General features: G+C 71.7%; 35 protein-coding genes, 1 tRNA gene and 1 pseudogene. 26 read left to right on the top strand and 11 right to left on the bottom strand.

Annotated elements, in window-relative coordinates; genetic code table 11:
- Window positions 1–78 precede the first annotated feature (78 nt).
- The 8 genes and pseudogenes from D2L64_RS11325 to D2L64_RS11290 form a co-directional block, all read left to right on the top strand.
- A complete protein-coding gene (locus tag D2L64_RS11325; protein ID WP_119575142.1) occupies window positions 79–1,866 on the top strand; it encodes an HSP90 family protein in 1,788 nt (595 codons plus the stop codon).
- A gap of 6 nt (window positions 1,867–1,872) precedes the next feature.
- Window positions 1,873–4,824, top strand: a complete 2,952-nt coding sequence (locus D2L64_RS11320; RefSeq protein WP_119575140.1) for a hypothetical protein — start codon at window positions 1,873–1,875, stop codon at window positions 4,822–4,824.
- A gap of 86 nt (window positions 4,825–4,910) precedes the next feature.
- Entirely contained in the window at window positions 4,911–5,543 is a 633-nt protein-coding gene (locus D2L64_RS11315) for a TetR/AcrR family transcriptional regulator (protein ID WP_119575138.1), read from the top strand.
- Window positions 5,544–5,789: 246 nt separating this feature from the next.
- On the top strand, window positions 5,790–7,127 hold the full coding sequence (locus tag D2L64_RS11310; RefSeq protein WP_119575136.1) for an acetyl-CoA carboxylase biotin carboxylase subunit: 1,338 nt from the start codon (window positions 5,790–5,792) through the stop codon (window positions 7,125–7,127).
- 143 nt (window positions 7,128–7,270) lie between these two features.
- Window positions 7,271–8,194, top strand: a complete 924-nt coding sequence (locus D2L64_RS11305; RefSeq protein ID WP_119575190.1) for a hydroxymethylglutaryl-CoA lyase — start codon at window positions 7,271–7,273, stop codon at window positions 8,192–8,194.
- 102 nt (window positions 8,195–8,296) lie between these two features.
- Window positions 8,297–9,829, top strand: a complete 1,533-nt coding sequence (locus D2L64_RS11300) for an acyl-CoA carboxylase subunit beta (RefSeq protein WP_119575134.1) — start codon at window positions 8,297–8,299, stop codon at window positions 9,827–9,829.
- 189 nt (window positions 9,830–10,018) lie between these two features.
- A complete protein-coding gene (locus D2L64_RS11295) occupies window positions 10,019–11,173 on the top strand; it encodes an acyl-CoA dehydrogenase family protein (protein ID WP_119575132.1) in 1,155 nt (384 codons plus the stop codon).
- 125 nt (window positions 11,174–11,298) lie between these two features.
- Window positions 11,299–13,743 (top strand): annotated as a pseudogene (locus D2L64_RS11290) (ATP-binding protein); the annotation flags it as partial.
- Window positions 13,744–14,023: 280 nt separating this feature from the next.
- Here the strand turns inward: D2L64_RS11290 and D2L64_RS11285 are convergent.
- Window positions 14,024–14,527 carry a MarR family winged helix-turn-helix transcriptional regulator gene (locus D2L64_RS11285; RefSeq protein WP_119575130.1) on the bottom strand — a complete coding sequence of 168 codons (504 nt, stop codon included), beginning with the start codon at window positions 14,525–14,527 and terminating at the stop codon, window positions 14,024–14,026.
- A 102-nt stretch (window positions 14,528–14,629) separates the two neighbouring features.
- Here D2L64_RS11285 and D2L64_RS11280 point away from each other — a divergent pair, with 102 nt between their 5' ends.
- From D2L64_RS11280 to D2L64_RS11260, 5 genes are all read left to right on the top strand, one after another.
- Window positions 14,630–15,211 (top strand): YceI family protein, encoded by a 582-nt coding sequence (locus tag D2L64_RS11280; protein WP_119575128.1) that lies wholly within the window; start codon window positions 14,630–14,632, stop codon window positions 15,209–15,211.
- Between the two features lie 309 nt (window positions 15,212–15,520).
- On the top strand, window positions 15,521–16,999 hold the full coding sequence (locus D2L64_RS11275) for a glutamate--cysteine ligase family protein (protein ID WP_119575126.1): 1,479 nt from the start codon (window positions 15,521–15,523) through the stop codon (window positions 16,997–16,999).
- 264 nt (window positions 17,000–17,263) lie between these two features.
- Window positions 17,264–18,688, top strand: a complete 1,425-nt coding sequence (locus D2L64_RS28490; RefSeq protein WP_119575186.1) for a pentapeptide repeat-containing protein — start codon at window positions 17,264–17,266, stop codon at window positions 18,686–18,688.
- Between the two features lie 337 nt (window positions 18,689–19,025).
- A complete protein-coding gene (locus tag D2L64_RS11265) occupies window positions 19,026–19,709 on the top strand; it encodes a PASTA domain-containing protein (protein WP_119575124.1) in 684 nt (227 codons plus the stop codon).
- Between the two features lie 130 nt (window positions 19,710–19,839).
- Window positions 19,840–20,691, top strand: coding sequence for a PASTA domain-containing protein (locus D2L64_RS11260; RefSeq protein ID WP_119575122.1), 852 nt, complete (start codon window positions 19,840–19,842; stop codon window positions 20,689–20,691).
- A gap of 7 nt (window positions 20,692–20,698) precedes the next feature.
- Here D2L64_RS11260 and D2L64_RS11255 read toward each other — a convergent pair whose 3' ends face one another.
- Window positions 20,699–21,154, bottom strand: coding sequence for a hypothetical protein (locus D2L64_RS11255; RefSeq protein ID WP_119575120.1), 456 nt, complete (start codon window positions 21,152–21,154; stop codon window positions 20,699–20,701).
- 98 nt (window positions 21,155–21,252) lie between these two features.
- Window positions 21,253–21,540, bottom strand: coding sequence for a hypothetical protein (locus tag D2L64_RS11250; RefSeq protein WP_119575118.1), 288 nt, complete (start codon window positions 21,538–21,540; stop codon window positions 21,253–21,255).
- 478 nt (window positions 21,541–22,018) lie between these two features.
- Here D2L64_RS11250 and D2L64_RS11245 point away from each other — a divergent pair, with 478 nt between their 5' ends.
- From D2L64_RS11245 to D2L64_RS11235, 3 genes are all read left to right on the top strand, one after another.
- Window positions 22,019–22,900: a helix-turn-helix domain-containing protein gene (locus D2L64_RS11245; protein WP_119575116.1), complete on the top strand. Its 882-nt coding sequence runs from the start codon at window positions 22,019–22,021 to the stop codon at window positions 22,898–22,900.
- On the top strand, window positions 22,870–23,091 hold the full coding sequence (locus D2L64_RS11240; protein WP_119575114.1) for a DUF397 domain-containing protein: 222 nt from the start codon (window positions 22,870–22,872) through the stop codon (window positions 23,089–23,091). The genes D2L64_RS11245 and D2L64_RS11240 overlap by 31 nt, the downstream gene beginning before the upstream one ends.
- Window positions 23,092–23,256: 165 nt before the next feature.
- Window positions 23,257–23,661, top strand: coding sequence for a hypothetical protein (locus D2L64_RS11235; RefSeq protein WP_119575112.1), 405 nt, complete (start codon window positions 23,257–23,259; stop codon window positions 23,659–23,661).
- Here D2L64_RS11235 and D2L64_RS11230 read toward each other — a convergent pair.
- Window positions 23,629–24,225, bottom strand: a complete 597-nt coding sequence (locus D2L64_RS11230; protein ID WP_119575184.1) for a hypothetical protein — start codon at window positions 24,223–24,225, stop codon at window positions 23,629–23,631. The two genes, D2L64_RS11235 and D2L64_RS11230, sit on opposite strands and share 33 nt — an antisense overlap.
- Before the next feature lie 221 nt (window positions 24,226–24,446).
- On the opposite strand from D2L64_RS11230, the gene D2L64_RS11225 reads away from it, so the two are divergent.
- A complete protein-coding gene (locus D2L64_RS11225) occupies window positions 24,447–26,321 on the top strand; it encodes a S8 family peptidase (RefSeq protein ID WP_119575110.1) in 1,875 nt (624 codons plus the stop codon).
- A gap of 61 nt (window positions 26,322–26,382) precedes the next feature.
- Here D2L64_RS11225 and D2L64_RS11220 read toward each other — a convergent pair whose 3' ends face one another.
- The 3 genes from D2L64_RS11220 to D2L64_RS11210 form a co-directional block, all read right to left on the bottom strand.
- On the bottom strand, window positions 26,383–27,180 hold the full coding sequence (locus tag D2L64_RS11220; protein ID WP_119575108.1) for a WecB/TagA/CpsF family glycosyltransferase: 798 nt from the start codon (window positions 27,178–27,180) through the stop codon (window positions 26,383–26,385).
- Window positions 27,177–28,310 (bottom strand): NAD-dependent epimerase/dehydratase family protein, encoded by a 1,134-nt coding sequence (locus tag D2L64_RS11215; protein ID WP_199714503.1) that lies wholly within the window; start codon window positions 28,308–28,310, stop codon window positions 27,177–27,179. Before D2L64_RS11215 ends, D2L64_RS11220 begins: the two co-directional genes overlap by 4 nt.
- Window positions 28,311–28,377: 67 nt before the next feature.
- A tRNA-Leu gene (locus D2L64_RS11210) sits at window positions 28,378–28,463 on the bottom strand.
- A 228-nt stretch (window positions 28,464–28,691) separates the two neighbouring features.
- Between D2L64_RS11210 and D2L64_RS11205 the strand changes: the two genes are divergently transcribed.
- Genes D2L64_RS11205 through D2L64_RS11170 form a run of 8 tightly spaced genes read left to right on the top strand, consistent with a single transcriptional unit; the run spans window position 28,692 to window position 38,078 of the window.
- On the top strand, window positions 28,692–29,480 hold the full coding sequence (locus tag D2L64_RS11205) for an FhaA domain-containing protein (RefSeq protein WP_119575106.1): 789 nt from the start codon (window positions 28,692–28,694) through the stop codon (window positions 29,478–29,480).
- Between the two features lie 6 nt (window positions 29,481–29,486).
- A complete protein-coding gene (locus D2L64_RS11200) occupies window positions 29,487–29,975 on the top strand; it encodes an FHA domain-containing protein FhaB/FipA (RefSeq protein ID WP_099848303.1) in 489 nt (162 codons plus the stop codon).
- Window positions 29,972–31,408 carry a PP2C family protein-serine/threonine phosphatase gene (locus D2L64_RS11195; protein WP_119575104.1) on the top strand — a complete coding sequence of 479 codons (1,437 nt, stop codon included), beginning with the start codon at window positions 29,972–29,974 and terminating at the stop codon, window positions 31,406–31,408. Before D2L64_RS11200 ends, D2L64_RS11195 begins: the two co-directional genes overlap by 4 nt.
- 28 nt (window positions 31,409–31,436) lie before the next feature.
- A complete protein-coding gene (locus tag D2L64_RS11190) occupies window positions 31,437–32,927 on the top strand; it encodes an FtsW/RodA/SpoVE family cell cycle protein (protein ID WP_119575102.1) in 1,491 nt (496 codons plus the stop codon).
- On the top strand, window positions 32,924–34,429 hold the full coding sequence (locus D2L64_RS11185) for a peptidoglycan D,D-transpeptidase FtsI family protein (protein WP_119575100.1): 1,506 nt from the start codon (window positions 32,924–32,926) through the stop codon (window positions 34,427–34,429). The genes D2L64_RS11190 and D2L64_RS11185 overlap by 4 nt, the downstream gene beginning before the upstream one ends.
- A 1-nt stretch (window position 34,430) precedes the next feature.
- Window positions 34,431–35,822: a serine/threonine-protein kinase gene (locus D2L64_RS11180; protein ID WP_119575098.1), complete on the top strand. Its 1,392-nt coding sequence runs from the start codon at window positions 34,431–34,433 to the stop codon at window positions 35,820–35,822.
- Window positions 35,819–37,645, top strand: coding sequence for a Stk1 family PASTA domain-containing Ser/Thr kinase (gene pknB, locus D2L64_RS11175; protein WP_119575096.1), 1,827 nt, complete (start codon window positions 35,819–35,821; stop codon window positions 37,643–37,645). The genes D2L64_RS11180 and pknB overlap by 4 nt, the downstream gene beginning before the upstream one ends.
- On the top strand, window positions 37,638–38,078 hold the full coding sequence (locus tag D2L64_RS11170) for a SanA/YdcF family protein (RefSeq protein WP_233558908.1): 441 nt from the start codon (window positions 37,638–37,640) through the stop codon (window positions 38,076–38,078). The genes pknB and D2L64_RS11170 overlap by 8 nt, the downstream gene beginning before the upstream one ends.
- Window positions 38,079–38,160: 82 nt before the next feature.
- Here the strand turns inward: D2L64_RS11170 and D2L64_RS11165 are convergent, their stop codons facing one another.
- The 4 genes from D2L64_RS11165 to D2L64_RS11150 are packed head-to-tail and all read right to left on the bottom strand — an operon-like array spanning window position 38,161 to window position 42,238.
- A complete protein-coding gene (locus D2L64_RS11165) occupies window positions 38,161–38,811 on the bottom strand; it encodes an aminodeoxychorismate/anthranilate synthase component II (RefSeq protein ID WP_119575094.1) in 651 nt (216 codons plus the stop codon).
- 5 nt (window positions 38,812–38,816) lie between these two features.
- The gene (locus D2L64_RS11160) at window positions 38,817–39,119 is read right to left on the bottom strand and encodes a hypothetical protein (protein WP_119575092.1); all 303 of its coding nucleotides are present in this window, start codon (window positions 39,117–39,119) and stop codon (window positions 38,817–38,819) included.
- 4 nt (window positions 39,120–39,123) lie between these two features.
- Window positions 39,124–41,430: a class E sortase gene (locus D2L64_RS28485; RefSeq protein WP_407663085.1), complete on the bottom strand. Its 2,307-nt coding sequence runs from the start codon at window positions 41,428–41,430 to the stop codon at window positions 39,124–39,126.
- 7 nt (window positions 41,431–41,437) lie between these two features.
- Window positions 41,438–42,238, bottom strand: a complete 801-nt coding sequence (locus tag D2L64_RS11150; protein ID WP_119575091.1) for a DUF881 domain-containing protein — start codon at window positions 42,236–42,238, stop codon at window positions 41,438–41,440.
- Between the two features lie 223 nt (window positions 42,239–42,461).
- Between D2L64_RS11150 and D2L64_RS11145 the strand changes: the two genes are divergently transcribed.
- Complete coding sequence (locus D2L64_RS11145) at window positions 42,462–42,725, top strand: cell division protein CrgA (protein ID WP_119575089.1); 264 nt, start codon at window positions 42,462–42,464, stop codon at window positions 42,723–42,725.
- Window positions 42,726–42,819: the final 94 nt, after the last annotated feature.

Below are 42,819 nucleotides of genomic sequence, written 5' to 3'. Positions count from 1 at the left end.
GAGGGAATGGGGGGTGTGGATGTCGGCCGGCACCGGTACGGTGAGCGCCGGCATTCGGCAGCGGGGAGCGGACAAGGCGTGGACCGTACCTTCCAGGTCGACCTGCGTGGCGTGGTCGACCTGCTCAGTCATCACCTCTACGGCAGCCCGCGGGTCTATCTCCGCGAGTTGTTGCAGAACGCGGTGGACGCGATCACCGCGCGGCGGGCCACCGAGCCGGAGGCACCGGCGTTGGTCCGCATCGAGCCACCCGAGCTGACCGGCGACGGCACGCTACGGGTGCACGACACCGGCATCGGGCTGACCGAGGCGCAGGTGCACGAGCTGCTGGCCACCATCGGCCGCAGCTCCAAGCGGGACGATCTGGGCTTCTCCCGGCACGAGTTCCTCGGCCAGTTCGGCATCGGGTTGCTCTCCTGCTTCCTCGTCGCCGACGAGATCCGGGTGGTGACCCGCAACGGCGACCATCCCACCGTGCTCTGGACCGGTTACGCCGACGGCCGGTACACGGTCCACCTGGCCTCAGCGCCGGACGCCCGGTCCGAGCCGGGCACCAGCGTGACGCTGGTGCCGCGCCGCGCCGCCGACCAGTGGTACGCCACGCCGACCGTCACCGAACTGGCCCGCCTCTACGGGAGCCTGCTGCCGGTCACCGTCCGGGTCGGCAGCGTGGTGACCACCACCGGGGAACCGCCGTGGCCGAGCCGCCCCGGGGAGCCCGTGGACCGGCCGGGCCTGCTCCGGTACGCCCGCGAGAACCTCGGCATCGACCCGTTCGACGTGCTGCCGTTGTCGGTGCCGGAGGCGGGCCTGACCGGGGTGGCGTTCATCCTGCCCACGGCGGTGAACCCGGCCGCCCGCGCCGGTCACCGCATCTACCTCAAGCGGATGCTGCTCACCGAGCACGCCGACGGACTCCTGCCGGACTGGGCCTTCTTCGCGCACTGCGTGGTCGACGCCAGCGAGTTGCGGCCCACCGCCAGCCGCGAGGCGCTCTACGAGGACTCGTTGCTCACCAGCACCCGGGAGGCGCTGGGCGCGCAGATCCGTGGCTGGCTGGTCCGGCTGGCCAAGCACCAGCCGCGCCGGCTCGCCGAGTTCCTCCAGGTGCACCACCTCGGCGTCAAGGCGCTGGCCCTGCACGACGACGAGATGCTCAACCTGGTCGACCAGTGGTGGCCGATGGACACCAACGTCGGCACGCTCACCCTCGCCGAGTTCCGGCAGCGTTACGGTCTGGTCCGGTACGCCGCCAGCCTGGACGAGTTCCGCCAGCTCGCGGCGGTCGCCGCGGCACAGGACCTGGCCGTGGTCAACGGCGGCTACACGTACGACACCGAGCTGATCGAGCGACTGCCCACCGTGGACCGCACGGTGCTCATCGAGCGGCTCGAACCGAGCGACCTGACCACCCGGTTCCACGCCCTCGATCCGCAGGTCGAGTTGGCGCTGCGGCCATTCGTCGTGGCCGCCGGCCGGGCCCTGGAACGACTCGGGTGCGAGGTCGTGATCCGCGCCTACGATCCTGCCTCCCTGCCGGCGTTGTACCTGGTCAGCCGGTCCGCGGCGTTCACCGACCAGCTTGCCGCCAGCCGGGACAAGGCCGACGAGCTGTGGGGTGGGGTGCTCGACGCGTTGGCCGCCTCCGCCCCGGCGGACCGTCCGCAACTCGTGCTCAACCACCGCAACCCGCTGGTGCGTCGGATCACCGCGCTGGGCGACCCGGAGCTGGTCGGGCTCGGCGTCGAGGCGCTGTACGGTCAGGCGCTGCTGCTCGGGCACCACCCCCTCCGGGCAGCGGATGCCGCCCTGCTCAACAGTTCCTTCCTCGGCCTGCTGGGTCGGGCCGTCCCTGGACAGGAGTGACACGTCGTGGCCGACGAGGACCTGTGGCGGATGCTGCACGAGACCCGCGAGATGCCGTACGGCACAGGGCAGATCGCCGTGCTGGAGCAACTGCTGCGCCGGGCGGACGCCGGTGCGGACCGGCATCTCGCCTTCGCGGTCCGCATCCAGGGCATCACCACGTACACCTACGGCGGCGAGCCGGCCAAGTCGTTCGTCGTCTTCGCCTGGTGCCTGGCCGAGTTCGACAAGGATCCGCAGCCCTACCACCAGCGGTACGCCCAGCACCTGCTCTGGCACTTCAAGCACATGGTCAACGGGATGCTGAGCTTCCCCGAGGTGCCGTTGGACCGCACCCAGGCGGTGCTCGACGACATGGAACGCCGGTACCGGGAGGGCGGGCACAGCCTCCAGGCCGTGTACAAGTACCGCTACCGGGTGGCCGACCACCTGGGCGACCGTGAGCAGGCCGAGCAGTGGTACCGGCGCTGGCTGACCACGCCCCGCGACGAGTTGTCCGACTGCGCCGGCTGCGACCCGACGACGCAGGTCGGTCACCTGGTCGGGACGGGCCGCCACGAGGAGGCCGTGGCTCTCGCCGAGCCGGTCCTCGCCGGGCGGCTGAACTGCAACGAGCAGCCGCAGGCGATCCTCACCGCACTGCTACCGGCGTACCTGCATACCGGCCGACGGGACGAGGCGCGCAACGCGCACCGGGAGGCGTACCGCCGACACCGGAGCAGCCTTGCCGACCTGTGGGATGTCGGCGAACACATCGAGTTCTGCACACGGACCGGCAACGAGGCGCGGGCGTTGGAGATCGTCGAGCGGCACCTGGACTGGCTGGACCGCGCCCCCTCACCCGGCGCCGCGATGCACTTCGCCGCGACGGCCGCCGCCGCCCTGCGCCAGGTGGGCGACCCGACGTTGACCGTGCACCGTCGCGCCTTCGGCGACCGGTCGGCCGCCGAGGTGGCGGTCGGTGTGCTCGCCGCCGAGTTGGCCGAGACCGCCACCGGGATCGCCGCCCGCTTCGACGCCCGCAACGGCACCACCTACCAGTCCGAGCGGGTGGCGCAGCTGCTCGCCGTGACGCCGGTCGGCGACCATCTTCCGCTCTCGGCGAGCCTGCGCCGCCGTCCCGTGCCGCCGGCCGCGCCCCCCGCACCGGTCAGCGCGGAAACGGTCCCGGCCGACCCCACGCCGGGCACGGATGCCACGGTGCCCGCTCCGGGCACGGATGCGAGGGTGTCAGCCGCGGGGACGGGTGCCCAGGTGCCCGCGCCGCGACGGCCGGTCGAGTTCGCCGTGCCGGCCGAGGCGAGCGCGGACGAACTGTTGGACCTCGCCGAGCAGCATTGGTCGGCGCACGATCCGGCCGGGATGCGCGTCGTCCTGGCGGCCTTCGAGGAACGGTTCGGTGCGGCGGAGCTGCCGCCGCGTACCCGAGCCCACCGGCTGGAGTTGCGCGCCGCCGAACTGGTCGACGCCGACGACGTCGCCGCGGCGGTGGCGGTCCACCGGGCGGCCCTGGCGGCGTACGACGAGCTGCCCGACCCGACCCGCGCCCAGGTCGTCGCCAGCCGGCTCGGGATGCTGCTGCTCGACCAGGGTGACGAGCCCGGTGAGGAAGGGTTCGCACTGGTCCTCGCCGCCGCCGGGTTCCTCCACGAGCACGGTGACGCCCGACAGCGGTCCGCCGCCCACGACCGGCTGTCGGTCGCGCTCGCCCAGCGGGAACGCTGGACGGAGGCGCTGGCCGCATCCGATCGGGCCGCCGACGGCGCGACGGAGGGATTCCTGGCCGCCCGGATCGCGCTGCACCGGGCGCACATCCTGGAGAGCCTGGACGACCAGCAGGAGTTCCGGTCCGGTGCGGAGCGGGCCCGCCAACTCGCCCGCGAGACGGGGGCCAGTGATCTGATCACCGCCGCCGCCCTGGCGTACGCCCGTTCCGTCGACGACCCGACAGCGGCGGTCGCCGCCTGCGACGAGGCGCTGTCCCATGCCGCCGACGCGACGCTCGTGCCGGTCCGGGTCACCCGCGCCCGCGCGCTGCTGGCCGCCCAACGCGCCGACGAAGCGGTGGAGGACCTCGCCGAGGCGGTGGCGCTCTGCGTCGAGCGGGGCGACGCCGGTGACGCCTACCTGCGCTGGGAGTTGGCCAACGCGTACCGAACGGCCGGACGGCTCGGCGAGGCGGCCGAGGTGGCCGAGGAAGCGGTGACCGGCCTGGACCGGCTCGGCCAGCAGGCGGACGCCGACGGCTGCCGGCACCTGCTGGCCGGCATCTACCAGGGGCTCGGCGAGATCGACGCCGCGCTGGCCCTGCTGGACCGGCTCGCCGACAACCTCGACGGGCCGGACAACCTCCCGCATCGGGCACAGGTGCTGGAGGATGCCGGCGACATCCTCTACCGGGCCGACCGGGACGCGGCGGCGGCACAGAAGTTCGCGGCCGCCGCCTCGGCGTACCAGCTCGCCGGCCTGCCCCTCGACGAGCTGCGGGCCTGTCGACGGGAGACGTTGGCGCACTTCTGGTCCGGCGACATGGACCGGGCGTTGCGTGCCGTCGAGGTGACCGACCGCCTGGCCGGGGCGTTCACCGCGGAGGCCGCCGACCAGCCGCCGGTGCGCTACGAGGTGTCGCTGTCGGCCGAGACGGCGGCCCGCGTACTGGCCGGAGCCGGTCAGGAGAGCGAGGCGCTCGACCGGCTGGCCGGGGTCCCGCAGCGGCTGCGCTCCATCGAGGCTTTCGGCGAGGCGGCCCAGGTCGAGATCCTCACCGGCGAACTGCTGCTGCGCCGGGGGCGGCCCGCCGAGGCGGAGGGGCTGCTGCGCGAGGTACTGGCCGGTCTGCCCGCCGGTTCGCGGCCGGTGACCCAGACCGCGTGGCTGTTGGCCCGCGCGCTGGACGACCTCGGTCGCTCGGCGGAGGCCACCGCCGTGCGCGAGGAGCACGACCTGGACGAGGAGTGACAGCGGAGAACGGGCCCGTTCCCGGCAATCGGACTGGCGGGTAACCAAGGCTCCACCCCGTAACCCGCTGGGTCTACGCTTGCCCGGTGACGGTGGAGCAGCAGGCACGGGGCGCGAACGGCGGAGCCACGGGGTCGGGGCGGCGCCGATCCCGCAAGGACGAGATCCTGGAGATCGCGGTGGGGCTGTTCGCCTCCCGTGGCTATCACGGTGTGTCGATGGATGACATCGGCGCGGCGGCAGGGGTGACCGGCCCGGCGCTCTACCACCACTTCGCCGGCAAGGAGGCGATGCTGGTCGCCGCGCTGGTACCGGTGAGCGAGGGCCTGCTCGACGGTGGCCGGCAACGCTGTGCCGCCCACCCGGGTGACCCGCGCGCCGCCCTGGAATCGTTGATCGACTTCCATGTCGACTTCGCGTTGGCCAATCCCGCGGTCATTGCCCTGCACCTGCACGAGTTGGACCGGCTACCCGAGGAGCCGCGCCGGCGTATCCGCCGCCTGCAGCGGCTCTACGTGGAGGAGTGGGTCAGTGTGCTGACCGCGCTGCACGCCGACTTGCCCGACGGCGAGGCGCGGGTGCTCGCCCACGCCGCGTTCGGCCTGATGAACTCCACCCCGTTCCTCGGTGGCGAGGTAGACCGCCGACGCCGGGCCGAACTCCTGCGCGCCGCCACTCTCGCCGCCCTCCTAGCCCCCACCACCCCACCCCACCCCTAACTCTTCTCCCCACCCTCGCGCGCCCTCACCCCTCCCGCGCCCGCGCGCCCTCGCCCTCGCCCTCGCCCTCGCCCTCGCGCGCCCGCGCCGCGCCTCGGGGATCTTGCACTTCTCGTCGTCGCATAAGGGGATAGAAGCCGCAATCTGGCGACACGAGCTGCATGATCGCCGGTGGTGGGGGCGGTTGCCTGGTGCGCGTGTGCTTGCCTAGCATGCGTTCCCACAATCTGGACACGCGGAGGATCAATGATCGAGTCGCTGCTGGTCGCCAACCGGGGCGAGATCGCCCGCCGGATCATCCGTACCGCGAAGCGACTCGGCGTACGTGCGATCGCGGTGCACTCGGAGGCCGACGCCGACCTGCCGTTCGTGGTCGAGGCTGACGAGTCGGTCTGTGTCGGTCCGGCCAACCCGGCGCAGAGCTACCGCAACACCGAGGCGATCCTCGCCGCCGCCAAGTCGACCGGCGCCCAGGCGATCCACCCGGGTTACGGCTTCCTCTCCGAGAACGCCGACTTCGCCCGTACCGTCGAGGCCAGTGGCCTGGTCTGGGTCGGACCTGGCGCGGACGCGATCAGCGCGATGGGCGACAAGATCAACGCGCGGAACCTGATGGCGGCGGCCGGGGTGCCGGTGGCGCCGGGTACCACCGAGCCGGCGGCCGACCTGGCTGCGGCGATCACCGCGGCGGCCGAGATCGGCTACCCGGTGATGGTGAAGGCCGCCGCCGGCGGTGGTGGCATGGGCATGGGGGTGGCCGTCGACGAGGCGGCGTTGTGCACCGAGTACGACAAGGTGCGTGCGTTCGCGGAGCGGATGTTCGGCGACGGTTCGGTGCTGATCGAGCGGTACTTCCCCCGGGTGCGCCACGTCGAGGTGCAGATCCTCGGCCTGGCCGACGGCCGGGTGGTGGCCCTCGGCGAGCGGGAGTGCTCGGTGCAGCGCCGAAACCAGAAGCTGGTCGAGGAATCGCCCTCCCCGGCGGTGTCGCCGGAACTGCGGTCCCGCCTGCTCGCCGCGGCGGTACGCGCGGGCGAGGCGGTCGGCTACCGCAACGCGGGCACGGTGGAGTGTCTGCTCGACCCGGGCACCGGTGAGTTCTTCTTCCTGGAGATGAACACCCGGCTGCAGGTGGAGCATCCGGTCACCGAGTTGGTGTACGGCCTCGACCTGGTCGAGGAGCAGTTGCGGGTGGCGGCCGGGTTGGCGCCGACCTTCGACCCGGACGCGTTGACCCCGCGGGGGCACGCCATCGAGTTGCGGGTCAACGCGGAGGATCCGAAGCGGTTCCTGCCCGGCCCCGGCGTGATCAAGACGTGGGTGGAGCCCACCGGCGAGGGGGTGCGCGTCGACTCCGGCTACGTCGAGGGCAACACCGTGACGCCGTTCTACGACAGCCTGATGGCCAAGGTGATCGTCAGCGCACCCAGCCGTGCCGAGGCGATCGAACGGGCCCGGGCGGCGGTGGCCGGGTTCGCCCTGGCCGGACCCAAGAACAACCTGCCCTTCTTCGCCGAACTCCTGGACAACCCGGAGTTCGTCTCCGGCGACTACGACACCGCCCTGATCACCCGCATGCGCTGACCTCCTGCTCTGGCCTTGATCAAGAGGTTCGCGTCGGCGTTCGCCCGCAGGCCGACGCGAACCTCTTGATCAACGAGTCGGTGGCGTGGGATGACATGCTGGACGGGTAAGTGCGGGTCGGGTGTCACAGTGAGGTGGCCAAGATGGGTGTAATGCCGGAGTCCGTGGCGATCCGGGAGGTCGGGCCGCGCGACGGGTTGCAGAACGAGGAGCCGATCCCGACCGACGCCAAGGTGCGGCTGCTCGACGCGCTCTCCCGCACCGGCGTGCGGCGGATCGAGGCGGTGTCGTTCGTACACCCCAGGGCGATTCCGCAGATGGCCGACGCCGACGAGGTGTGGCAGCGGGCGACCCGCGTCGACGGCGTTCGCTACTCGGCGTTGGTGCCCAACACCCGAGGTGCGCAGCGCGCCCTCGCCGCCGGCTTCACCGAGGTCGAGGTCGTCGTCTCCGCCAGCGACACGCACAACCGGCGTAACGTCAACCGCTCCACCGACGAGTCGCTGGACGACCTCGCCGAGCTGATCGACCTGCTGCACGGCGCCGACGCGCGGGCCGAGGTGATCATCGCGACCAGCTTCGGCTGCCCGTACGAGGGGGACATCGATCCGGTCCGGGTGGCGTCCATCGTGGACCGGGTGGTCCGCGACGGTGCCGACCGCGTCGCGTTCGGCGACACCACCGGCATGGGTACGCCCCGACGGGTCCGTGAACTGCTCACCGCCGTACGCGAGCGCAACGCGGAGATTCCCGTGCTGCTGCACTTCCACAACACCCGCGGTACCGCCCTGGCGAACATGTTGACCGCGCTGGAGTTGGGTGTGACCGAGTTCGACGCCAGCGTCGGCGGCCTTGGCGGCTGCCCGTACGCGCCCGGTGCCAGCGGAAACCTGGCCACCGAGGAGGCGGTGCACATGCTGCACGACATGGGTATCGACACTGGGATCGACCTGGACGCCCTGATCGAGGTGGCCGAACTGGCCGAGGAACTGACCGGTCGCCGACTCCCCTCCGGCGTCCTCCGCGCCGGCCCCCGCACCCGTCTGACCCCAATGCCGCGTAGTTAGGGCTCTGGGCTGGTTGTCAATCCCAGGGTGCGGGTGGGTGCGGGGAGGGGCGGGGTGGGGTAGCCTAACGATCGTTCAGGTGAGTTGGGGTGGGGAGCCGCGGTGACGGTCGACGACGGGGCGCTGGAGCAGCTGGGTAAGCGTGTTCGGGGCGGTGGTGCGGAGAAGTACCACTCGGCGAACGCGGCCAAGGGCAAGTTGTTCGCGCGGGAACGGGTGGCCCTGCTGGTCGACGAGGGATCGTTCGTCGAGGATGGGCTCTACGCGAACGCGCTGGCCGACGGGCTGCCGGCCGACGGGGTGGTGACCGGTACCGCCACCGTCGACGGGCGTCAGGTCTGCCTGATGGCCAACGATTCCACCGTCAAGGCCGGCAGTTGGGGCGCGCGTACCGTCGAGAAGATCATCCGGATCATCGAGCGGGCGTACGACACCGGTGTGCCGATGGTCTACCTGGTCGACTCGGCCGGGGCCCGGATCACCGACCAGGTCGAGCTGTTCCCCGGCCGGCGCGGCGCCGGGAAGATCTTCTGGAACCAGGTACGCGCCTCCGGCTCGATCCCGCAGGTCTGCGCGCTGTTCGGGCCGAGCGCCGCGGGTGGCGCGTACATTCCGGCGTTCTGCGACGTGGTGGCCATGGTCGACGGCAACGCCAGCATGTACCTCGGCTCCGACCGGATGGTCGAGATGGTCACCGGTGAGAAGACCACCCTGGAGGCGATGGGCGGGGCGAAGGTGCACTGCGCCGAGTCCGGCGTCGGGCACTTCCTCTGCAAGTCCGAGGCCGAGGCGCTCGACGTGGTCAAGCGTTACCTGTCGTACCTGCCGGCGAACTGGACCCAGCAGCCGCCGACCGCGGAGGCGGTCGACGCGTCGGCCAAGGTGGATCTGGCCGCGCTGGTGCCGGCGAGTGAGCGGCAGGCGTTCGACATGCGGCGGTACGTCAAGGGTCTGCTCGACGAGGGTTCGTTCTTCGAGATCCAGGCGCTCTGGGCCAAGGAGTTGACCGTCGGCTTCGGTCGGCTGAACGGCGAGGTCGTCGGCGTGGTCGGCAACAACTCGATGTTCAAGGGCGGGGTGCTCTTCGTCGACTCGGCCGACAAGGCGACCCGGTTCGTGCAGCTCTGCGACGCGTTCAACGTGCCGCTGCTGTTCCTGAGCGACGTGCCGGGCTTCATGGTCGGCAGCGCGGTGGAGAAGCAGGGCATCATCCGGCACGGCGCCAAGATGATCACGGCGATCTCCGAGGCGACCGTACCCAAGATCTGCGTGGTGGTCCGCAAGGCGTACGGCGCGGGCCTGTACGCCATGGCCGGGCCGGGTTTCGAGCCGGACGCCACCATCGCCCTGCCCACCGCGAAGATCGCGGTGATGGGCGCGGAGGCCGCGGTCAACGCGGTGTACGCGAACAAGATCGCTGCGATCGAGGACGAGGCCGAGCGGGCCGCCTTCGTCGCGGCCAAGCGTGCGGAGTACGAGCGGGACATCGACATCGTCCGGCTGGCCAGCGAACTGGTGGTCGACACGATCGTCGAGCCGCACGAGCTGCGGGCCGAACTGGTCCGCCGGTTCGCCGCCGCCCGAAGCAAGGACCGGCACTTCTCCCGCCGCCGGCACGGCGTCACCCCGGTCTGACCGGGCGCGACCCACCGCCGCCGTCCGACCCGGCCACCGGAACCGGGCTGAGCTGCCGGAACCGGGCTGAGCTGCCGGAACCGGGCTGAGCTTGCGGAACCCGGCTCAGCCGGCGGGACCGGTCCAGCCGTCCGCCACGTCCCGGCGTCACGAGCGCCCGGGCCATCCCGTCCACACAGGAGGAACCCGATGGACTTCCGGCTCAACGAGGAGCACCAGGCGCTGCGCGACAGCGTGCGGGACTTCGCCCGCGAGGTGGTCGCGCCGGTCATCGCCGAGCACTACGAGCAGCACACCTTCCCGTACGAGGTGATTCGGCAGATGGGCAAGATGGGCCTGTTCGGCCTGCCCTTCGGCGAGGAGTACGGCGGCATGGGGGGCGACTACTTCGCCCTCTGCCTGGCGCTGGAGGAGTTGGCCCGGGTCGACTCCAGCGTGGCGATCACCCTGGAGGCGGCGGTCTCCCTCGGTGCGATGCCGATCTACCGGTTCGGTACCGAGGAGCAGAAGTCCCGGTGGCTGCCGAAGCTGCTCAGCGGCGAGGCACTGGCCGGGTTCGGGCTCACCGAGCCGGGTTTCGGCTCGGACGCGGGCGGCACCGAGACCCGGGCCGTGCTGGACGAGGCGACCAACGAGTGGGTGATCAACGGCTCGAAGGCGTTCATCACGAACTCGGGCACCGACATCACCGTCCTGGTCACGGTCACCGCCGTCACCGGCATCCGGGCGGATGGCTCGAAGGAACTGTCCACGATCATCGTGCCGAGCGGTACTCCCGGTTTCACCGTCGCGCCCGGCTACTCCAAGGTCGGTTGGACTGCCTCCGACACCCACGAGTTGACGTTCGACGACTGCCGGGTACCGGCGGAGAACCTGCTCGGTGAGCGCGGCCGGGGCTTCGCCCAGTTCCTGCGCATCCTCGACGAGGGGCGGATCGCCATCGCCGCCCTGGCGGTCGGCCTCGCGCAGGGCTGCGTCGACGAGTCGATCAAGTACGCGAAGGAGCGCCAGGCCTTCGGCCAGCCGATCGGCAACTACCAGGCCATCCAGTTCAAGATCGCCGACATGGAGTCGCGGGCGCACACCGCACGGCTGGCGTACTACGACGCGGCGGCCCGGATGCTGGCCGGCGAGCCGTTCAAGCGGCAGGCGGCGATCGCGAAGCTGCACGCCAGCACCATCGCCGTGGACAACGCCCGGGACGCGACCCAGATCCATGGCGGGTACGGCTTCATGAACGAGTACCCGGTGGCCCGGTTCTGGCGGGACTCCAAGATCCTGGAGATCGGTGAGGGTACGTCCGAGGTCCAGCGCATGATCATCGCCCGCGACCTGGGCATGTGAGTACGGTCGGCCGGCGGGTGTGAAGCCCGCCGGCCGTCGGGCCGCTGTCGGGTTTCGGCGATGGCTGGTCGGGTGCTTGACGCTCGCCTGTCCGGTGTCGTGCCTGGCCCGTAGTGTCCCTGCGCATGACTCTGGGTCATGATCGTTCATCGGGTTCACCGCCGAACCTGCCGGAACTGCTCCGCGCCCACCGCCTGGCTGCCGGCCTCACCCAGGCCGAACTGGCGACCCGCGCGGGCATTGGCGTCCGGACGGTCCGCGACCTGGAACGGGGACACTCCTCGCGGCCGCAGCGCACCACGGTCGAGCTGCTCGCCGGCGCACTCGAACTGGCCGGCGCGGCCCGGTCGGCGTTCGTGGCCGCCGCCCGCGGAACGGTTGGCCCGGCTGTCCCCGGCAGGCCACTGCACATCCCACCGCCGCCCGAGTTGATCGGCCGGGAACGGGACGTGGCCGAACTGTTCGCGCTGCTGACCGATCCGCGTGGCCCACGGGTGGTGAGCCTGGTTGGCCTGGCCGGCGTCGGCAAGACCACGCTCGCGCTGGCGGCGAGCCACGCCGTCGCCGCCGCCCATCCGGGCGGTATCGCCGGGGTCCTGGTCGGCGCCGGATCGGATGGCGCCGACGTACTGGCCGCCGCGGTGACGGTCCTCGGTGCGGCTCGGTTGACCGAGCTGCCCGCCCGCCTCGGTGACCGGCCGGCGCTGTTGCTGGTGGACGCGGCCGAACGGGCGGCCGACCCGGTGGCCGGCGCGGTGCAACGGCTCATCGAAGCGGTACCCGCGCTGCGGGTGCTGGTCACCGGCCGGCATCCGGTGGGCCTGCCGGGCGAGTGGGTACGGCCGGTGTCGCCGCTGGACGTACCACCGCCGGGCGACACCGATCCGGCGACGCTCGCCGGATACCCGGCGGTGGCCCTGTTCACCGCCCGGCTGGCGCTGGTCCGCCGGGAACCGCCGTCCGACGCCGAACTGCCGGCGTTGGCCGCGTTGGTACGGCGCCTCGGTGGGCTGCCGCTGGCCATCGAGCTGATGGCGGCCCGGGGTCGCCTGCTCGACCTCACCGAACTGCTCGACCGGTACGGCGACCGGGTGCTGGATCTGGACACCTCGATGGCGGCCGGCAGTGGCTGGGCGGCGGGGCAGTCGCGCGGCGACGACGCGCGGGCAGCGGTGGCGGAGACGCTGCGGGACGCCGTGGCGACCAGTTACCGGTTGCTCGACGACGAGGAGCGAGCGGCACTACGCCGGCTCGCCGCGTTCGGCAACCGCTGGTCGGTGGAGTTGGCCGAGGAGATGCTCGCCGGCACCGGGATTACCGCTGACCCCGTGCCACTGCTGAACCGGCTGCTGGACCTGGGGCTGCTGAGCGTACGTGGCACTGGACCGTTCCGGTTCCGGCTGCTCGACGCGGTCCGGGACTACGCCGCCGAGCAGGCGTCCGGGGCGGGTGAGGGGACGGTGATCGGCCGCCGGCACGCCCGGGTGGTCACCCGGCTCGTGGAGCGGACCGCACCGGGGCTGGTCGGGCCCGGGGCGGCCGCCGCCGCGCACCGCCTCGACGAGGTCACCGGCGACATCAGCTCCGCGCTGGCGTACGCCGCCGTCGACGACCCGCTGACCGCGCTGCGGCTGGCCGCCAGCCTGCCCCGTTGGTGGCGACTGCGCGGGCGCGATGTGCCCGGCCGGCAGTGGCTGCTGCGGCTGCTCGCAGACCCGCGTACCGCCGACGCCGATCCTGCGCTGCGGGCCTGGGCGTCACTCGGCGTCGCGTCGCTCGCCGCTGAACACGGCGCGGCCGACGCGGAACTGCCGAGGGCGCGGGCGGCGGTGGCGGCGTTCCGGGAACTCGGTGACGTCCCGGGAGAGTTGGCGGCGCGTACCGTGCTGGGTGCCCTGCTGACCGGAACGGGCCACGCGGACCGGGCCCGGGAGCAGGCGACGGCGGTGCTGGCGGTGGCCACCGAGGCCGGTCTGGTACGCCAGATGGCCGTTGCCCAGCATCATCTGGCGTGGCACGAGATCCGGGTCGCCGATCTCACTGCGGCCCGGCGCCGGCTGGCCGTCGTCGACCGGCTCGGCGGGCAGGTCGGGGAGGAATGCCTGCGGATGCTGGCGCGGGGCACGGTCGCGGAGGTGTTGCGCCTGGAAGGGCGGTACGCCGACGCGGCCGGCGAGGCGCGCAGGGTACTGACTTCGCTGGCCGACCTGGGCACGCCACGACATCGGCGCCGGGTGCTCGGCACGTTGGGGCTCGCGCTCGCCCAGCGCGGCCAGCAGGCGGAGGCCGCCGAAGTGCTCGCCGAGCTGCGCCCGCTCGACGGGACCGGCGCGCTGGTGGAGGGACACCTGGCCCTGCACCGGGGGGATCGGGAGGTGGCGGCGGAGTGGTTCGCCGCCGCGAGTGATCCGGCCGGGGCGGATCCGGCCCGGCGGACTGTGGTGGAGGCGCTGGTGGGGTTGGCCGCGAGTACGTCGGATCCGACGGTGCTCGGCCGGCTGGACCGGGCCTGCCGAGAGGCCGGCGTGCGGCTGCTGCCGCAGGAGGCGGAGCTGCTGTACGCGCTGTCGACGGCCCGGAGCGGCCCGTCCGAGGACATGGAGGAGGTGGCGCGGGCGAGGAAGCCCCCTCTTGCCACCCCTCGCTCTTCGCCCGCGCCGGTCCCCCCATTGCGCCCCCGTTGACGCGAGACTAGCGAGGCACCGCCAGGGCATCTGTCGGTTTTGCTGGCCTATCGACGGTTAGCCGACTGGTTCTGCCGGTCGTTCTGCCGGTGGGAGTCACGGTCGGGCTGTCGACCGGACACGGACAGCGGCGTTCCGGGCTGCCGGACGGTACCGTCATCGGCGGTCAGCACACGGCGGAGTTCGTCGCCCCGGTGGCGCCGCTGCTGCCGGCCGTGGCGCACGGATGCACCGCGTCGCGCACCTGGCGCAGGCCGTCGAGGAGTGCGTTCAACGCCGCCGGGTCGAGTTGGCCGGTGAACCAGTCCTCGATGAGCTGGAGGTGGCCGGGCAGGCTTTCGTCGAGTCGCTGGAGGCCGGCCGGCGTCACCACCGCGTACGAACTGCGCCGGTCGGAGGGGCAGGCGCGTCGGGTGATCAGGCCGTCGCGTTCCATCCGGTCGACCACCCGGGTGACGCCGCTGGTGGAGAGCGAGGTCTGCGCGGCCAGGTCGGTCATCCGCAGCTGGTTGCCGGGTGAGCGACTGAGTCGGGTCAACACCTCGAACTCGACCGCTGACAGTCCGTGTTCATCCAGCTGGGCGGCGAACCGGGCGGACAGCCCGGCGTGCACCTCGAAGAGCAGGCCGACAGCCGTGATTCGAGGATCGTCGAACACGTTCGGATTCACCAGCCCATCCTAGCAGTACTTGACAGGGGGAATATTGCCGCCGCTATAGTTGCTGACGCAGCCGTTGGGCTCAAAACATTCTCATCCGGAGGGCAGTCTCTCATGACCAGCAGCACCGAGTCGGTTACCCGCGAGTGGAACGGCCTCACCATCCCGGCGGCCGGCACCTACCTGCTGGATGCGGCGCACAAGCGGGTCGGCTTCGTCGCCCGGCACATGATGGTGAGCAAGGTGCGCGGTGAGTTCGCCGACGCCAGCGCCACCATCACGATCGCCGAGGACCCGCTGAACTCCACGGTCACCGCCACCATCCAGGCCGCCAGCATCAACACGGCGCAGGCCGACCGGGACGCGCACCTGCGCAGCCCCGAGTTCCTCGACGCCGAGAAGTTCCCCACGCTGGAGTACCGCAGCACCGGCGTGAAGTCCCAGGAGGGCAACGAGTTCGTCCTCACCGGCGAACTGACCATCAAGGACGTGACCCGCCCGGTCGAGCTGAAGGTCGAGTTCGAAGGCGTCGGCCGGAGCCCCTTCGGTCAGGACATCTTCGGCTTCTCCGCGAGCGCCGAGATCGACCGCGAGGAGTTCGGCCTGACCTGGAACGTCGCCCTGGAGTCGGGTGGCGTGCTGGTCGGCAAGAAGATCAAGATCGAGATCGAGGGCGAGGCCATCCGCCAGGCCTGATCCTCGTACGCCCCGACCGGCCCGCGCGTGCACCGCGCGGGCCGGTCGACGTTTCCGGGGCCCGACAACGGTGCGAATCGTCACAGCTTGTTCGCGGCCCGCTCCGATGGCCCACCGCGTCGGCTGGGTAGAGATCCCAGCGGGCGCGTCGACCCGGCTCCGGCGGACGGTTCGAGCCCTCGGAGGGCGGGTGGACTGCGGCAATGGACCGATCTTCGGGACCGGCTGGAACGGGCGCGGCACCGAGTATGGTTCACACTGCGCTTCGGAACGGCACCGTTCCGTCGCGTCGCGCGCCGGGAGGAACACATGGGCAGGGACGTCGACCGAGCCGCCTTCTCCCGGGAGGACCGGGTCCGCTACCGCCAGAAGGTGCGCCGCTGCCTGGACGTGTTCGCGCTGATGCTGGACGACTTCGGCTTCGACGCCGACCGGCCGATGACCGGCCTGGAGATCGAGCTGAACCTGGTCGACCCGGCGGCCGAGCCAGCCATGCGCAATGAGGAGATCCTCGCCGCCATCGCGGATCCACTGTTCCAGACCGAACTGGGCCAGTTCAATCTGGAACTCAACGCCAGCCCACGGTTGATCTCCGGCGGCGGGTTCGCCGACTACGAGCGGAACCTGCTCGGCAGCCTCAACCGCGCGAACGAACGGGCGGCGCGGTCGGACACCCGGATCGTCCTGGTCGGCATCCTGCCCACGCTGACCGAGCGTCACCTGGTCGCCGAGAACCTCTCCACCAACGAGCGCTACCTCGTACTCAACGACCAGATCGTGGGGGCCCGGGGCGAGGACATCGAGCTGGACATCCGTGGCGTCGAGCGGCTGCGTACGCACAACGACTCGATCGCGCCGGAGGCGGCCTGCACCAGCCTCCAGTTCCACCTCCAGGTCGCCCCGGACAGCTTCGCCGACTACTGGAACGCCTCACAGGCGATCGCCGGGGCGCAGGTGGCGGTCGGCGCCAACTCGCCCTTCCTGTACGGGCGGCAACTCTGGGCGGAGACCCGGATCGCGCTCTTCGAACAGGCCACCGACACCCGGCCGGACGAGCTGAAGGCCCAGGGTGTACGCCCCCGGGTGTGGTTCGGCGAGCGCTGGATCACCTCGATCTTCGACCTCTTCGAGGAGAACGTCCGCTACTTCCCGCCGCTGCTGCCGATCTGCGAGAGCGAGGACCCGGTGGAGGTCCTGCACGCCGGCGGGGTACCCGAACTGGCCGAGTTGCGGCTGCACAACGGCACCGTCTACCGGTGGAACCGTCCGGTGTACGACATCATGAACGGCCGCCCGCACCTGCGCGTCGAGAACCGGGTGCTCCCCGCCGGGCCGACCGTGGTCGACATGCTCGCCAACGCTGCCTTCTACTTCGGCCTGGTGCGAGGCCTCGCCGAGGCCGACCGTCCGATCTGGAGCCAGCTCACCTTCAGCTCCGCCGAGGAGAACTTCCACGCCGCCGCCCGACGTGGCATGGACGCCGTCCTGCACTGGCCGCGACTCGGCGAGGTGCCGGTGACCACCCTCGTACTCGACGTGCTGCTGCCCATCGCCGCCGCCGGACTCGACGGGTTCGGGGTGGCTCCGCGCGAGCGCGATCGCCTGCTGAACATCATCGAGCAGCGCTGCCGTACCGGCCGCAACGGCGCGGTGTGGCAGACCGCGACGGTCTGGTCCACCGAGCGGCACCGCGGCCTCGACCGGCCCGCCGCCCTGCACCACATGTTGCAGCGTTACGCCGAGTTGCAGCGCACCAACGAGCCGGTGCACACCTGGCCGATCGACTGATCGACCGACCGGCCGAGGCAGCCGACGGGCCGAGGTAGCCGACGGGACCGATGTGGCCGACCGGCCGAGGTAGCCGACAGGACCGATGTGGCCGACCGGCCGAGGTAGCCGACGGGCCGAGGTAGCCGACCGACCTGGCCGTCGTGCTCACGCCGGATCCCGGATCGAGTGGCATCCGCTGGCGCGGACAGGACGATGGTCATGCTCGATCTCGGATCGAGTGGCATCGAAAGGGCAGGATAGCCACTCGATCCGAGATCGAGCGTGATCACCAAGGCCGGTACCCGGGCCGGAAGCCGTCCGGCGTACGGCGGGCGTCCCTGCCGGATCCTTGGCGTGGCCCTACGTCGTCTCGCCGCGCGTTGTCCTGCCCTGCGTCTTCCTGCTCTGTGCCGGCGCCGTCTTCCTGCGCCCCGTCGTGCCGTGCCCGGTCGTGTCGTGCCCGGTCGTGTCGTGCCGGGTCGTGTCGTGCCCGGTCGTGTCGTGCCGGGTCGTGTCGTGCGCCGTGTCCGGCCCTTCGGGTCGGGCGGCGTCCTTCGGTGTCGGGGTCCCTGCCGTGCCGTGCGCCGTCGGGCCCGACCCTGCTGGCGCCGCGGCTGCCCGGTTCCGCGCTGCGCCCGATCCGGTCGGGCTCGGCGCCGGGGCGGGGGCCGTCGGGGTGGACGGGCGAGTGGCGGTGACACCGGCGGGCACCGGCTCGGCGTCGGTTTGCTCCCGCCCGCCGAGCGGCCCGGCGTCGTTGTCGTCGCGGACGCGCTGCCGCGGCACCGTGGGGGCGGGTGCCGCCTCACCGGGTGCCGCCTCACCGGGTGTCGCCTCACCGGGTGCCGTCTCACCGGGTGCCGTGCCGGGGGCGGTGTGGCGCGGTGCGCGCCGGGCGGCCCGCTGGGCGAGCGCGGCGACCAGGACGGAGCCGCCGACGCCGACGATCGCCGCGTACGGGGCGATCAGGTGGGCCGAGACCTGCTCCGGGTTTATCGCCGTCAGCCTCGGTACGGCCAGGAAGTAGGCCACCGCCACCAGCAGCGGACCGGCCGCACCCGAGGCGGTGGCACCGACCCGGCGGTCTGCCGTACGCACGCCTCGGCGGGCGGCAAGCGCGCCGATCACCAGCGCCGAACCGAGGGAGAGGACCGCCCCGGGCCAGTAGAAGTAGTCCCGGATCCAGAACTGGTCGGTGCTGGAACTGAGCTGCCAGATGCCGAGTTGGGCGGTGGTCAGTCCGCGTCCGGCGAGTACCGAGTCGACGACGGCGACCACCGCGAGCAGCCACAGCCAGCCGGCGGTGGCGATGACGTTGGTCGCGGCGGCCCGGCAGCGCAACGACCAGAGCGCCACCAGCGTCCCGACCAGCACACCGGTCGCGGCGTAGCCGGCGGCCATGTCCCGGGGGGACGGGGTGTCCGGTACCACCGCGGCCCGAGCCGGTACGGCGACCAGCAGCACGGTGATCAGTGCGCCGAACGCGGCGGCCAGGGACAACGCGACGAACCACAGGCCGTCACCGCGCGGCCGGGCAGCCCTGCCCGGCGGCGCGGCGGCGATCGGCGTCACCTCGGTGGCCGGCGGCGTGCCGGTGGCGGTGCTGCCGGCCGGCATGGACCCGGCGGTGTTGCCGGCCGGCATGGACCCGGCGGTGCCCGTCGGCGGGAGATCCGGTGTGCCGGCAGCGGAGCGCCGGTCGTGTAGTCGCTGTGCGCAGACCGCGCCGAAGACGGTCGACGTGGCGGCGATCCAGGTGGCCCAGATCAGGCTGGCCACCCAGGCCGCCGTGCCGGCGGTCGCCTCCGGTGGCGCCCAGTTGAGGATGCCCAGGCCGTACCCGAAACCCAGTTGGGCGGCGCCGGCACCGGCCGCCACGCCGGCCGCGGTGGCGATCGATCCTCCCCAGCCCTGTCTGGCCATGTCGGGCAGCGTAACGTCCTGTGCTCGGTGCGGCGAGTCGTGCGCGGCACCGAAGACGAACGGTGACGGATCGTGCTTGGCGCCGACGAGTACGGTCGCCGGTGGTGAGGCGGTGGGCGCAATGACGGACGGGATCGCGGACGGGCAGCCGGAACGGGCTGACGCCGGCTCCGATCGGACGAGGATGCTGGTCGGTGGTGCCCTCGCGACAGTGCTGCTGGCGGTCATCGGGGCGGCCGGCGGGTGGGTGCTCGCCGGCGATCAGAGGCCGCCGCCGCTGACGCAGTCGCCCCCCGACGACGCCGGCAGCCGCAGCCCGAGCGCCCGGGCCACCCCGACGCCGCGCGAGCGGCCGACCCCCACGTCTGCTCCGACCAGCGCCACCCCCTCCCCGCCCACCGGGCTGACCGTGCCGGACCTGACCGGCGTGGACTTCGAGGAGGCCCGGGACGAACTACGGGAACGGGGACTTGGTTGGCAGCTCGTCTTCGGCAGCGGCGACAGCTCCAGCGTGCGCAGCACCGACCCGGCGGCCGGTACCCCGGTGCGGCGCGGCATCACCGTCAAGGTCTTCGTGGCCGGGGCCGCGCCGCCGAACGAGGTGCCGGACCTGATCGGTGAGCGGTGCCGCGAGGCGGGGGCGGAACTCGTCGACGACGGCTTCTCGCCGCGCTTCCCGAGCGGCCGTTCCGGGACGGTCACCGCCCAGGATCCGCCGGGCGGCACCGTCCGGCGCTGGAACGACATCGTCTCCCTCGTCTGCGGTACGCCCGTCGACGACGATGAGACCGACGCAGCGCGCTGACCCGTACCCGACACGCTGATCCCAGCCGATGGTGCGCTGAACCGCTAGGTTGACCAGCGAGGACTCCGACGCCCCCGCCCGGTTGGCGGCGGAAAGGACGTGCCATGAACGAGCGCAGCGAAGTGCCGGCATGAGCGAGCGACCTGAGGGGCAGCCGGACGACCAGACCCGCCCGCTGCCACCGGCCGCCAACGGTCCCGACGAGACGGCGCCGTTGGGGCGTACGCCGGAAGCCGCCGGACCGGACGAGACGGCGCCGTTGGGGCGTACGCCGGAAGCCGCCGGACCGGACGAGACGGCGCCGTTGGGGCGTACGCCGGGGTCCGCTGGTCCGGACGAGACGGCGCCGTTGCCGCCGGCGCAGCGGTCCAGACCGGCGGCGTGGTCGGGGCGGGCGGAGGTGCCGTCGCGCGCGTCGGGTGACGACCGCGAGCTGGCCGGTGGCGAGTGGTACGGCGAGGAGCCGGGGGGCCGCCGTTGGTGGCTGCCGATCCTCTGGGGCATCGTGCTGCTGCTGGTGCTCGGTCTGTTCGGGGCAGGGTTGTGGCTGGCGCGGCAGGCCCTGGATGAGGACGCGCCGAATCCGCCGCAGCCGACGGCCTCGGCCACACCGACCGCGTCGGCCTCGCCGACCACGAGTTCACCCGAGCCGTCGCCGACGACCAGCGCCACCCCGGCGGCGCTGCCGATGCCGCCGGTGGTCGGCCTCTCCGAGGCGGCGGCCCGGGCGGCGCTCGACCGGCTCGGCCTCGACTACCAGGTCCGGTACCGCCCTTCGGAGCAGCCCGCGGGCACCGTCATCGCCACCGAGCCGGCGGCGGGTGAGCTGGTCCGGGTGGGCGACGAGGTCACGTTGGTGGTGGCCACCGCGAGCCCGAGCCCGTCGCCGACGACCGGTACGCCGACCACAGGTACGCCGACCGCGGAACCCACCACCGAGCCGACCGGCACCAGCACTCCCACGGCGACTCCCACCGGGTGACGGTGGATCACCACATCCGTCGTCTGGTGCCGACCAGCCCCAGTCCGGCGAGGGAGATGGCCAGTCCGAAGACGCCCGACCAGAACAGTGAACGGCTGAGTTCGCTCGATCCGTGCGCCCCGGTGGCCCGATCGGTTGCCGCCGGGCCCCGGTCGACGGCACCGGTGCTCGCCCGGTCGTTGCCGCCGTACGGACCGGCCGGTTCGTCGGTCGGCTCCCCGACCTGGTCGTCGAGGAGATAGTCGTCCCAGTCGCCGGCTGTCCCGCCGGGCCTCAGCGGCTCGGTCTGCACCACGGTGATCTCGGGGGCCGGCACGGGCTCGGCCAACCGGGTGGAGGAGAGGGCGGGATCTCGGACCAGCACCACCAGGGTGGTGGCGGCACCGAACAGCGCCAGGATTCCGAAGGCGTGGGCGATACGGGACCGGTGGGGCCGCCGCGCGGACATATTGACCATGGCCATCCCAGGTTCGGGGCCCTGGACGCGCGGGGTGAATCATGCCGGGGTGGGCATACCGATTCTATGGCGCCGGCATGCCCTCCGGCGGGTGTTCCGCGTGCTCAGCCCACCCGGGCCGGAGTCCTGCTGATGGGCCGGCGGGTCGAGCGGACGGTGTGCTGGCGTGGCTGGGGAGCGGCCTGCACCTGCTCCAGCCCCGCCCGCTGGACGAAGATCGAGCGCCGGTTGACCGCGTCCCCCGCCGCGTTCAACTCGTAGCCCTCGAGCCAGAGCCAGCCGTCGTAGGTGGGCCGATCGAGTACCCGGATCACCCGGAAGAGGATCGGTCGGAGGAACTGAACACTCGCCGCGCTTGTCACGTGCAGTACGTCACCGGAGCGGGGAAGCACATGGGCTCCTGGAAGGTCGGCCGGCGAGGAAGGGGCCGGCAGGATCGATTGAGGGAGGTGGGGCCCGGCGTCGAGGTCGTGTCTCGGCTGCCGGTCGGGTTCGTCAAGCTGGTGGGTCGATGTCGTCGGGTCCGCTGATGGCGTGTCCGGCGCCCGGCGAGCGGGCCCATTCACCGCTCGACTGCCCGCGTTGGTCACGTGGGGAGATCGAGCCGGGACGTTGGGTAACCCGCGTCATACGGACAGAGTGCATCAGGTGCGTGCTGGATGCAAGTTGCAGGTCGGCTTTTGCCGATACGTGAGCGGCTCGCGCGAAACGGCGCTTGAACGTGTCAGCACCCGCAGGCACACTGAGGGCCGGTTTCGCCGTCGCGGCCGGCCGACGACCGGCTACACCCCACTGCCGCGAACGCCCGCCGTCCCATGGTCGCGCCCCAGGCGGGTGCCAGCAAGGCGCGTACGGCGGAGAGGTGACACCGTGAGCGAGCGGCGCAGCCCGACCATCCGGCGGCGCCGTCTCGGCGCGGAACTGCGCCGCCAGCGGGAGGCGGCCGGGATCACCATCGAGGCCGTCGCGGAACAGTTGGAGTGCTCGGCGTCGAAGGTTTCGCGGATCGAGACCGGCCACACCACCGCGACCCCTCGGGACGTGCGGGACATGCTCCACATCTACGGGGTGGTCGGCGCCGAGAGTGACGAGTTGGTGCAGATCGCCCGGGAGGCCCGGCAGAAGGGCTGGTGGCATCCGTACAGCACGGTGCTGGTCGGGGCCTACGTGGGCCTGGAGGCCGCGGCCAGTTCGATCCGGGCGTACGAGCAGCAGGTCGTGCCGGGACTACTGGAGACCGAGGACTACGCGAGCGCGATGATCCGCGCCGCCCGGCCCGACTTCACCGCCGAACAGGTCCGGCAACGGGTGCGTGTCCGACTCGGCCGCCAGTCGTTGTTGACCCAGGATGATCCGGTCGATCTGTGGGTGGTGCTCGATGAGGCGGTGATGAGCCGTCCGGTGGGCGGGGACAAGGTCATGCGTGACCAGCTCAAGCGGTTGGTGGAAGTGGCCCAGCTGCCGAACGTGACACTCCAGGTCCTGCCGTTCGAGGTCGGGCCGCACGCGGGCATGGACGGCACCTTCACGATCCTCAGCTTCCCCGAACCCGGTGATCCGGATGTCGTGTACGCGGAGAACGCCACGGGTGGGCTCTTCCTGGAGAAGAGCGACGAACTACAGAAGTACAGCTTCATCTTCGATCACATTCGAGCAGCGGCCATGCGCCCGGAGGAGTCCGTCGGATACATCGCGAGACTGGCAGAGGAGCCGTTGTGGAAATGGCGACGCAAGGATTCCCCGTCGACCTGACGCAGGCGAACTGGTTCAAAAGCTCGAAGAGCGGGCCGAACTGTGACAACTGCGTGGAGGTGGCGTACGTGACCGGGGCGGTCGGCGTCCGGGACTCGAAGGACAAGGCCGGTCCGGCCCTGGTCTTCGCCCCGGGTGACTGGCACGCCTTCGTCGCCAGCACGCGGGACGGCGGGTTCGGCCGGGGCTGACCCCCGCGGCGTTGTGCGGTCCCCGTCCGGCAAGCCGGACGGGGACCGTTCGCATCTACGTCGGTTGCCGTCGCCACTTGCGACCCGTTTCGTTGTACCTCTCGGTACGCGCTGGTCGACATCCCCCTGAGCAGGGCGGGTAACCGAGCGAGGCAGGCGAGACGCATGACGAGTATCGGGTCAGAGAACCTCACCAATGGGCCGGGTAAACCGGAGCGGTTCGGCGGTAAGTACCGCGGGGCTCGACGGGACACCGTGTTGACCGAGGTGGTGTCGTCGGACACCGAACACACCGGGCGGGACGTCGGTGCGGCAAGCGAGCAGGCCCCCGCGCCGCTCACCCTGCCGTCACTTGATCCGAACCCGCTCACCGAGCCCTCGTTCCCGGCCGCCGGTTGGTCGCCCGCGGACGACGGTTCGCTCGTGGACCACCCACTGTTGCGTGGTCTGTTGATGGAGTTGCCACCCAAGGGCAGTGTGCCGCCGCCCGGCTGGCTGGACCGCTGGTTCGAGGCGACGCGGGCGATTCTGGAACTGCTATACGTGCAGGGCTCCGGCCGGACGCGCTGAACTCGTCGCCCGCTCCGGCATCGCCCGCTCGGCGAGCCGGTTGTGCCGCAGCGCGTGCCGTACCCCGATGGCCGCGACGCCCAGCACTCCGACGGTGACGGCGGGGCCGGTCGCGCCGGGACCGAGGAGTTGGCCTGCGCCGCTCGCGGTGACCAGCGCCGGCAGCAGGGCCAGCCCGGTCACCTGCAACGGCAGGCCGATCAGTGGGTGGGCGGCGGCGGCGCGCAGTCCGTGCGGCGCCGGGGTCCGGGGCGTGACGGAAAGTGCTCCCGCGCCGGCCCGGAGTCGGCGTACCCGGCGCACCGTGCAGATCGCCACCACCAGTGCGGGGACGGCGGCGAGAGCGAGTCCGGCCGCGGCCCGGTCCGCCAGGGTGGCGCCGACGGTCGCCAGGCCGGCGATCGGCAGGGCCACCGTCAGGCCGAGTCCGGTCAGCGCCAGCAGCCAGCCGGTCTGCCGGCGCAGCCCACGAGCGCGGGTCGACCGGGGCAGCCCGTCCGCGAGGTAGCCGGCGGTCCACCAGACGAGGGCGACCGGGAGCAGGAGGGCGAGATGGCTCTGCATGCCCATCAGCCTTGCCCGATTTCTCGCCCGCCGAATCCGGGCCGACCCCCCGGTGGACCCGTATTCGTCCCCGTAGGGGGACCCATCCCGTCAGTGTTATGGGGGATCCAACATGTTTATCTGCGTCCACAGGCCGAACTACCCTCACCTTGATCGGCGCTCATCGATCTTCCTGCCACGAGCAGGTGGACGACGGCTGCCGCTCGGAGGGAGGTAGGAAGATGGCTCTTCCACACAGGTCCGTACTCGTCGGACTCGCCACGCTCGCCATGGTGGCGGCAGCGACGCCGGCCATGGCCGCCGAGCCGGTCGGCACGATCCGCAGTGCCGGCGGCGCCACGGCCGTCGCGGGCAGCTACATCGTGGTGTTCAAGGACAGCGAGGTCAGCCGTACCGCGGTCGGGTCGTCCGTGGACCGGCTGCTACGTCGACACGGCGGTGCGACGGCCCGCACGTACAGCGCGGCCATCCGCGGCGCCGAGCTGAAGCTCAGCGACCGGGCGGCGGCCCGGATCGCCGCCGACCCGGCGGTGGCGTACGTCGAGCAGAACCACACCGTCACGCTCGCCGCCACCCAGACGAACCCCCCGTCCTGGGGGCTGGACCGGATCGACCAGCGGAACCTGCCGCTGAACAGCACCTACACGTACCCGAACACCGCCTCGAACGTGACCTCGTACGTCATCGACACCGGCATCCGGACGTCCCACTCGGACTTCGGTGGTCGGGCGACCTGGGGCACGAACACGGTCGACTCCAACAACACCGACTGCAACGGCCACGGCACCCACGTCGCCGGTACGGTCGGCGGCACGGCGTACGGCGTCGCCAAGGCCACCCGGTTGGTGGCGGTCAAGGTGTTGAACTGCCAGGGCAGCGGCACCAACGCCGGAGTCATCGCCGGCATCGACTGGGTCACCGCGAACGCGGTGAAGCCGGCCGTGGCCAACATGAGCCTCGGCGGCGGGGCGAACACCTCGGTCGACAACGCGGTGATCAACTCGATCAACTCCGGTGTCACGTACGCGGTGGCCGCCGGTAACGGCAACGCGCTCGGCCAGCGGCAGAACGCCTGCAACTACTCCCCGGCCCGGGCCGCCCCGGCGATCACCGTCGGTGCCACCCAGAACAACGACGCCGCCGCGAGCTTCTCCAACTTCGGTACCTGCGTCGACATCCTGGCACCGGGCGTGAACATCACGGCCCCGTGGATCACCAACGACACCGCGACGAACACCATCAGCGGTACCTCGATGGCGTCGCCGCACGTCGCCGGAGTCGCCGCGCTGGTGCTCTCGGCCAACCCGTCCTGGACCCCGCAGCAGGTCCGGGACTACCTGGTCAACAACTCCACCCCGAACGTGATCTCGAACGTCGGCACCGGCACCCCGAACCAACTGCTCTACGTGGTCAACGGCAGCACCCCGCCGCCGACCAACGACTTCTCGGTCTCGGTGTCGCCGACCTCCGGCTCGGTCACCGCGGGTAGTTCGGCGACCGCCACCGTGGCCACCGCGACCACCAACGGCTCCGCACAGTCGGTAAGCCTCTCCGCCAGTGGCCTGCCGTCCGGGGCGACCGCCTCGTTCAGCCCGGCCACGGTCACCTCGGGTGGCTCGTCGACGCTGACCATCAGCACCACGGCCAGCACCCCGGCGGGCACGTACGCGGTGACGGTGACCGGCACCGCGGCGTCCGGCAGCAAGACCGCCACGTACACCTTGACGGTGACCGGCACCGGCAGCGGCGGTTGCTCCGGCACCAACGGCACCGACGTGGCGATCCCGGACGCCGGTTCGGCGGTGACCAGCTCGATCACCATCACCGGCTGCAACCGCAACGCCTCGTCGACCTCGACCGTGGCGGTGAACATCGTGCACACCTACCGTGGTGACCTGGTCATCGACCTGCTCGCCCCGGACAACACCTCGTACCGGCTGAAGAACAGCAACATCTTCGACGGCACGGACAACGTGAACACCACCTACACGGTGAACCTGTCCAGCAAGGCGGCGAACGGCACCTGGCGGTTGCAGGTGCGTGACGTCTACGGCGGTGACACCGGCTACATCAACACCTGGACGTTGACCCTCTGACGTCCGGGTACGACAGCGGGCCCCCGGCTGTCCAGCCGGGGGCCCGCTCGCGTCGGTCGGGTCAGACCGCGAAACCGGCCGGGCGCTCGCTGGCCGGGGCCGGCGGCCGGGCCTTCCACAGGCCGACCTTCTGGGCGAACAACCGGCCGAGGTACGCCGGGTTGAGGATCACGTACCGCCGCCACAGCCGCTTCGGCTCCAGCCCGAGCCGCCAGAACCACTCCAGCCCGGCCCGCTGCATCCACGGCGGCGGCTGGCGCAGCAGTCCGGCGTGGTAGTCGAAGGCCGCACCGACCGCCATCAGCGGCATGTCCAGCAGCGGGCGCATCGCGTACGCGAAGACCTCCTGGCGGGGGCAGCCCAGCCCGACCAGGACGAGCCGGGCGCCGCTGGCCCGGATCCGGTCGGCGATCTCCACGTCCTCGCCCGGCTGCACGGCGCGGAACTTCGACGGTTCCACACCGGCGATCTTCAGTGCCGGGAACATCCGCTCCAGCGCCGGGATCAGCCGGGCCAGGGTCTCCTCGGTCGAGCCGTACAGGTAGACCGGTAGGCCCTCGTCGGCGCAGCGGGAGAGCACGTGCAGGGTGAGCTGCGGGCCGTAGACCCGGTCGGAGAGGCCGGCGCCGTGCAGCAGGTTCAGCGCCCAGCGGACCGGCTGGCCGTCCGGGGTCACCAGGTCGAAGGAGTTCAGTCGGGCGTTGTGCGCCGGGTCCAGCACCCCGGTCATCACCCCGTGTACGGCCAGTGCGGTCAGCGTCATCGGCCGGCGCTCCTGGGCGGCGGCCACCACCTGCTCGGTGGCCTGCGCGTAGTCGGTGGCGTCGACCAGCACGCCGAGCACGTTGCGCTTGGTCACCGCTGCACCTCGTCGCCGTTGGTCGGGATCCACTTGTCCACATTCGCCTCGTAGATCTCTCGCATGATCATTGGTACGTCGTAGACCTGCTTCCAGTCCGGGTAGTCGGCCTGGAACGCCTCGTTGGAGCCGATCCACCACTTGTGGTCGCCGATCCGGTTGGCCTCGACGTACTCGGTGATCATCTCCTGGCCGGTGATCCGCTCGGCCAGCGCGAACGCCTCCCGGTTGGAGGTGTTCGAGTGCCGGCCGCCGCCCAGGTTGTAGACGGCCGCCGAGCGCGGGTTGCGGAAGAACGCCTCGAACGCGGAGACCACGTCGGAGCTGTGGATCGCGTCCCGGACCTGCTTGCCCTGGTATCCGAAGATCTTGTAGGTGCGGCGCTCCATGTTGGCCCGCATCACGTAGCCGAGGAAGCCGTGCAGCTCGGTGGCCGAGTGGGCCGGACCGGTCAGCGTGCCGCCCCGGAAGCAGGCCGTCCTCATGTCGAAGTAGCGGCCGTACTCCTGCACCATCACGTCGGCCGCGACCTTCGAGGCCCCGAAGATCGAGTGCAGGCAGGCGTCGATCGACATGTCCTCGCGGATGCCCTGCTCGTACGGGTGCCCCGGCTCGATCTCCCAGCGGGTCTCCAACTCGACCAGGGGCAGGCTGTTCGGCCGGTCGCCGTAGACCTTGTTGGTAGAGCAGTGGATGACCGGCGCCTCGATGCAGTGCTCGCGGACGTTCTGCAGCACGTTCAGGGTGCCGGCGGCGTTCACGTCGAAGTCGGTGAACGGGTCGCGTACCGCCCAGTCGTGCGACGGCTGCGCGGCGGTGTGGATCACCACGGCGACGTCCCGGCCGTACCGCTCGAACAGCGCACCGAGTGCGCCCCGGTCCCGGATGTCGATGCTGTGGTGCGAGTACGCGGCACCCAGCTCGTCGGTCAGCCGGCGCACGTTCCAGGCGGTGGACGCCTCCTCGCCGAAGAACTCCTGCCGCATGTCGTTGTCGATGCCGACGACATCGAGACCGAGGCCGGCGAAGTGCCGGACCGCCTCAGAGCCGATCAACCCGCCCGAACCGGTCACGAATGCGACACTCACGAGCCACTCCTGGTCCATCGAAGGCAGAAACCAGCGAAGCATAGCGTGACGTTCGGTATGACCCCATACTGCGACGAGGGCCCCGCTGACCAGCGGAGCCCTCGACTTCTGGTGGGGAAGGGGGGAGTTGAACCCCCACGCCCTTTCGGGCACACGGACCTGAACCGTGCGCGTCTGCCATTCCGCCACTTCCCCGTGGCATGACCCCGACCAGCGTAGTCGGTGCCGACGCCGCTGGTCGCCAGCGGGCCTCGGCCAGATTACGTGACCTTGGTCTGGTGCCGCGAATGGCATTCGCTGCTCGCAGCGGTTACCGTTCGTGGCGGACGAAAGAGTAGCACGACAATCCCGAGCCGTCCGAACGAGGCGTGGCCTGCCGGCCGAGCGGCGTGTGAGCTGCGTGCGCTCTGGACCGATACCATCATGTCCTCGGGACCCGAGGAGGAGCCGGTGAGCGTGCTGCAACGCTTCGAGAAGCGTCTGGAAGGCCTGGTCGAAGGGGCCTTCGCCAAGGTCTTCAAAGGGGTCGTGCACCCCGTGGAGATCCTCAACGCCATGCAGCGGGAGGCCGAGGCGCACAAGGCCATCCTGGCTGGTGGGCGCACGTTGGTGCCGAACCGCTACGTGATCGATCTCTCGCCGTACGACCACAGTCGGCTGGCGCCGTACGCCGCCGCGCTGGCCCAGGAACTGGCCCAGTCGCAGGCGGAGTTCATCGGCGAACAGGCGTGGACGGTCTACGGCGACGTGATCGTCGAGATCGAGCGCGGCGAAGGGTTGGACACCGGCATGTTCCGGGTGACCGCCGAGGTCTACACCGGTGGCGAGGTCGCCCCGGTCTCGGCGCCCGGCTACGACGCCGGCCCGCCCGGATACCCGTCGTACGACCAGGGTGGCGGCTACGGCCCGCCGCCGGGACACGGCGGTGGGCGCAACGTCCGACTGGTCTCCGGTGACGGTCGCACCTACCCGCTGCAGATGGGCTCGACCGTGATCGGTCGCGGCGACCAGGCGAACCTGCGGCTGCCGGACGTCGGCATCTCCCGCCGACACGCCCGGCTGGACTTCGACGGCGGCCAGGTCGTGCTGACCGACCTCGGGTCGACCAACGGCACCATGGTCAACGGCCAGCGGGTCTCCGCCGTGGCGCTCAACCCCGGCGACATGATCCAGCTCGGCACCACCACCCTGACCTTCCGCGTGGACGGCTGATCCGCCTTGCCGGAACTCGTCATCACCGTCGCCCGGTTCGGATTCCTCATCCTGCTGTGGATCTTCGTCTTCACGGTGGTCGGCGTCATCCGGCGGGATCTCTTCGCCGGAGCCCGGTCCGGCCGGTTGGTGGCCGCGCCCCGAACGGTGGGCGCGTCGACCGGCCAGGCGACGGCGAAGCCGGCGAAGGTGAAGCGGGGTCGGGCGGCACACCAGTTGGTGGTGACCGCCGGGCAACTGGCCGGCACCAGGATCACGCTGGGTGAGGCACAGATAACCATCGGTCGGGCCGAGGATTCCACCCTCGTCATCACCGACGACTACGCCTCCGCGCGACACGCCCGGCTCGTGCCCCGTGACGGGCAATGGTTCGTGGAGGACCTCGGTTCGACTAACGGGACGTACCTGGATCGCGCTAAGGTCACCGGACCGACCCCCGTACCCCTCGGCGTGCCGATCCGGATCGGCCGCACCTCTCTCGAATTACGGCCATGACTCTGACCCTGCGCTACGCGGCCCACAGCGACCGCGGTCTGATCCGAGACGGTAATCAGGATTCCGTCTACGCCGGACCGCGGCTACTCGCCGTCGCCGACGGCATGGGCGGCATGGCCGCCGGTGACGTCGCCAGCAACATCGTCATCGGTGCCATGGCGCCACTGGACGAGGACGTCCCCGGTGACGCCCTGGTCGACGCGCTGCGCTCCGCCGTGGGCACCGCCAACCAACAACTCCGCGACACCGTGGACGCCAACCCGCAGCTGGAGGGGATGGGCACCACGCTCACCGCGACCCTCTTCTCCGGCAGCAAGCTGGGCATGGTCCACATCGGTGACTCGCGGGCCTACCTGCTGCGCGAGGGTGAGTTCGCGCAGATCACCAAGGACGACACCTACGTCCAGATGCTGGTCGACGAAGGCCGGATCAGCCCGGAGGAGGCGAGCAGTCACCCCCAGCGCTCGCTGCTCACCCGGGCGCTGGACGGCCGGGACATCGACCCGGAGTACTCGGTCCGGCAGGTGCTGCCCGGTGATCGCTACCTGATCTGTTCGGACGGCCTGTCCGGCGTGGTCAGCGCGGAGACGATCGGCGAGACCATGCGCGAGTACGCCGACCCGCAGCAGTGCGTGGAACGGCTCGTGCAGCTCGCCCTGCGCGGCGGCGGTCCGGACAACATCACGGTGATCATCGCGGACGCCACCGACCGGGACATCGTCGAGGCGGCCCCGATCGTCGGTGGTGCGGCGGCCCGGGACCGGGGCATGGCGACCTCGGCCGACGTCTCCACCCCGGCCGCGCGCGCCTCGGCGCTCTCCGCTCCCCGGCCCCCCGCACCGGAGGAGCCCGCCGGCAACGGCGACGACGAGCCGGAGGCCCGTCGCCGACCGCTGCGAGCCCTGGCGATGACCACCGCGCTGCTGGTGATCGTCGGCGGTGGCGTCTTCGCCGGCTGGAGCTACACCCAGCGGCAGTACTACGTCGGGGCGACCGACGACGGCCAGGTGGCCGTGTTCCGTGGCATCCAGGGCCAGATCGCCGGCATGGACCTCTCCAGCGTGCACTCACGCAGCTCCGCCCAGCTGGACGACCTCACCCTCGCCGCGCAGGAGCAGGTCAAGCAGGGCATCCCGGCCCGCAGTGAGCCGGACGCGGAACGCCGGCTGGCGGAACTGACGATGGACAGTCCGGCCAACGTCAACCTGAAGCCGATCTGTCCGCCCACCCCGGGCCCGACGCCGAGTCCGTCTCCCACGGTGGAACTGTCCTCGCCGCCGCCGGCCGCACCGGCTGGCTCCCCGTCGCCGGTGAGCAGCGGCTCGCCGTCGCCCGGCGGCGCCGTGGCCTCGCCGACGGACCTCGCGGACGCCACGCCCACCGACGCCTTCCTGCCCACGGTCGACCCGGCGGCCTGCCGGTCGCCCGAGTAGGCGCCCGCTACCCGACCCGAGGACGATCGTGACCGCACCGGCCACCCCGGCTACCTCGCCCGCGACCGCGGGCGAGCGACCCGGCGTACGCCTGGCCCGGTCCCGGCGCAACGCCGAGCTGTCGTTGTTGCTGCTGGCGATGGCGCTGGTCGCCGCGTACGGGGCGATGGTCGAGGCGAACGTGCTCGACACGGTCACCCCGGACTTCTGGGTGCCGGCCGCCGCGCTCGCCGCGGTGTTCCTCGGCATGCACCTGGTGATCCGGTTCCTGGCGCCGTTCGCCGACCCGGCCCTGCTGCCGGCGGTGGCGTTGCTCAACGGCCTCGGGGTCGGCTTCCTGCGGCGGCTCGACCTGGCCAACGCGGCCCCGGCCGACCGGGCGGAGCTGGCCATCTTCGCCGGTATCGGCGGTCGGCAGCTGGCCTGGACGCTGGTGTCGGTGATGCTCGCGGCCGGGCTGTTGGCCCTGATGCGCGACCACCGGTCGATCTCCCGGTACGCGTACACCCTGGGCCTGGCCGGCATCGTGTTGGTCATGCTGCCGGCGGTGCTGCCGGCGAGCATCTCCGAGATCAACGGCGCGAAGCTCTGGGTGCGGATCGGCAGCTTCTCCATCCAGCCGGGTGAGTTCGCCAAGCTCGCCCTGTTGGTCTTCTTCGCCTACTACCTGGTCCGCAAGCGCGAGGTGCTGTCGCTGGCCAGCCACCGGTTCCTCGGCATCGACTTCCCGCGCGGGCGGGACCTCGGCCCGGTGCTGGTGGTCTGGGTGATCAGCCTGCTGGTCCTGGTCTTCGAGAAGGACCTGGGCACCTCGCTGCTCTACTTCGGCATGTTCGTGGCGACGGTCTACATCGCCACCGAACGGGTCAGCTGGCTGCTCATCGGCCTGGTCCTCTTCTTCGGCGGCGCCTACCTCGCGTACTTCCTCGGCAGCACGGTCGGCGGGCCGTTCCTCAACTTCTCGGTTCGCGCCGACATCTGGCTGGACCCGTTCGGCGACCCGTACAACAAGGGCTACCAGTTGGTGCAGGGCCTGCTGGCGCTGGGCACCGGCGGGCTCTTCGGTGCCGGGCCGGGCGGTGGACAGCCGCTGCTGCTGCCCGAGGTGCAGAACGACTTCATCTTCGCCGGCATCGGCGAGGAGATCGGCCTGTTCGGTCTCTCCGCGCTGCTGATGATCTACCTGCTGATCGTCCAGCGGGGGCTGCGGGCCGCCCTGGCGGTGCGGGACTCGTTCGGCAAGCTGCTCGCCGGTGGTCTGGCGTTCACCCTCGGGTTGCAGGTCTTCGTGATCGTCGGGGGGATCAGCAAGCTCATCCCGCTCACCGGCCAGACCACCCCGTTCCTCTCCGCCGGTGGCTCGTCGCTGATGGCCAACTGGCTGCTCATCGCGGTGCTGCTGCGGGTCTCCGATGCCGGGCGCCGCCCGGTGACCGGCGTCGGCGGCAAGGTGAACCGCCCCTCCGGCGGACCGCCCGAGCAGCTGCACGGTGCCCCCACGGAGGTGATCAGGCCGTGAACGCACCCCTGCGCCGGGTCGGCGTCGTCGTCATCGTCCTGTTCGGGCTGCTCTTCGCGAACCTGAACTGGATCCAGGCGTACAAGGCCGACGAGTACCGAACCAGCGACTACAACGGTCGGGTCCAGGTAGCCGAGTACGAGCGCCGCCGGGGCAACATCGAGGCGGGCGGCACCGCGCTGGCGGTCAGCAAGGAGACCGACGGTGAGCTGACCTTCCTGCGTACCTACCCGGGTGGGGCCAAGTACGCCCACGTGCTCGGCTACAAGCCGGTCAACCTCGCCGACACCGGGATCGAGAAGTCCGAGAACGACTTCCTCGCCGGCACCAGTGACAAGCTCTTCGCCAACCGGATCAAGGACATGTTCACCGGCGACCGCACCGCCGGCGGCAACGTGCTGCTCACCCTCTCCCCGCGTGCCCAGGACGTCGCGTACGACCAGCTGCGCAACAACAACCGGGGTGCGACCAAGGGTGCGGCGATCGCCATCGATCCGCGTTCCGGTGCCGTGCAGGCCCTGGTCTCCATACCCAGCTACGACCCGAACCCGCTGGCCAGTCACAGCACCAACGAGGCGTCGGCGGCGTACAACAAGCTGGAGCAGGACGCGGGCCGTCCGCTGCGGAACCGGGCGCTTGCCGAGGTGTTGCCGCCGGGTTCCACCTTCAAGATCGTGGTGGCCGCGGCGGCGTTGGAGAACGGCATCGGCAAGGACACGAACATCTCGGCCGGCCCGAGCTACACCCCGCCCACCTCCGGTGAGTCGATCACCAACGCGGCGCCGTCGATCTGCCCCCAGGCCCAGGTGACCCTGATGAAGGCGGTCACCGACTCCTGCAACACCGGCTTCGCAAAGCTCGGCGTGCAGCTCGGCCCAGAGGTGATCAAGAAGAAGGCCCAGGACTTCGGCTTCGAGCAGGACGACCTGACCGTCGGCCGGCTCGGCGAGGGCGGTCACGGCGTGGCGGCCAGCCGTACCGGAGACATGCAGAACCCCGACGGCGGTGCCGACCCGGCGGCGTTGGCCCAGTCCTCGATCGGGCAGCGCGACGTGCGGATGACCCCGCTGGAGGGGGCCATGATCGCCGCGGCGGTGGCCAACAACGGCAGCCAGATGCGGCCGTACCTGGTGCGCCAGCTGCTCGCCCCGGACCGCACCACCGTCTACGACACCGCGAACCCGCGTGAGCTGCGCCGGCCGGTCAACGGCCAGGTCGCTGCCGACCTGCGGGAGATGATGGTCAGCGTGGTGCGCAACGGCACCGGCCGCAACGCGGCGATCAACGGCTACACCGTCGGCGGCAAGACCGGCACCGCGCAGTCCGCGCCGGACCGGCCCGACCACGGCTGGTTCATCGGCTTCGCACTGGACTCCGACGGCAACCCCGTCTCGGCGGTCTGCGTGGTGCTCGAGGAGGCCGGCAGCGGCGGCAGCGCCGAGGCCGCCCGGATCGCCGGGCAGATCATGCGCGCCGCCATCACCGACCCCGGGGGGCGCTGACATGCTCAGTCCGGGCGTACAACTCGGCAACCGGTACCGTCTCGACGAACGGATCGCCAGCGGCGGCATGGGCGACGTCTGGCGCGGCACCGACCAGGTGTTGGGGCGTACCGTCGCGGTCAAGAGCCTGCTCCCGGCGTTGCTGGACGAGCCGGGCTTCGCGGAGCGGTTCCGCGGCGAGGCCCGCACCATGGCGACGATCAACCACCCGGGCGTGGTGGACGTCTACGACTTCGGCAACGACCAGCACATCGCCTTCCTGGTGATGGAGTACGTCGAGGGCGATCCGCTCTCGGCCACCCTCAGCCGGGTCGGCCGGCTCACCCCGGCCCGGACCATGGCGCTCGTCGCGCAGGCCGCGGACGCCCTGCACGCCGCACACCTCAAGGGGATCGTGCACCGGGACGTGAAGCCCGGCAACCTGCTGGTCCGGCCCAACGGCACGCTGGTGCTGACCGACTTCGGCATCGCCCGCTCGGAGCTGGTCGGCCAGCTCACCGCGGCCGGCTCGGTGCTCGGCACCGCCTCGTACATCTCGCCGGAGCAGGCCACCGGCCAGGTCGCCACCCCCGCCTCCGACGTGTACGCGCTCGGTGTGGTCGCGTACCAGTGCCTGGCCGGGCGCCGGCCGTTCGAGGGCGACAACCCCCTCGACATCGCGATGCGACACGTCCGGGAGACCCCGCGACCGCTGCCGTCCGACATCCCGCCGCAGGTCTGCGCCCTGGTCGAGCGGGCGATGGCCAAGGATCCGAAGGATCGGTGGCCGACTTCCGCCGCGTTGGCCGGCGCCGCCCGGCAGTTGAAGACCTCGCTGTCCCGGCAGGCCCGGTCCGGCGGCGCGGCACCGATCTCGGCCGCGCCCGCCTCACCGGCCCCCGGCCGGGCCCAGGTGCCGCAGCCACCGCGTCCGCCGGCCGCGCCGCACTCGCCGGCGGCCGGGCACGCCATGCCGCACGCCCCGGCGGCGGGCCACCGGCCGATGGCGGCGCACTCACCGGCCCGCCCGCCGGTGGCGCAGCCACCGCGTCCGACGACGGTCGCGCCCGCGGTGACCGGGTACCCGCGCGGTGCGGCCACGGTTCCCTCGGGGTACGCCCCACAGCCCAGCCAGTTACGTCCGGCGCCCCGGCGATCACGTACCGGAATGGTGCTCCTGGCCATCCTGCTCGGCGCACTGGTGGTGCTCTGCTCCGGCGTGGTTTCCTACAAATTCCGGAACAGCACCAACGCCGGCATGCCCGCCGGCACGTTCGTCGGGTCCGCGGTGACGTCCGACGCGCTGCGGCCGGACGGACGAGACGATTCGGTCGGTACGGCGTACCGTCGACTGGATCAGCCCCGATCCGGCGGCGACGAGACGACGACGAGTGAAGGACGACGGACGCGATGACAGCGCAGGCTCGCCTGCTCGGTGGCAGGTACCAGGTCGGCGAGCTGCTCGGGTATGGCGGCATGGCCGAGGTACATCGCGGTCGCGACCTGAGGCTCGGCCGGGATGTCGCGATAAAGATGCTCCGGGCCGACCTGGCCCGGGACGCCACCTTCCAGATGCGCTTCCGTCGGGAGGCACAGAACGCCGCCTCGCTGAACCACCCGGCGATCGTCGCCGTCTACGACACCGGTGAGGAGCAGGCGCCGACCGGCGAAACCCTCCCGTTCATCGTGATGGAGTTCGTGAACGGGCGCACCCTCAAGGAGGTGCTCGGGGCCGAGGGCCGGTTGCAGCCCCGGCGGGCGCTGGAGATCTCCGCCGACATCTGCGCGGCCCTGGAGTTCAGCCACCGGCACGGCATCATCCACCGGGACATCAAGCCCGGCAACGTGATGCTCACCCAGACCGGCCAGGTCAAGGTGATGGACTTCGGCATCGCCCGGGCGTTGGCCAGCGGCGCTACCACGATGACGCAGACCAGCGCGGTCATCGGCACCGCGCAGTACCTCTCCCCGGAACAGGCGCGTGGCGAGGCGGTCGACGCCCGGTCCGACGTGTACGCGGCCGGCTGCGTGCTGTTCGAGCTGGTCTGCGGGCATCCGCCGTTCGTCGGCGACAGCCCGGTCAGCGTGGCGTACCAGCACGTACGGGAGGCGCCGCCGACGCCGAGTGACCTCAACCCGGACGTCACCCCGGCGGTCGACGCGATCGTGCTCAAGGCGCTGTCGAAGAACCCGCTCAACCGTTACCAGAGCGCCGGCGAGATGCGCGCCGACCTGCTCCGGGCGGCGGCCGGCCGGCCGGTGCTCGCCACGCCGGTGCTGCGCGAGGACGAGACCGTGGCGATGGCCGCGGCCAGTGGCCCGGGCTACCCGTCGGCCGGGGCGACCCAGACCCGGCAGATCCCGGCCCGGGTGGGTGACCCGCGTCGGCGCCGCGCATCCTCCTGGCTGATCGCCATGTTCGCCGCGCTCGGCGTGCTCGCGGTGATCGCCCTGGTCGCCGCGCTGCTGCTCAACGAGCGCCCACCGGAGGACGCGCCGGTGCCGACCGTCACCGGGATGACCCAGCAGCAGGCGTTCGACCAGATCGTGGCGGACGGCTTCCAGCCGGCGCTCGGCGACGAGGTGTTCACCTCCGACTGCCGCAAGGGCCGGGTGACCAACCAGAGCCCCGCCGGCGGTGACCAGGCCGCCCCGAACAGCACGGTCACCGTGCAGCTCTGCGGCGGCAAGCCCGAGGTGACCATCCCCTCGCTCGTCGGCAGCACCCGCCAGTCCGCCGAGGAGCGGCTCAAGGAACTCAAGCTGACGCCCGAGATCAAGCTGGTGAACAACGCCGCGACCGAGGGCCAGGTGTTGGAGGTCTCACCGGCCGAGGGCGAGAAGGTCGCGGAGGGCAGCAAGGTCGAACTGACCGTCTCCCGGGGCAACGTGGTGCCGGTGCCGAACGTGGAGGGGCTGACCGAGTCCGCGGCGCGAAGCCAGCTGGAGAGCGCCGGTTTCCGGCCGGTCGTGGAGATCGGCCCGGAGGTACCCGCCGCCGACGCCGGCAAGGTGGTCGACCAGAAGCCGAACGCCAACACCCCGCGCACCAAGGGTTCCGAGGTGACGATCATCGTCTCCGTCGAGGAGCCGGAGGATCCGGAGCCGCCGACCCCGACGCCGCCGACCGGCGACCCGACCACTCCGCCGCCGGACGGCGACGGGGGTGGCGGTGGCGGTGGCGGTCCGGTGGTGCCGACCCCGACCTTCCCGCCGTTCCGCCTCCCCGGTGAGTGATCGGCCCGCACCGGAGGACGATTCATCCTCCCCGGCGGGCGGTCGACAGCCGCCGGAGGATGCTTCGGCGCGGCCCGACCCGGCCGGTCGGGCGAGCCGGTGGCGTCGGCCGGTCCGGGTGGTGGCCGACCCGCACGGCCTGGACACGTACGACAGTTGCCTGCGGGCACGGGAGGTGTACGGGGTCGAACGGGCCCTGATCGTCACCCAGTCCTACCACCTGTCCCGGGCGGTGACGCTCTGCCGGCAGCTCGGCATCGACGCCGTCGGGGTACCGGCCCGCTGTTCCGGCTGCGGCACCGGCCTGCTCGCGGAGAAGGCCGTACGGGACTACTTCGCCAGCGGCAAGGCCGCCTGGGACGCGATCCGGCGCCGACCGCCGGCCGTCGACTCGCCCACCCACTCCGGCGTCTCGGACGCCCTGGCCGAATGAGCCTCCGCCGGGTCGCCCGGTCCCTGTCGACCGACCACGCGCTGCTGGCGGCTCAGCTGGTGAGGGCTCGGCTGGTGAGGGCTCAGCTGGTCGCGAAGGCGGCCAGGCGACGGGCGTCGACCTCGGCGGCCAGCGCCGGGGCACGCTCCAGCGCCTCCGGATGACCGCAGCTGGCCAGCCAGTTGGCCAGCATCAGATGGCCGCCCTCGGTGAGTACCGACTCGGGATGGAACTGGACGCCCTCGATCGGCAGGCTGCGGTGGCGCATTGCCATCACGATGCCGGAGCCGGTCCAGCCGGTGACCTCCAGCTCGTCCGGCAGCGTCTCCCGCAGCACCGCGAGGGAGTGGTAGCGGGTCGCGGTGAACGGGTCGGGCAGGCCGGCCAGGACGCCGGTGTTGTCGTGCCGGACCGGTGAGGTCTTGCCGTGCAGCAGCTCGGGCGCGCGGGTGACGGTGGCGCCGAATGCCTCGCCGATCGCCTGATGGCCCAGGCAGACGCCGAAGATCGGCAGCTTGCCGGCGTACTCGCGGATCACGTCCAGGCAGATGCCGGCCCGGTCCGGGCTACCCGGTCCGGGGGAGAGCAGGATCCCGGCCGCGCCGACCCGGCCGACCTCGGCGATGTCGATCTCGTCATTGCGCCGTACGTCGCACTCCACACCGAGTTGACCGAGGTACTGCACCAGATTGAAGACGAACGAGTCGTAGTTGTCGATCACCAGGACGCGCATCGGCCTCACTCGTCCTCACCGGGTGGCGGGGTGTTGTTCCGTTCGGTGTCGTACGGCAGCTCGTGCTCGTCACCGGGCGGGGCGTCGTCGGCCGGATCCTCGCCGGGCCCGACGTCGCCGGGCGTACCCGGCACCTCGGAGTCCTGCTGGGTGACCTGCACGTCCTCGCCGGTGAAGGGCAGCAGTGGTCCGGCCCAGGGGAACACCACGTACCAGAGCAGCGCCACCGCCGTGGTGGCGAGCAGCAGGCTGCCGACGAGCTTGCCGGGCAGCCCGAAGGGCAGCTTGCGCCAGATCCACGCGTACATGTCGTCAGGTCCCCAGCTCAGCCGGGCGTCCCTCGTCCTTCGACTGGGTACGCGTCAACTCTGCGTGGATGATCAATCGTTCGTAGTTGTCGAACTTCGGGTTGCAGGTGGTCAGAGTGAGCATCCGCTTGGTCGGCTTCACCCCGGGGCGCCCGGGTACCGGAGCCACCACCTCGACCTGGTTCGGCTTCACGATCAGATTCTCGGTGACCTGGTAGACGTACCACTCGTCACGGCCCTGGACGATGATCGGGTCGCCCTTGCGAAGCTCGTCCAGCCGCCAGAAGGTGGCCCGGTTGCGGTGCCCGGCCACCGAGAAGTTGCCCACCTGACCCGGCAGGGCGCTGTCCGGGTAGTGGCCGGGGGCGTACCGGATGTCCTTCTGGGTGACGCCCTCGACGACGACCCATTCCTTGTCGAACTTCGGGATGTAGAGCCCGGCGATCGGCTTGCCCTGGACCGGTGGCTTGGGTGCGGCGGAGGCGGACGGGGTCGCCGAGGGCGCCACCGTGGGATCGCCCTCGGGCCCCCACGCCTGGGCCAGCTGCTGGCTCAGCTCGTCCTGGTGGGCGTCGACGATCGCCGACTTGCCCCAGATCTCGTAGCCGGCGAAGAGCAGCACCACCAGGCCGAAGGTGATCAGCAGTTCACCGCCGAACCGCAGACCGGTGCGTACCCGCGACCAGAACGACGGACGGGTCAGCTCCGAGTAGACGCTCTTGTATCCCTCGCCGGTCTGGTGTGCGCGCAACTGCACCACCCGGTCGCCGCGCCGCGGCTTGGGCGGCTCGGCAGGTTGCGCCGCGCCGTCTGGCTCCGCGGTCTTCGGTGGCCGGGGTACCGCGCCCATCAGGGCGGTCGAGTCGAGTGGGGGTGGGCTACCGTGCCGGGCGCCGGTGACCGCCGGGATGAGGGCGGTGGCCGCGTCATCGGTCCGCGAATCACCTCCGGCCGGTGTGGCTGGTTGCCCGGTGGTTCCGGCCGGTCGTGCGGGGCCGGGGGGCTGGTTGCTGCTCGGCCCGACCGGGTTGGCCGCGACGGCGGGCTGCTGGTTGTTGCTCGGCCTGGCCGGGTTCGTCGCGGCGGTGGGCTGGTTGTTGGGGCCGGTCGGGTCGGTGCCGGGCGCGGGCTGGGTGCCGGGCGCGGATGCTCCGACGGCCGATCCGGGCCGGGTGGGATCCCCCGGCCTGCTGGCGCTCGGTGCCGGGCCGGCGTTCGATGGTGCGGTGCGGTGCGACGACGGGCCGCCGGCCGGGGCGTTGATCGTCGGCATCAGGGCGGTGGGGCCCTCGACCGACCAGCCGGCCCGCTCGGCGGCGTGGTTCGCCGACTGGCGGCCCGGCTCGATGCCGGCGCTGCCACGGCCCTCCGCTGCCCTGTTCGGCGTCGACTGCTGGATGCCCGACGGGTCGCCGGCGGGAGACGGGCCGCCGAACCCGGGCGTGGACTGCCCCTGAGGCGGCCGCCCGCCCTGGGCCGCTGACGCGGTCGGCTGGGCGGTGGGCACACCGCCCAGCGGCCGGTGACCGGGCAGTGGTGACGTGTGCTGCGCCGCCCACCCCGAATGCTGCGCCGGCTGTCCGTGACCCGGCCCACCCGGTGCTCCCGCACCGGGTGCGGCGGGGTTGGCCGGCGGCGTGGCCGACCGCAGGGTCGCGGCGCCGGGGTCACGCCGGTCGGCGACCGGCGGTTGCACACCGGGCCACTGCGGAACGCCGGAACCGGTGGCACCCGGTTTGCCCGGCGCGGCGACGGCCGGGCCCGGTGCGGACTGGCCGGGTGCGGACTGGCCGGGCGTACCGGCCGACCTGGCGTTCGGGCCGGGTGTCCCGGCACCGTCGACGGGCGGGCCGGACTGCATGGCGCCGGGCCGGTTGCCGTCGGGCTGGCCCGGCCCGACCGGGCGGCTCGGCTGGAAGGCTCCCCGCCACGGCGTGGGCCCTACCGGGATGTCCGGCTGGCCGGAGGGCAGCGGCACTCCGTTGTCCCGGTCGGTGCGACCGGTGTGCTGCCGGTGGCCGGTGCCCGCGTTGCTCCGCTGCTCCGTGAACGCGTTCCACTGGCCCGCCCCCGCCGGATGGCCCGGGGCGGCGGCGGGGGCCGGGTGGCCCGGGGCCGGGGTGGGCTGCGACCCGGCCGGGGCATCCCAGCGGTTCGGCGTCGCCGGGCTGTCGCCGCGTTCGGGGACCGCGTGCCGGGGCGGCACCGGTTCGGGCCAGGCACCGGCGGAGCGGGCCGGTGGGTTGGTCGGCTGGGTGCGCTCGATCTTCGGAAGGAACGCGGTGGCGTCGTCCGCCTGCCGCTCGCTCATGACGCCCTCACTTCGGCACCGTGGCCGAGCGCAGGGTGGTGGAGTCCTCGAAGGCGGGCACGGTGACCGTGGAGACACGCTCGGAATAGCCGAGTTGGTAGCTGTCGACCGCGTCCTTGAACCACCGGACTCCCTCTGAAGCGGCGAGGGCCTGCCGGAGGGCGGCGGGATCGCCAATTGCTACGATCTTGAAAGGTGGGGAGTACACCCGGCCGTGCAGCAGCAGGGTGTTACCCACGCAGCGTACCGCGCTGGTCGTCAGAACGCGGACGTTCATGATTGACATGGCCTCCGCGCCACCGGCCCAGAGCGCGTTCACCACCGCCTGGACGTCACCCTGGTGCACGACCAGATCGTCGTTGCTGGCCCCTTCCGGCAGCTTGTCGAGTTGGGGCGCGTCGTTGAGCTCGACCGTCATCCCGAGACCGGTGAGGGCGGTGAAGCCGGCGGCGGCGCGGTTCTCGGCGGCCCGCTCCTGCTGCTCCCTGATCGGGGCGTCCGAGCCGGCGAGGTCGGCGGTCCGACTCTCGACCTCCCGGCGTAGCGCGGCGGCCTGTTCCTCGTGCGCGGCGACCCGGTCGCGGCGGTCCTCGATGAGTTCGGTGAGCTGAGGACGGCGGTCCTCGCGCAGCGCGGTGCCGCCGGCGGTGGTGGCGGTCGTGGTGAACAGCAGGCCGGCCGCGGCGGCGATCAACGGTACGCCGATCGACCACCCCGGTCGGCGCTGACGCGGTCGACCGGGCAGCAGGCCGGCGACGAGCCGCCGCAGCACCTTCTGCCACGAGGCCGCGCCGGAGGTGTACTCCACGGACCGTTCCCCCTGTCTCCGGCTCCGACGACCGCACCGTACGGTCGCAAGCCGCTGCCGTCCTGCCATCCGATTCCGGGTCGACCGGCACTGGTCTGGCCCCATTCATGGCCTGGACGGGTCTTCCGGACTACGCTAGCTGTCGAACATTATTGGCCATGGACCGTCGCCCTCGCGCCCGGTTGTCAGGCCGGACGAGGTCGTAACCCCTCTGGAGAGCGTCGTGCCCAAGTCTCAGGTCCGCAAGAAGAAGGTGTACACCCCACCCACGGACGTCCGCCCGACGACGACAGCGGCGTCCCGGAAGCCGAGCCCGGTCTGGCTGCCCGCCACGGCCGTGTCGCTGATCGCCTTCGGCATCGCGTGGCTGGTGGTCTACTACCTTTCCGAGCAGCAGTACCCGGTGATGGAGCTGGGGTACTGGAACCTGGCGGTGGGCTTCGGCGCGATGGTCGCCTCCCTCATCCTGCTCTCCCGCTGGCGCTGACCAGCAGCTCACCCGCCGCCGCCGCGACGCACCGTCGGGGGCCCGACCGGGCGAAAGTCGGGCTCGCCTCCTAAGGTGTGCGCAGGGCGGCGTG

Origin of the sequence: Micromonospora radicis (assembly GCF_003583405.1) — a bacterium.
In the GTDB taxonomy this organism is placed as follows: domain Bacteria; phylum Actinomycetota; class Actinomycetes; order Mycobacteriales; family Micromonosporaceae; genus Micromonospora; species Micromonospora radicis.
This window is presented reverse-complemented; position numbering and strand designations above follow the sequence as displayed.

Excerpts from the sequence above, each read along its gene's own strand:
- D2L64_RS11195 (WP_119575104.1), top strand. The coding sequence starts at position 29,972 with ATGACTCTGACCCTGCGCTACGCGGCCCACAGCGACCGCGGTCTGATC.
- D2L64_RS11255 (WP_119575120.1), bottom strand. The coding sequence starts at position 21,154 with ATGGCCATGGTCAATATGTCCGCGCGGCGGCCCCACCGGTCCCGTATC.
- D2L64_RS11305 (WP_119575190.1), top strand. The coding sequence starts at position 7,271 with ATGGGTGTAATGCCGGAGTCCGTGGCGATCCGGGAGGTCGGGCCGCGC.
- D2L64_RS11215 (WP_199714503.1), bottom strand. The coding sequence starts at position 28,310 with ATGCTTCGCTGGTTTCTGCCTTCGATGGACCAGGAGTGGCTCGTGAGT.
- D2L64_RS11275 (WP_119575126.1), top strand. The coding sequence starts at position 15,521 with ATGGGCAGGGACGTCGACCGAGCCGCCTTCTCCCGGGAGGACCGGGTC.
- D2L64_RS11265 (WP_119575124.1), top strand. The coding sequence starts at position 19,026 with ATGACGGACGGGATCGCGGACGGGCAGCCGGAACGGGCTGACGCCGGC.
- D2L64_RS11240 (WP_119575114.1), top strand. The coding sequence starts at position 22,870 with ATGGCGACGCAAGGATTCCCCGTCGACCTGACGCAGGCGAACTGGTTC.
- D2L64_RS11205 (WP_119575106.1), top strand. The coding sequence starts at position 28,692 with ATGTCCTCGGGACCCGAGGAGGAGCCGGTGAGCGTGCTGCAACGCTTC.
- D2L64_RS11225 (WP_119575110.1), top strand. The coding sequence starts at position 24,447 with ATGGCTCTTCCACACAGGTCCGTACTCGTCGGACTCGCCACGCTCGCC.
- D2L64_RS11160 (WP_119575092.1), bottom strand. The coding sequence starts at position 39,119 with ATGTACGCGTGGATCTGGCGCAAGCTGCCCTTCGGGCTGCCCGGCAAG.
- D2L64_RS11260 (WP_119575122.1), top strand. The coding sequence starts at position 19,840 with ATGAGCGAGCGACCTGAGGGGCAGCCGGACGACCAGACCCGCCCGCTG.
- D2L64_RS11180 (WP_119575098.1), top strand. The coding sequence starts at position 34,431 with ATGCTCAGTCCGGGCGTACAACTCGGCAACCGGTACCGTCTCGACGAA.
- D2L64_RS11295 (WP_119575132.1), top strand. The coding sequence starts at position 10,019 with ATGGACTTCCGGCTCAACGAGGAGCACCAGGCGCTGCGCGACAGCGTG.
- D2L64_RS11310 (WP_119575136.1), top strand. The coding sequence starts at position 5,790 with ATGATCGAGTCGCTGCTGGTCGCCAACCGGGGCGAGATCGCCCGCCGG.
- D2L64_RS11165 (WP_119575094.1), bottom strand. The coding sequence starts at position 38,811 with ATGCGCGTCCTGGTGATCGACAACTACGACTCGTTCGTCTTCAATCTG.
- D2L64_RS11235 (WP_119575112.1), top strand. The coding sequence starts at position 23,257 with ATGACGAGTATCGGGTCAGAGAACCTCACCAATGGGCCGGGTAAACCG.
- D2L64_RS28485 (WP_407663085.1), bottom strand. The coding sequence starts at position 41,430 with ATGAGCGAGCGGCAGGCGGACGACGCCACCGCGTTCCTTCCGAAGATC.
- pknB (WP_119575096.1), top strand. The coding sequence starts at position 35,819 with ATGACAGCGCAGGCTCGCCTGCTCGGTGGCAGGTACCAGGTCGGCGAG.
- D2L64_RS11230 (WP_119575184.1), bottom strand. The coding sequence starts at position 24,225 with ATGCAGAGCCATCTCGCCCTCCTGCTCCCGGTCGCCCTCGTCTGGTGG.
- D2L64_RS11280 (WP_119575128.1), top strand. The coding sequence starts at position 14,630 with ATGACCAGCAGCACCGAGTCGGTTACCCGCGAGTGGAACGGCCTCACC.